The following is a 57671-nucleotide window of genomic DNA, read 5'->3' as shown; positions in this document are numbered from 1 at the left end:
TTTTAATTTTTTCAAACAATTTTAAAACTTCTGTTTTCAGGCGATTTAGTTTACCTGTTACTTCATCAACTTCACTAGGATTATTAACATCAAATGATATTCGTTTAATTTTTTCCAAGGATTGTCGATAATTGCTAATTTCTTTTTCATATTTTGTTAATAATTTTTTATATTGTAATTGATTTAAGCGAACTTCAGCTTGTAATAAAACCACTTCTAACAAATGAATTGTTTTTCGAATTTCAGTTTCTGCAAAATTACTTTTTTCAATAATCTTTACAACATTTTCTAATGCTTCTTGGGTTACAACAGCATTTTCTAATAAATGTACTAATTTTTGATTAAAATTAACATAATCGCGACCATTACGATTAATTTCTAAGACTAAGCGGTTGGTATCATGCGTTAAATCCTTTGTTTTTCCCATTGCTTCACGATAAATGCCTTCTTCATGTGCCGTTAATGTTGATGAACTACGTAATGCCTCAATTTGTCGAGAAATTGCATTAAAACTCCGTTCAATTTTATTAATATAATCCATTACAACTTGATAATATTTTTTAAAACATGAAATAATTGCTTTTTGATATTCAATACTTTGATCAAAATCACTAATTTGATTAATAATTTCAATTGTTTTCTTTGTTGCTTTTTTATATTGCAAGTTATCAATATATTTAGAAATTAAAATTTTAGTTTCATCAATCTTTTGGGTTAATTCATCAAAACTATACTTTAATAAATCATTACTACTTTCATCTTTATTGAAAAGAACATATTTATCTTTTAATAAAGAAAGTTTATTTGGAACCACTTTTGTTAACAAGGTTTTAATTTGTGGAATATTGTCTAAAATTTCAACAAAAATAGTTAAGGAAATAGTAATATTGGATAAAATTTGTTCTGTTTTAACAAAATCACCCGCTGTTAAATAATCTTCAAATTCATCAAACATAATTTCAATATTTCGTTCAAAATCACTAATTTTTTTAGAATCTAAAGATACATTCATTTGCAATTTAACTGCATCTTCTAACAATGAATTAAACATTTTCTTATGTGCCAAAATATAATCTCGTTGTAATAATTCAATTCGCAATTGGCTGTTAATTTCATCTAATAACCGACGAGCTTCTTTTTCCAATAAAGTTAATTCTTTTAACAACTGAATAATTTTTTGTACTGCTACTTTCGATATTTTCTTGGATGTTGTTTTATTAATTTGATATAATTTACGAAATACTTCTAAACAACTTATTAATTTTTTCTCATAAATAATTTCATACTTTGTTCGTCAGATAATCAAGTCTTTTGCATAGCGATTATTATAACGAGCAATTTCAGAAATCCGAAAAATTTTATGTTTTAACGGTAATCGTTTTAAAATATCAAATTTTTGTAAAACTTTAATTTCAATTGTTTTTAAATAACGCTTTTGTCCTCACAATACTAATGTTATTATTAATAGTAAAAAGCAGACAAAAAATAAAATTAGTAATGTTAATTTAATTGGATTATTAATAATATTTTCCATTTTGCCTAGCCCCCAATAATTACTATATATCAATTGAATTATAGCACTTGCAAAAGATATTACATTAAAAATTAGAAAAAAATATTGAATTATCCTTAATTTTATTATACAATATTTCCTAGACAACACACAGAGAAGCAGCAGAATTGCATAGTAATGTTCTTAGTTTTTTATTAATTAAAATTTAATGTTAAAGTAACCCTAGCTGTTAGGGCGAAGCAAAAAAACTTCCTTTATTAGAGCAATTCAATGAATCTTTTTGTATGTCATAATGATATATAGGAGGTTTTTTTAATGGCACGTTATCGTGGAAGTATATTTAAAAAAGCAAGAAGATATGGTTTTAGTATCTTAGAAAACGACAAAGAGTTTTCAAAAGGGAAAAAAAGAACAACACCACCTGGTCAACATGGGCAACGTCGTTCAAAATTATCAAACTATGGATTACAATTACATGAAAAACAAAAAGTTTGTTATATGTATGGTTTAACAGAACGTCAATTTCGTAACACTTACAGTAAATCAAAAAAAATGAAAGGAATTACCGGAACAAACTTCTTAATTATGTTAGAATCACGTTTAGATAACATTGTACATCGTATGGGACTATCACAAACAAGAGCAGGAGCTCGTCAATTAGTAAATCACGCTCATATTCTTGTTAATAGGAAGAAAGTTGATATTCCATCGTATAATTGTAAACCTGGTGATGTGATTAGTATAAAAGAAAGTTCACAAAAAAATGTTAAGATTTTAGAAAGTTTATATAGTCAAGTTAGTACATTAGAATTTGTTAAATTTGATAAAACTAAAATGACAGGAACATATGTTCGTTTCCCTCTTCGTGAAGAACTAAATAGTAATATTAATGAAGCACTAATTGTTGAATGATACAACCGTTTAGTTTAAAAAAACATCTCTTTTGAGATGTTTTTTTAATTTATTAAAGTTTTACATATTAGCTTGTTACTCCTAGTTTTTTCAATCTTTTATAGATTTGTTTATTTTTATCACTACTTCACAAACCATATTTAGTATTAAAATATTTTAGTAAAGCATAATCAAAATTAAGATTTACTAGTTGTTTGATACATTTAAAATAATCATTTTTAAGTGGCAAAATAATTTCTGTCACTTTTTGTTTTCAAGCTTGTTTATAAACAATTCCACTATAAATATCATTTAATTCAGGAACAATATAATTATAGATTCCACCTAGCCCACAGGTTTCACCCGGATTTTGAACTGGATTTGGATATTCAACAATTTTAATATGTAAAAATAAATGTTCTAATAAATTACAATAGACTAAATGATCAGCTTTTTGATAATCAAATGGATTTTTCTTTGCATATGTCGGAGTTGATAACATAATTGCTTTATCTTCATCAATATGATGAATATATAATCCTTCACTTCCCCGCGGGATTCCACTTATCTTTTTAGTACAACCAAAATCAGAAAATGAATCTTTTGCAACTGGCCCATATTTTTTTAATAAATAATTAACGCATTCAGCATATGACTGTGATAATAATTGTTCAATTTCAGTTATAGAGCATACCCCCCAAAAAAAATCTTAAAATTAAGAGCGTGTTTTAATTATTATCTAGTTAGTAAATAGTACTTAAATTGTATCACTCAAAAAAAGTTTTAATAAAAAACTCTTTTGAATAATTACTAGGTCCAATTTTTCTTACTGATATTGTTATACTTCTGCTAAAAAAAGTATTTCTTTGAACAAAAAAGGTTTTTGTTAAAATTATTAAATTTTCTTTCAATTCATTTTTAACTAAGATTAATTTCTCGTGTTTGTGTAATAATCCAGTCGCTGCTTTATCAACGGTAGTAATAAAAAAGCTTAGGTTTTATAAAAAATATAAATAAAGTAATTAAATAAAAATTAAATTAATAGCTTATTAGAGCGAATTTTTATTTGCATTATTCATCAGATAGTATCTTTAAAATTAAAAATTAACCTATTTTTCCCTACAAATTAGTTAATTTTTATAATTTCCTTTCTGTGATTTATTATATTTTTTCGGTTTAACAACTAATAATATCATTTTTAATAAAGGTACTATATGATGAATAATGCAATACTAAAACTTAATATTTTGATGCTTAAAGATGGATAACTCATCTATGGAACGAAGCTTTAAAGAAAGTGTGAAAGCGATTGGATTTACTATTCTATTCATTTCTTTAATTCTCGGCAAGATTAATCACTTGTGAAATGTAAGTGCATGTATTTTTTGGTTTGTTTTCATAAAAAGAGTGCTGTTAAACCGAAAAAAACAATATCGGACACTAAAAAAAACAAGAGGGTTCGAACTCCAAAAGGTTATTTTTTTTGTATAAAGTTGTCTAGGGATGGATGAAGCGTAATTAATAACTGGGTAAACTTTTTTTTGTTTATTTCCGCGGGGGGCTAAACTATATCAAAATATTCTATCCTCCCCCTCTCACCCCCAAAGTGAAGCGGGCGGCGAAGTAATTAAATACTAAAATAAATTATCTACTAAATATCAAAATATTAACCAATAAAGGAATATTATGTTTTTTAAAGAAAGGAAAATATTTGATGAAAAGATTAAATAAAAAAATTATTAATAAATTACAAGAATTCTTGCTTGAGCAAATTTTTGAAAACTAGCAATTGTGCCTTTTTTAGTATCTTCACCATATCCACCATGCACATGACAGTCAATAAAACCAGGCATAATAATTGCTTGTTATAAATCATAACCTCTTTGATCAGTATGACCTGCTGTAATTTTAACAATTTTATTATCTTTAATTTCAATTCATTGATTTGAAATTACTTCTTCTTCACAAATTATTTTCGCATTTTTTAAAATCATTTTGTCTTTCTCATCTTTCTATCTTAAAACTTAAAATTTAGTGGTATTTTTTTAAGATCAAAGATAACTTTCTTATGTCCCAAGCAACGATAAAGCAATGCTAAAATTAACATATGATTATTTTCCCGAATCAAATAAGTTTGCTTTCCAACCGTAATTTTAACACCAATATCAATAAATTCAACATTTGAAATATCTGTTAAATTAAACTGAACTACTTTCTTATTATTATTCTTATCTAAACCATCAATAATAAAGCGCTTATTAGTAATTAATAAAACACCCTTACAAAAAAACTTAATATCTTTATGGGTTGTAAAAAGATGAATATTAACAGCATTATTTTTAAAATGGCACTTTTCCTTTGGTTGTAAATCAAATGCCACTGGTAAAACTTTTAAGGAACGTCATAATGTAAAATTAACTTCTTCAACATTATAAATAAACTCTTGTTCACGACCAGTTAATACTAAATCTAATTTTCGTTGATATTTATAAAACCGATGAATAAAATCTTGGGTATAAGCAAAATTTTTTAAAATTCAACGTTTAAAAATTCAATATTTAAAATTACGGAAATTCTCAGTTCCCATCTTTTTCTGATAACGGTATAAGACAAAGCGTGGTTTATATTTAAAATTGTCTTCATTTAACGCAAACTTTCACTCTTCACGTTTTAAATAAAAAATTATATCTTTTGTCAATCTTGAAAACATTCCCATCACCTTTATTAATTATATAACAAAAATAAAAAACTCTAAACTAATCTACGATTAATTTAGAGTCTAGGGTTATTTTTAACTAAATTCAATGGTGGTTCAGGACAGAATTGAACTGTCGACACTTTGAGCTTCAATCAAATGCTCTACCAACTGAGCTACTGAACCACGATTGGCGGTCTTGACGGGACTTGAACCCGCGATCTCCTCTGTGACAGAGAGGCATGATAACCACTTCACTACAAGACCATTGGTTGCGGGGGCAGGACTTGAACCTGCGACCTTTGGGTTATGAGCCCAACGAGCTACCACTGCTCCACCCCACAATTTTAATACTATCATAACTTAACTTTTAATTGCAAGTTTTTTTAAAAAAATGGCGGAAGATGAGGGATTCGAACCCCCGCGCGGCTTTCACCGCCTGTCGGTTTTCAAGACCGATCCCTTCAACCAGACTTGGGTAATCTTCCAAAAAATGTTCGGAAAGTAACTAAATAATAAATGGTGGACCCTACTGGACTTGAACCAGTGACCATCCGGTTATGAGCCGGATGCTCTAACCAACTGAGCTAAGGGTCCATGGTAGCGAGAAAGAGACTTGAACTCTTGACCTCCCGGGTATGAGCCGAGCGCTCTAACCAGCTGAGCTATCCCGCCATATCAAGTTTAATTGCTTTACTAAAGTTAATGGTGGACCCGAACGGGATCGAACCGTCGACCCCCTGCGTGCAAGGCAGGTGCTCTCCCAGCTGAGCTACGGGCCCAAAATATTATAAAAAATGGTCGGAAAGACAGGATTCGAACCTGCGACCCCTCGGTCCCAAACCGAGTGCTCTACCAAGCTAAGCTACTTTCCGAAAAAAAATAACATTTAAATAAATGGCGCGCCCAGAAGGATTCGAACCCTCAACCTTTTGATCCGTAGTCAAACGATCTATCCAATTGATCTATGGGCGCATAAGAAATAAAGCAGTATTTAAATGTTGACCAGATTTAAATGGAGGCACTAGTCGGATTCGAACCGACGATCGGGGAGTTGCAGTCCCATGCCTTATCCACCTTGGCTATAGTGCCATAAAATCTAAACCCCTACTATATTATCATATTCATAATTCATTTCAAGATAAATAAATAAAAAACTTAAATTCATTATATTATTTTTATTTATTCTACAGCAATTAAAAACGGGTATAATGTTTGATCACCATCAATAAATTCATATTCAACATCAAAACTTTCATCTAAATATTTTCGAATTGCATTAATATCACGTGTTTCTGCTTCTTCACCAACAAAAATTGTAACAATTTCTGTTGATTTTGTAATTGATCGGTCAAACAAGTATTTCATTGTTCGTGATAAGGTTGGAAATGAACAAATAATTTTTTTATTCATAATTCCCATATATTCTCCTTTGTTAATTTTAACACCATCAATTGAAGTTGTTTTTGCTGAAACAGTAATTGACAAGCTTGTCACATTTTTAAAACTTGCTTTTAATGTTGAATAAATCTTTTTCGGTATCTCTCCCGGTTCAAATGATAAAGCTGCTACCATTCCTTCTTGAATTGATGTTGTTGGCACAACATAGACATTGGACTTACGTTCAACTTTTGCTGCTTGTTGCGCTGCTAAAATTGCGTTACTATTGTTTGGTAAAATAAAGACATCAACCGCATCAACTGCTTCAATTGCACTTAAATAATCATCCGTTGATGGATTCATTGATGCTCCACCATTAACTGTAAATTGAATATTTAAATCAGTTTTGAAAAAATTAGCAATGCCATTTGATGGCGTAACAGCAATAATAGCGGCCATATTTTTCAATTGCCGATTAATTTTAATTGTTTTAACATGTTTGGCTGCTTGTAAATTCATATTTTCAATTTTAATATTCTTAAACTCACCATGTTGTTGTAAAAAAGTTAAAATATAACCAGGAAGTAAAGCATGGAGATGAACTTTTAAAATATCATTATCAACAACTGCAACAATTGATTTTCCACCTTGATCTTCTAATGTTTGGCGAATTTGCATTACATTAATTTTATTAATATGCTTATGATCTAACATTACAATTGCTTCAGTACAATAACCAAATTCTTCATTTTGTAAATCCATAACAATATTTTCACCAGTATTTTCAACATGTTTTTTTCGTTGTGGCACAATTTTTCCTGTTTTTCAATATTCTGTAATGCCTTCAAATATTTTTACTAAACCAAAACCACCTGAATCAACAACACCAACTTCTTTTAAAACTGGCAGTAACTCAGGAGTACGATTCAATGACTCAGTTGCAAAATCAACAATTTTTTGGAATAACTCTGGAACAGTAATTTCTTTTTCTAATGTTGAAACATGTTCCGCAGTTTCACGAATTACAGTTAAAATTGTTCCTTCAACCGGTTTCATTACCGCTTTATAAGCAACCTCATTTGCTTGTGAAATCCCTGCTTTAACTGAATCAAAATTTAATTCATCAAATTCTTTTAAACCATTGGCAAAACCACGAAAGATCTGTGACAAAATAACACCTGAATTACCACGAGCTCCCATAATTAAGCCGCGTGCAAAAACATCAGCAACCTTACTAATTGACTCCGAATTGAGTTCATTAATTTCCTTAACAGCATTAGTCATCGTTAAATTCATATTTGTTCCCGTATCGCCATCAGGAACTGGAAAAACATTTAATTTATCAATTTCTGGATAAAAATTATATAAATTATTATAACCGCTAATCAGTGAATCTTTAAAAGATTTTGCATTAAATTCCATTTCTATCACCTTTACATTTTTCATCAATTAATTTCCCTTTTTTAGTTCTCCTAAGTGATATAACTGTAAATCTTGCATCATTCAAATATCTCATTTTAATAAATTTCCTACCTAAATTAATAAGTCTTGAATATTTACATTCACATAAATCATAATATCGTTTGAATAAATATCCAGTTTTTCTAATTCATATTTATTCCTAATTTGTATTTCTCGGGCAATATCTTTAATATTTACTCCTTCTAGCAAAATAATAAAGATATCTATATAAAAATTACGACCATCTTGTCTCAATTTAATTGACTGTGAGTAATCTTTAAGTAACATTATCACATTATCTTCATTATTTTTAGTATCATCAACCTTTGCGAATCCAGCGACCCCAGGAACTGTAATTACTGCTGCATGAACTAAATCTGCAATTTTAGATACATTAATTTTTTCAATCATAAAAATCACCACTAAACTAAATTAACGTTATTAATTATAACTAGAAAATATAATAAAGCAATAAATTTATTATATTTTCTTAATTAAATTGTTAACTTTTCGTTGTCTTTCCCATTTAAAATTATTTAAAAAAATCATCAATATTTGTTAACATATGACTAGGACTAACAAGTTTCTCTAATGTCTTCTCTTCTGCTAAGATTAATTCTTGATATTTTAAAACAAAGTCTTTTGTATTAATTTATTTTTTCTGAAACATTTTTAATTTTAATACATTCATTAATATCCTCTCAAGAAAATCCATGTTGTACTCTTAAAGAAGATATTGCATGAACAATACTATGGTTTAATGATTCTTGATTACGTTTTCCTACAATTGTATTATCAAATGATAAAGTTTGAGTAAAATAATAATGATTATTCCCTTGTTCACTTGTTTTTCGTACTGTCATTTGTCATTTCAATCATAACATTTTCCCTCCTAGATGTAATATTACTATAAATTAAAGTTAATTACCACCTTTTAAAATTTAATCATTAAGTAAAATATTTACTAAATACTAAGTAAATAAACAATTTTCAATTATAAAATAACTTACGATATTATAAAAAATATTACTTTTTAATAAAATGAGTTATTATATAATATTATATAAATAGTGTATGACTATTTTAATTAGTAAATAACGTTATTGTACAATAAAAAAGGTGTAAACATATAAACAAAATAAAATTTTTATTTAATTTTAGATAAAGTGGATAGTGATTTTAAAACATTATTAAAATATTTTAACAAATTAGAAAATAAATATCTTAAAATAATAAAAAAAGATAAAAATCTAAAAAAAACAATAAATTTAGAAAAATTATCAGATATTAAAAATGTTACAAATGAATTATAAAAAGAAGTAATTTTTCCTCATTTTCAACATAAAAATGAAGAAATTGTTACAAATGGAAAATAAATTATTGAAACAATTCGTGGTACTTATCAAAATTTAAGAACTAAACTTAATAACTTTGTATTAAATACAGACAAAGCAATAATTGATCCACAAAAAATACCCAATGATATTTACCTAAAACAAAAATAAATCCAATTTCAAAACCACCACATTTAAAATTATCTATTCAAAAATTATTAAATTTATAATCACAACCAAGACCAAGTGCGATTCAAGCACAAGACAATCAAAAAAGCAAACCACCTGTTCCTCCCAAACCACATTTAACAGATTTACAAAAAATAATATTATTGTAATTCACAAACAAGTAAAAAATATGAACCAACAAAAAAATCAACCAGAACAGGTAACACAAGTTGAAGAAAATTCAAGATAAGATAAAGATGGATGACGCTCTTAACAATAGTTTTATCCATTTTTTAATTTAAATTTAGCAAAAACTAAAGGTTTTCATAAAAATTATATTTATACTTGCTTTTAATTTAAAAATTAGTTATTATTTTATAGTATGTAGATATAAAGGAGTGAAATTATGGCAAAAAAATGTGAAATTACTGGTAAAAGAGCTTTATCAGGAAACAAACGTTCACACGCATTAAATGCAACTCGTCGTAAATGAAATGTTAATTTACAAAAAGTAAGCATTGTTCTTGATGGTGAAGTCAAAACATTACGTATTGCAACAAGAACTTTAAAAACATTAAAACGTAAAGGTCAAATTACTCAATAAATAAAGTTCAAGGACACATTCACAAAATAATAAAAAAAGGAAACATAAATTTTAAAATTTATGTTTCCTTTTTTTCTAAAATACGATAAAATTAAAAAGGTTCAAATGCCCATGTGGCGGAATTGGCAGACGCAGTAGACTCAAAATCTACCGAAGAAATTCGTATCGGTTCGAGCCCGATCATGGGTACCAAATTTTAAAGCAAAAAATAATCGGTTTTAAAAACCGATTATTTTTTGCTTTAATTTATTTACTATAAATTGCAACAACTTGTCCTGTTAAAACATCAATATTCCCGACTGACGTAAGAAATTCATTACTAACTGCATTAGGAGATAATTCTGACAATTTTAATTGGTTAGCATTATATTTTAAATTACTAATTGTCACAGTTGCTGCTTGCAAACTAAATAATGAAAAATAACGATAACCTACCTTTTTATAAACTTCATTCATTCCTGGTTTTAATAAATAAGCATAAGTATTATCATTCATAAAAATAATATTATAGCGATAAATAAAGTTAAAACAACTCAGCTTCATATCAAAGCGATTACCTTGTGCAATAAAAATAATTTCTTGTGGTTTTAATTTTAACGCTTCTTGTAAGGCTAATTCACCATCAATATAATCTTTAATTTGGGAAACTATTAATAACTCTTTTGCTTTACTAGTAATTAGTTTTACTTCTGTTGTTGTTAAACTATCCTGGTCACAACAAAAAAGATCAAAAGTATCAAAAGTTTTAATTAAATCTAAGGCACCTCGTTCCACACCAATTTTATAATAATCTTGATACTGCTGTAAATCTAAATTTGTTTCTGAACAAACAATTAAAACTTTATTTGCTTTCATCTGCTAATAATCCTTTCAACCTTGCTGCTAAATCAACATGGTCAAATAAATAACTACCCGCTACTAACACATCAACCCCATATTGTTTACAAAGGGCTGCAGTTTCAGCATTAATTCCCCCATCAACTTCAATTAGTGTTTTGCCATTATTTTGTTCAAGATAATGTCGTAAAATTTTAATCTTTGCTGCTGCTGCTGGAATAAAAGCTTGACCACCAAAACCAGGTTCTACTGTCATTACTAAGACTAAGTAAAGACGATTTAAATACGGGTAAATAATTTCAACTGGAGTTAATGGTTTAATTGCTAACCCAATTTTTATGTTTAATTTTGTTCGTAAACTTAAAAATTCAGTTAATTGTGATTCAGTTAATGCTTCATAATGCAAAGTAATTACTGATGCACCTGCTTTAATAAAGGGCAACAAGTAATTTTCAACACTACTATTTTTAATTTTAACCATTAAGTGACAATCAAGATATAAATCGCTATAACTAGTAATATCAGCTAAAATCTTTGGACCAAAAGTTAAATTTGGTACAAAATCACCATCCATTACATCAAAATGAATTCATTGAGCACCTGCTTTCTTAATTGCTGCTAACTCTTCTTGTAGGATTAAATAATTTGCACTTAAAACACTTGGTGCAACAAAATATTTTTTCATCATTACCTCTTTCTATTGTTCTTGCATAATGCGAACATAATCATTATAAAAAAATTGTGGAATAACATCTGCTTGAACTAATGCTTTTATTTTGCAATGTGGCTCATGTAAATGCAAGCAAGTTCGAAACTTACACTCATTAGCATATTGATTAAATAAATGATAAGAGCGGGCTAATCCTCCTTTTTCATAATCTCTTAAATCAAATGTTGAAAAACCTGGTGTATCAGCAATCATTCCATCTAATAACTCATATATTGCACTAGCTGTCGTTGTATGTTTTCCGCGGCCTAATGCTTTAGAAATTTCTTGCGTTTTAATTATCTCTGCTTGTAATAGTGTATTTAGAGTTGATGATTTCCCACTACCAGTTTGCCCAGTTAACACTGTGATTTTATTCTGAAAAAGTTGTTTAAATTGTTGTCATACTTTTTTATCATCTTTTTTATTACTAATAAAATAAACCTCATAACCTAACTTTGGATATCAATTAAAATATTTTTGATAAAGTTCATCTGTTTTCACTAAATCTTTTTTAGTAAAAACAATAACTGGTTTTAAACTTTTGTATTCAATAAATGCTAAATATTTATTTAATAAATATGAATTAAAAGCTGGTTCTGCCATTGCTGTAATAATAATAACTTGATCAACATTAGCAATTCGTGGCCGGTATAATTCATTTTTACGCTGTTCAATTTGATAAATAATTCCTTGCTTGTTATTTTGAATTTCAAATTGAACATAATCACCAGCAACTGGTTTAATTTCTTGATGACGAAATAATCCTTTTCCTTTGCAAACATAAATTTGATGGTCAATATCATTTTTAACATAACAAAACTCGCTAATAATGCGAATAATCATTCCTGTTTGGTGCATATTATTCTACCCTGGTAAAAACAAGCAAAGACAAACTAAGGCAATAATGAAACAAACTAGTAAGAAACTAAATCATCAAGCAACCTTAATTCTTAAAAATCATGAATAAGAATAATACCGATCATAAAGCTTACACTGCTTACCTTTTACTTCAAACATATTTGATAACTTTAAAGGTTTTTCCGAGCGATGTTCTGATGTTTCAATTGCTTGTAAACTAGTATTAAAATCTACTACTGTCTGAAACCGTTCACTAGGATCTTTTGCAATTGCTTTTAAAATAACATTTTCTAAACTTTGTGGGATTAAAGGATTTACTAACCGTGGTCGTAGTGGCAATTCTTTAACATGTTTAACTGCAACAAAAGTTGGATTTTTTCCAACAAAAGGAGCCATCCCAACCGCTAACTCATATAACATAATCCCTAAAGCATAAATATCAGTGCGTTTTGTTGCTGGTTTTGATTGAACAATTTCTGGCGCCATATATTTTGATGTTCCAATGATTTTGCCACATTCTAAATCTTCACTATTTTCTAAAATTGCAACCCCAAAATCAGCAACCTTGATTTTACCATCATATGAAATCAAAATATTTTCTGGTTTAATATCACGATGAATAATATCATTATGATGAGCTTCCGTAATAGCTAAATTAATTTCATCAAAAAAATATAATAATTCTTTAACAGTACAAGGACCTAATGTTAGTAAACGATCTTTCAAAGTATAACCTTTAACTAATTCCAAAACTAAACAATGACGATTATACGCCTGAAATGAACCATAAACTTTGACCACATTATTATGGGAAAACTGCGCAATTGAGTTATATTCTTTATTAAAACGTTCTACTGCTTCTTTATTTTTTGATAATGTTAATGTCATAATTTTAATTGCAACATGCCGCTTTAATAACATATCATATCCTTCAAAAACTTCAGCCATACCACCATCTGCAATTTTAGCTAAAACATGATAACGATTGTGTAACACTGCTCCAATTGTGATTTGTTCCATTTTCTGCACCCTTTTACCTTATTATTTTAACTTGTAAACATCATAACACAAAAAACTAAGAAGAAAAAAACAACAAATAAAAATAACAGTGCTTTAATCTATTATTTCAAAAACAATTCCGGTTAAATTATCAGTTGATAGATTTTCTAATGCCCGATCAATTAAAATTTTAACCTTATCGTTTAATTTATTTGCTGATTTTAATGTTTCGATTAAATCAATTTCATCAACATAATCATGAATTCCATCGGTGGTTAATAAATACTGTCCTTTAATATCTTCAATAACATAAGTATCAATTTTTAAATTCTTTGTTGGTCCTAAAGCACTTGTTAATACTTTTCAAAAAGTATGCATATTATATTGTTTTTTATATTGACCTTGAAATTCTAATTCTTGTTTTTCTCGATATTCTGTTGAATTTTCCATATTTTGGTCAGTAGTAATTTGATAAATTTTATCATGATGTAATTTATATAACCGTGAATCACCAATATTAATAACATATACTTTTCCATTAGCAATTAAGGCAGCAACAACTGTTGTTCCCATATCACTTGTATCAGGATAAAATTGAGCATAAGTAACCATTTCCTGTTGAATTGCTAAAATTGTTTGACGAAACCATTTATTAATTTCTTCATCGAACAAATGATTAAAATTTGTCCGTTTAAAATGTTCCACCAAACTATCAGCAGCCATTTTACTGGCAACTTCGCCATGTTGATGACCACCCATCCCATCACAAACAATGGCAATATAATTGTTAAAACTATTATTGGCAAAATCAAAGTAATCTTGATTACTACTACGATAAGCACCAATATCAGTTTTGTATCCAAACCGTATTTGCATAATTATTTTCTAATAATCCCTTCATTTTTAGCTCGTAATTGACCACAAGCAGCATCAATATCGTGCCCAAATTCACGACGAACAATACAATTAATTTTTTGCTGTTGTAAAGTTTCAAAAAATCGATTAATTTTTGTACTGCGTTGATACCCATTTTCTGCAACTGTATTATAAGGAATTAAATTAACATAAGCATTTAATCCTCGAATTAACTTTGCTAATTCTAATGCTGTTTCACGACTATCATTAACATTCTCAATTAAAATATACTCAAAAGTAACACGCCGATTAGTTAACTCAATATAATAACGAACTGCATCCATTAATTTTTCTACTTGATAAGCTTTATTAATTGGCATTAATTTATTACGAATCGTATTATTTGGAGCATGTAATGAAATTGCTAAATTAACTTGGGTCTTTAATTCTGCAAATTGTTTAATTTTTGGAACTAACCCACAAGTAGAAATTGTAATATGGCGCGCACCAATTTGATAACCTTTTGAATCATTAATAATGTTGACAAAACTAAGCGTATTATCAAAATTATCAAATGGTTCGCCAATTCCCATTACAACAACATGGCTTACACGTTCATCTGTTGTTGCTAAATAACGATTAACCATCATAACTTGTTGAACAATTTCGGCAGTTGATAAATTACGGGTTTTTTTTAATAGTCCTGAGGCACAAAAAGTGCACGCCATATTACAACCAACTTGTGTTGTAACACAAACAGAATTACCATAACTTTGAGGCATTAAAACTGTTTCAATTTTATAACCATCTGATAACTGAAACAAAAACTTTACTGTTCCATCTTTTGACTTTTGTTCAACAACAATTTTTAATGGCTCAATCGTATAGTATTCTTGTAATTTATTACGATTAGTTTTAGAAATATTTGTCATTTCATCAAAAGAATATATGTTTTTGACATATATTCAATCAAAGATTTGTTCTGCTAAATACTTCTTAAAACCATGCGCAACTAAATCTAATTGTAATTCCTCTTTTTGATATCCAAAAATTGATGTCATTATTTTCCACTCCATTTTTATATATTATAATTTTATCACAAAATAGCATTTGTTAAAATAAACAAAAAAACATTAATTTTTTAATTAATGTTTTTTTATATCTATTTAATTTTAACCCTGTTTTGAATTTAAAAATTCGGCCGCCTCTTTATTATTACGCATTTCAGCTAATAATTCACGCATATACGGTTTAATTACTTCTTGTTCTCCACCATAAATAATTTGAACCGATTGACCACGAATAAGCATTCCGGTGCTGCCACCTAATTTTTTAATTCCATCTTGATTGACAAATTTACTATCAACAACTGTAATTCGTAAACGTGATGCACATGAATCAACTGCCGTAATATTATCAGCACCACCTAAAAATTCAATAATTTTACGTGCCTTTTCTCTTTTTGCCGCATCACCCTTTGCTGGTGCTGATGAAGTTGTTTCATTAGTGCCTTTTTTTGCTTTAAAATCAGCTTTAGTATATAGTTTTGTGATACCATCAAGACCAGGAATTTGAACTTTCCCATATTTAATTGCGAAGTAAAAAGTTGCAAAATAAATTCCAATATATGGAATTCCAACTGCAAGAATTCAATAGAAGTTTGTTCCTTTTCCACCAACAAATGGAATAATACCAAAGACAATAAAGTCAATAAATCCACCTGAAACAGTCATTGATGTATGCACATGTAATAATCCCATTAACATAAATGAAATTGCACATAATGGCATATGAACACCATAAAATAACCATGGTGCTACAAATAAGAAAGTAAATTCAATTGGTTCTGTAATTCCTGTTAAGAAGCAAGTAAAGGCTGCTGAAAAGTAAATTCCCATTACTTGTTTTCGATTTTCTTTTGAAACACTAAAGTACATTCCTGCTGCTGCTGCTGGTAATCCAAACATCATAAATGGGAACTTCCCACTTTGGAATCGTCCTAAATTTAACCCCATATGTTGAACCATTGTAAAGGTAATTTTTGGATCAGCAATAACTTTATACATAATTGTTTGATCACCAACTGCTGCTATTGTTGAAGCATTTAGTTCTGATACTCAACTAGTAATTGCTGCTTGTGCTGCTCCAACTGTAATTGTACTTAAATCAATATTAGCATCAATATAACCAGCTCCTTGTAAATCTTTAATAAAAACCATATAATTTAAAGAGTCTTTTGAAACATTAGCGATTAAATCTGCCATACTTCCCCCGGCTTGTGTTCATCATAATGGTGAATAAAACACATGATGTAACCCAAATGGCACTAATGATCGCTCAAAAATTTCAAAGATTAAAGAATCTAACCCTACTGGTAATTTTCCTGAGTTATTTCCAAATCATGCTAGCCCAGTTCCAATTAATGGTCAAATAATCATAAAAATAAAAGCTAATGGAATTACTGCCATAAATATAATAATTGGAACTAATTTTGTCCCACTAAAAAAACTTAACGCTGAAGGTAATTGTGTTTTATGAAAACGATTATAAGCGAAAGCTGCAATCGCTCCAACAAAAATCCCTCCAAAAACACCAGTATTTAATGAATTAATTCCTAAATTAGAAGTTAATAATTTATTTTGAACTGCTCATGTTTGACCAGTGTAAAATAACAAGTTAAATTGATTAGTTACTCGTGATGAACTAACAATTGTGACAATAACATTCCCTTTGACTAATTCTTTATAAATATCACTGGTTCTCATTCATTTTAATAATTGTTCACCCGTTAGTAAAGTTGGAGTGACTGATGTTACACCATCAACAGTTAATCCCATAATTGGTGAAGCACCACCCTCAATATTAACAACATATTGAATATGAGCATATGCCTCATTTAATAATGACAACTGAATTACATTAAAAACTAAAAACCCGACCACTGAAGTCAATGCTGCTACTCCAGCATCCTCCGTATAGGCCATTGCAACAGAAATACAAAATAATACTGGCAAATTACCAAAGGCAATATCTCCCATTTTATTTAAAAAATTTCCAAAGTATCAAGCTGCTGAAGCAGGATCAACTTTTGATGAAATAGTCGCACCAACTCCTAAGAAAATTCCAGCAATTGGTAACAACGCAATTGGTAACAGAAATGCTTTACTTAATTTACTTAAAGTCCCCATTGTCCTTTGATTTGATTGTTTTCATCAAACCTTTGACATAAAAGGTTTAAGCTTGGCTTTCTCACTCATTTTTGATTTCTCCTTTTAAAATAATAAATTAATATTTCCTAAATAATTATAGAATTTAACTAACTTAAAGTTAGGTTAATTACTACAAATTAAAGTTCTTTTATTTTTTTAAAATAATGATAATTTTATAAAACGAATAAAAAAAGAGCGGAAATACTAATAACATAACAAAAAAAAGCACTATATAACGCAATATTACGTTTAATATAATTTCATAAATCTAAATTTTTATTATTTTTAGAATAATAATCTCCGCTATTATCTAATCGTTTCTTTTGGAAAATTCAAATAATTAACAATATTGTCCCCACGATAATTCCAAAAATTAAAATTAATAAATATGTAATATGTTGTGGCGATAAACTTAGAATCATTGTCTTTTTTACTCTTTCTATTAAAATAACTGCCTTACATTTTGATTTTTATATAAATTTTCATTATTTTATAGTTATATTATAGAATAATTTTGTTAAAAATATGCATAATTTGCATTTTTTATTAAATTAACAAATTATTTTCCACTTTATTATTCGCATAATATGTTGTAAAATAGAATTAGTTGATATTATTAAAATAATTTTCATAATGAGGTTAATGAAAAGAGTTTCTATGTTGTCTGTGTTAACATATGATAAAAATACTTTGACTGATACTGAACTATCAGTTATTGAACAAATTATTCAAAATCCTATTCTATTTACTAGTAAAATACGGTTAAACATTTCATTTTCAGTTATTCATCAGCCATAATTAGTAATTTTGGATGAAGTTTCAACTGGCTTAGATATTGCAGTTAAAGAAACTATCAATTTTTAGAACAAAATATTATTACTAATCAACGAGCAATGTTGTTCGTATCACACAATATGGAATAAATTGAACGTTTTTGTGAGCGGGTTATCCTATTTATTAGCAGAAAAAAATAAAGCTGATTCAGCAGTAACTGATATTCTTCAAAAGTATGGTAGTGTCTTTAACTATACAAAAGAGATGTTTGAAAATGAACAAAATAAAGACTATTTTAATTAAGAGGTCTTTATTTTTATTAGAACTTTTATTGTAGTATTCTGTAATTGCGTTAGTTGTGTTAATCTTATTTTCCAAATTTGGATTAATTTTTAATAAACTTCGAAAAATGATATCAGATATTAAAATTTGAACAATTTTAGAAGATAATGCTGGAAAAACGCTCTTTTTCTTTTATATGAACTTCAAATAAAATTTTATGTTTAATTTTATATAATTGATCAATGTTAGGATTATTAATAACTAAAGTCACATCAATCATAGTAAACTTTTGCTAATTCGGTTATTATTTGCTGATCTCCTGATAATTTAACAATCTTTTTTTAACAACTTCTGTTAACTGATAAGTTCTAATTAATTGTTTAATTTAATCCTGTTAGAAAGATAACTGAAATACTTTACAATAATATTTAATAATATCCATTATTGTTAACCCAAGTGGATATTGGAAATTTTTAAACTGCATTCCAATGGTTAAATTTGGTTGATAAATAATTTCACCATTATTAGGCTTTCGGACACCAGCAATAATCTCGCTTAATGTTGTTTTACCACTTCCATTAGCACCAATTAAACCACTTTTTCCATGTTGATGAATTATTAAATTAACATCTTTTAAAACAAATTTTTGATGGTATTTTTTACTAATAGCTTTGTCTTCTAATATAATTGCCATAAAATAATCATATTTTAAAGTAAATTCTTCCTTATTATTGTTCATTGCTGTTGCAATTATGGTTTATGCCCAAAATATATCTTTTTAAATCTTGTTAATGAATATTTATGATATCAAAAATTGTTCGAATTGAGAATTTTACTTTCCTAAGATCAATTATAATACTTCTTTGGAGAGTATAAAATGGAATATTTTTTCTTGAAAATGGTATAATTTGACAAATTACGCTTTATTTACGATAAAGTTAAAATGAAAATATTTTATTTAATGGAATATTATATAAAATAAAAAAATGATATTCTTAAATATCATTTTTTTATCTAAAAGTACTAATTTTGATTTGTTGTTTTAAACTTTCCACTAACAATTTGTCAGCAATCCCTTGACTAAATGATGTCGCTGATCCAGCACAAATACCAGTTAACATTGCTTCTTGATAATCATTTGTTGCTAAATATGCTCCAACAAATCCAGCAACCATTGAATCACCAGCGCCAACTGAATTAATTAATTGTCCTGTTGCAGTATTACCAACATAAACATTTGTTGTAGTAATTAAGATACTACCATCCTTACCACTACTAATTAAAACATTTTGTACCCCTTGTTCTTGCAATCTTTTTCCTAAAGCAACAATTTCTACTTTTTGAGTAAATTGGTAATTTGTTTCAAATAGTTCATTTAATTCCGCTAAATTTGGTTTAATTAAGAATGGTTTAGCTGATAAAGTTGATAATAAAACATCCTTTGTTGCATCAACAACAAATAAGATTTCATTTTCATCACAGTAAGTACTAATTGTTTGATATAAATCAGATGGACAATTGCGTGGTAATGAACCAGAAATAATTAAACAATCATTTTTGGTTAATTCTGTTTTAAGAATTGTTAACAGTGCCATAACATCATCAGCACTAACATAAAAAGAAAGACCATTTAATTCTGTTTCTTGTTTTATTTCTAAACTTTTAATTTTTATATTAGTTCGGTTTTTACCATTAACTTCATGAAAACAAGCACCAACCTTTTGCTCTATCAAATAATATTCAAACATTTCCTTATTATCACGCCCCAAAAAGCCTAATGCTGTAGTTGAATATCCTAAATGTTGCAACATTATGGCAACATTAATTCCTTTGCCACCAATTACTTCATACTCACTAATCGCTTTATTAGTTTTTCCTACCTGGAAATTAGGAACTTCAATAACTTGGTCAATTGCGGGATTTAATGTTAATGTATAAATCATTTTTTTGTATTCCTTCCTTTTTTATTTTAGTATTATAAAAACCCAATGAGTTGGGTTTTTACTTTTTAAATTAAATTGCTAAAGTAATTTTATTATTTTTAACATCATGCATTCTTCAAAATCCAAGAATCAAGGCACTAATAAAGCTTCCAATAATTAGTGCAATAACTGAAATTAAGACTGCTACCCCAATTGAAGCACCATGATTAGAAATACTAAATCAATTTTTACCATTATCTTGAATTTGCAATAGCGGAAAAACAAAAACTCCCCCGTGGGGTGCTGCTAATGTTACACCAAAACCACTAACAATTGCACCAGTAATAGCACTTCCGGCCATAATTGATGGAATTGTTCGTTTTGAGTCAGCAACAGCAAATGGAATTGCCCCTTCGGTAATAAAACATGCGGCTAAGAAATAGTTAGTATTTCCTTGCTCAACCTCTTTTTTTGTTCAATATTTTTTAAACATTCTTGTACATAGGGCTAATGCTAATGGTGGTACCATTCCTGCTAACATTGCACAAGCCATAAAGACTGTTCCCCCATTTGTTGAACGAATTCCTTCATAAGCTGTTTGTGTAGAATCAATTGTCAAAGTTCCAAAGACATAGGCAGCTTTATTAATTGGTCCACCCATATCAGCAGCCATCATTAAACCAATAATAATTCCAATTAAAGCATTTAAATTATAATCAGAAATTGCTTTTAAACCTAAACTTAAACCGTAGTTTAAATATCCTAGTGGGATATTTAAACTAAACATTAAGACTCCTGCTGCTAAAGCTGTTAGAACAGGGATTAATACAATATCACGAACCCCTCGTAGTGATGGGTGGAACTGAGCAAATCCTTTTTGGCATCCATATACAGCAAAGGCAACAAGATAACCACCAATTAAGGCTCCAAAAAATCCTGAGTTAAAGTTTAAAATTGAATCAGGAAATAATCGCCCTCATGTATTTGCTCATCCTGTTTTATTTTCTGCATCATATAACATTCCAGGAGCATTAGCAATTAATCCTGCTATCATCCCTGGTAATAATCCTTGTGGTCCCACAATCGAGTAACATACATAAGCACCTAAAATTGGGATCATCATAGCAAAGATTACTTTTCCTAATCCCGAAAATCATGCAGCAACATCACGAGTTACCCCAAAATCTTTTCCTGTTTTACCTGAATCTAATAAAAAACCAATTCCTAAAATAATTCCTCCAGCAACCACAAATGGTAACATTCGTGAAACTCCTCCTAAGAGGTTTTTTATTACATCTTTAAAGTTTTTTAAACTTAATTCACCAACTTCATCGTTACCACCTTTGCCACCTTTGCCAATTGTTAAATGTTTATCATTCAAAGCATCTTGAATAACATTAGGACCATTGTAAATAACATTTTTTGTACTTGTTTCTAAATATGAAACACCTTTAAAACGATCCATTCCCGTAATTTTTTTATCAATACCAAGAATAATTGCTTTTGAATTAGCAATATCGGTTGCTGTTAAGACATTTTCATTACCGCTACGCCCTTGCGTTTCAACTTTAATTGTTAAGCCTATTGCCTTTGCTGCTTCTTCCAGTTTTTCTTTTGCCATATAAGTATGGGCAATTCCAGTTGGACAAGCTGTAATACCAATAACATCATAGTGACCATCGGTTTTCATTTTATCGTGGTCAGTAACTGGTTCAATAAATGCTTTAAGAATATCAGCAAAATTTTTGGCCGCACGAATTTGGGTTACAACTTCACTTTTTCCTAAAAAACTAGCTAATTTTGCTAGTGCTTGTAAATGTTGTTCTCCTCCTTGTTCTGGCGTAGTAATCATAAAAATGATATCAACTGGTTTGTTATCTAAACTTTGTCAATCAACTGCCTTTTCTAATGTCATAATTGCAATTGATGGTTTGATAACACTACTGCTTGAACAGTGGGGAATTGCTAAACCATCACCAACTCCCGTTGGACCTTCTGTTTCACGTTTTTCTAAAGATTTAATTAGCTTTGCTGAATCAGTAACTGTTTCATTGTTAACTAATGCTGTTGCTAATGTTGAAAAGACTTCAGCTTTATCTGTCGCAGAAGTTTTTAAAAAGGTTGTTGCTTCAGTAAAATAATCAATTATTTTCATATTTTTTTATCTTTTGATCCTTTCTATGAACTTGTAATAATTTTAACTTCCAAACGAGAAGCGAATTTTACTAATAATTTAATGTTAAATTTTTATGAATCAGCAAGAATATAACTTTTTGTTGCTTTTTTAATAACCTCTGCTTTAATCATTAATCATTGCTTCATCTGGGTCAGTCTTATAAATGTAAATCCTGGCTATTAATCATATTCATACCTAAAAAAGCACAATCAATTTGATATTTTTGTAAAGTCGTAATGGCTTTTCAACAAATTAATTTTCCTGTTTGGTTTTTATATTTTTCTCCCAAGACATAAACATTATTAAATCCTCTTAAAGATAATAGTTCTACATGGAAGATTGATTTAATAATTATTACTAAATCATCTGCTGGTTGTAATAACTTAATTAATGATAAGGTTGGTGAACCAGCATCCAAATAAAGACACATTTTTGGTTTAATTTTGTTGTTGGTAATAACTGCAATTGTTTAATTAAGTCGTTAACTAATACTAATTGTTGATCATCTAAACAAGCTAAAATTTTTTCTCATCGCAATTCTTTTAACATACTCTTACCAACTGTAATTATATATTATTTTTAACCAAAAACAACCAAAAATAACATAAAACAACCAAAAAAATCATTACTTTGTAGAGGCTTTCTCAGTATAAGCTTCAATAACATCTTGCTCTTTTAAATCATTATAGTTTTTAATTGTTAACCCACATTCAGCCCCTGTTTTGGCTTCTTTAATATCATCTTTAACATGTTTTAATGATGCCAATTCACCACTATAGACGATAACTCCATCACGTAAAACTCGAACTCGTGATTTTCGTGGAATAATACCATCAATAACATAACAACCAGCAATAGTTCCAATATCAGAATGACGGAAAATTTGACGTACTTCCGCTTGCCCTAACACTTCTTCAACCATTTCTGGATCTAACATTCCTTCCGCTGCGGCAACTATTTCTTCAGTTAATTTATAAATAATTGTATGCAAACGAATTGCAACACCTTCATCTTCGGCTTTTTTCCGAACATGAGCTGTTGGACGAACATTAAAACCAACAATAAATGCTTGACTAGCTAAACCTAATGTTACATCACTTTCAGAAATTGCCCCAACAGTTGCTCGTAAAACATTAATTCTTACACCTGGAATATTAATTTTTAATAGATTTGCTTTTACCGCTTCAACTGTTCCTTGAGTATCAGCTTTTAAAATAATATTAATTTGTTTTAATTGTCCATCTTTAATTTGGGCTGATAAACTTTCTAACGAGAAATTTTGATTTTTATAACGTTTATTCATTGTATCAATTGTTTTTCGTTTTAAAGCAATTTCACGTGCTAATTTTTCATCGCGAAAAACCATAAAACGGTCACCAGCATTTGGTACTTCATTTAAACCATGAATCATAACTGGAGTTGATGGTCCTGCTGATTTAATTTTTTTACCACTCTCATCAGATAAATCACGAACATAACCAAAAGTATAACCAACAACTAAGGCATCTTTAATATTCAATGTTCCTGATTGCACCAATAGTGTTGCAACTGGTCCTAAGCCACGATTTAAGTGTGATTCAAGCACTGTTCCTAACGCAAAACGATTTGGATTTGCTTTTAATTCCATTAAATCAGCCATTAATAAAATTGTATCTAATAATTCATTAATTCCTTGTTTTTGTTTAGCACTTCCTTTAACATAAGGAGTTGTTCCTCCTCACTCTTCTGGAGTTAATTCTTCTTGTGATAATTGCATTAAAATATTATCTAAATTTACTCCAACTTTATCCATTTTATTAACAAAAACAATAATTGGTACGTCAGCTGCTTTGGCATGATCAATGGCTTCTTTAGTTTGCAACATTACACCATCATCAGCGGCAACAACTAAGACAACAATATCTGTTACTGCACTCCCTCGTGCGCGCATTTGTGTAAAAGCTTCATGTCCAGGAGTATCAACAAAGGTAATTTTTTCACCATGTTTCGTTTTAATTTGATAAGCCCCAATATGTTGTGTAATTCCCCCATGTTCTTTACTTACCACATTCGTATTACGAATGGTATCTAATAGAGTTGTTTTCCCATGATCAACATGGCCCATAATTGTGACAATTGGTGGTCGTTTTTCTAACGAAGAAGAGTCATCATTAACTTCAAAACTTTCAATTAAATTTTCATGTGTTACTGATTTTTCACGTTTAAAATCTAACCCGAATTCTAAACATAACTCTCCCAATTGCTCTTCAGTTAAAAAAGTATTTTGATTTAACATTATCCCCTTACTAAAAAAGTATTTAATAATTTCACTAACGGGTTTATTAATTTTTTGTGCAAACTCAGCAATAGTTAATGCCTCATCATAAACAAAAACTCCTTCTGTAACATGTGCTTCAACCGTTTTTAATTGTGATTGAATACGATTTCGTTGTTTTTTAGCTAATGTTTTTTTATTTTGTTTGTTATTTTTACTACTCATCTGTCCCTCCTCATTTTTGAATTTTAAGAATTATTTAATAATGTCAACAACCGTTGGGCAAGATGTTGGTCACTAATACCAATCATTTTAACATTATTTGTTCCTAAAGCTTGTTGGGTTAAATTGAAATCAAGGCAACTAAAATAAGGGATCTTATAATAAAAACATTTTTGTTGATATTTTTTTGCTTGCGTAGCACCAACATCACTGCTTGTTAATGTTAATACTAAATAAACATTTTTTTGTTGAATGGCAGTTAACAAACAAGCCCCTGTGATTAGTTTACCCCCTCGTTTGGCTAGACCAAGATAACTATATCCTTTTTGATCTATCATCGTTAATCTCAACCTTCACTAATTTCACAATATAACATTTCGTAAAATTGATCAGTTAACTTTGTTTTTAAAGCACGTTCTAGCGCGTGAGTCTTTTTTGCTTTTTCATAAATCTCTAATGTTGGTCGTAAATAAGCACCGCGCCCATTGGCCTTTCCGGTTGGATCAATAATAATTTCCCCTTTTGGTGTCTTAACAATTCGTACCAATTCTTTTTTTAGTAACATTTGTTGTGAAACAACACATTTTCGTAAGGGAATTTTTTTATGATTTGTCATCGATATCCCTCCTAGTTAATTATTTATCTTGATCATAATAATCATCATACTCGTCATAATTAATTTCATCGTCATCATCATCTTGATTTTCAAATTGTTCACTCTCAAAATAAGAAAGATTGTCTTCAATTTCTTGAATTTCATTTTCTAATACTTTAGGAGTTGATTCTGTTAAATCATCAACATGATAATTTTCTTCATCTAAAATCATTGTTTCTTCAGCCATTTGTTCTTCAATAATTTCAAATTCTTCAACTGGTAAACCGGCTGTTATATCAACAGTATTTGTTTCAACAATGGCTTTTGGTTTAATTTTATCTTTTAATTTAACTTTTAATGCACTAAGTTCATCAGTTGTTAAATTTCCATTTCATAAAATTTCAACTTGTTTCGTTAACGCTTCACTATAACTCATAATGTTTAGTTTTCATTTTGTTAACTTTGCAACTAATTTTGCAGAACTTCCACCTTTTCCAATTGCTAATGATAATTGCTCATCAGGAACAACAACGTCAGCTTCTTTTTCTTCATCATTAGTTGTAATTGAAATTACTTTTACGGGTGATAATGAGTTAATAATAAATTGTTGACTATTATCATTATAAATACAAATATCAATTTTTTCATCTTGTAATTCAGCTGTTACTTTATTAATTCGACTGCCCTTGCTACCAACACAAGCACCAATTGGATCAATATTTTCATTTGTACTATAAACAGCAATCTTACTACGACGCCCAGGATCACGAGCAATTGCTTTTACTTCAATTACTTGCTCAAAAATTTCTGGAATCTCACGTTCTAATAAACTATATAAAAAATCATTGCTTGTTCGTGAGCCAATAATTTGTCCTGCATTTTTTGATTTAACAACATCTTCTGCTAAAAAAGTAATTGGTTGTCCAACTTCAAAATGTTCAGAAAAAATCAAATTTTTTCGAGGAATATAAGCAAATGTTCGTTCGACTTCAACTAATAAGTATTTTTCTTCAGCAGCAATAACAACACCCGTCATTAAGTGACCTTTTTGGATAATATATTCATCAAAAATTGAATCCTTTTCTGCTTCTTTAATTTGTTGTTTAATAATTTGGCCAACTTGGAAAATTGCTAATCGTGAAAATTCTTCTGAATTAACTTGTTCATAAACTTTATCATCAATTGTAATTTGCTCACCATATTTTTCTTTGGCTTCATTTAAACCAATTTCTAATAAATCATCTTCTACTTTTTTAACAACAGTTAATTCTTTTTCAACTTTAATTTGCCCTGTTTTTTGATGAATCTCAACAATAATTGTTGCTTCTGGATCAAAATGTTTTTCATAAGCCTTCCTAATTCCTTCTTTAATTGAATCTAAAATTAAATCACGACTAATTTGTTTTTCACTAACAATTTCATCAATTGTTGACAATAATTTTGCACCATCAATCATGCTATATAACATTCCTTTCTTAAAATTTAACCGCATAACGCGCAAATTTAATATTTTGATAATTTGTTTGCAAGGTTTTGCGAGCACCTTTAACAAAATAAGTAATAGTAAGATTTTGTTGCTTATCAACCATTGATAATTCACCAGTAACTTCAACTAAATTATTGACTTTTTCGTTAAATTCTAAACAAACATACTCCTTAACATGTTGCTGTAGTTCATTTCAATTTCGTAATGGTCGCTCAGCACCTGGTGTTGAAACCTCTAACAAGTATTCTTCTGAAAATAAATCAAGACTATCAACCAATTCATTAATTTCTTCACTAATAACTGTTAGATGATCTAAATCAAGCACAGTTGTTTTATCTTCAATTAATACTTGCACAACATTTGTGTCAAACTCTTGTAAATAATTAATTGCAAACAAAGTTAAATTTTGCTTTGCTAAATAATTTTCCAAAGCTACTTTCAATTTTGTTTCTTGTTGTATAAAATTTTCCATTCAACACCATCCTTTCTTAATCAAACATAACTAAATTTATGGCATTATTTATGGCATTAAATAAAGAGCACGGTTGTGCTCTTTATTGATCTATTTTAATTACTTTATTATTATAATACCTTATTAATAAAAATGCAACAAAATTAAGAAGATAGTTTGAATATTATTTTAAGTACAAGTTTAACAATAACTTTAGATTATTTTTAAAAAAAATTAATCATTAAACAGCTTAATTTAAAAGTATCTTATTTACACACTTATTAAAACACATTTCTTTAAAAAGGGGAATACTAAAATGAGAATATACAATACTTTTAAATATATAAAAAGTTAATATATTTCATTGCTAATTTAGGTCTTAAAACACGTAATAAAGGTATTTACAAACAAATATATTTTTATATAATTTAACTAATAAAAAAAGGTAAATTGAAATGAAAAGATTATTAAGTATAATAGGGACAATTAGTTTAATGGGTACAAGTACAACAAGTTTAGTTAGTTGTAATAATATACCACAATATAACGAAGATGAATTACAACAACTAAAACAAGAAAACCAAATATGCACAAATTACAAAGAAATAAAAGAAAACTTAGAATGAATAGCACCACAAAAAAATCATTTAATACAGTTGATAGTAAATGATATTATGTGGTTTGAAAAAGAAAAAATGAAATATTAGTAAATTTAAAAATAATATTTTAATAGATAGAACACATCCTAGTGTTGAAATTGATAATAAAAATGAAGATAAAAATTATAAATTAAATTTAGAATAATACAAAAAAATGGTGTAGTTAACACAGTTATTATTAGTTCTTATAGTGTTATAAGCGATTGACCCGCTCCAAGATTTAAATCAGTTTATCGTTGAAATTTAAATACAACAGAGCCAAAGTTAATAGTTCATGATAAAGGTAATATAAAAGTTAATGGAGAATAAAAAAAGAGATTTTATATCTCTTTTTCTTTTTATCTAGGTTTTATTGTAATTTTAACTGGGCTATTGCTTTTATTTCTAATACCTAAAACATTTGGATTATTAATCTCTAATACAATATAATCGTTATTACCTCAAAATCATCTGGTCCTTCTTAATATTTTTGCTGATAAATTTGCAATTAATACTTTTGAAAATCTAATTTTTAATTTTATATTATTAGTATAATATGATTGCAAATATGTTTCTTTGATTTTGTCATTGTCATTATTAGATAGTTTTGTTATTTGTAATAAAAAATATATTTCAAATATATTATTTGGTGCTTAATATCTATTATAATAATTTTCACTTGGTAATCCATTTGTTTTAACTGTAGCGAATATTTGAATATCAAAATTTATATTATCTGTATATAAAGTTATTTTATTATTAAAATTAACTTTATCAATTTGTGAACGACCTTCTTGTAGTAATTTTATATCTGATAATGAAAATAATTTGTTATCACAACCACTAACTTCTCCATATAAATAAATATTTCTATTAGGAATAAAATTCTCTATATTTGGTGGTCCACATTTAACTTGTAAATTATCTAGATTACTTATTTCTATTGTTTTATAAGCACTTTTAAATTTTTCAATACTTTGAATTGTTGGGTCAATTTGTTTTAAATCAATTTCAGTTTCATAATAAGCATAATTAAATTCATCTGAAAAAAATTTATTGGATTACTACCTACTTGTTTACATTTTATCTATGAATTAAATCTAGTTTTTAATGTTTGTACTACATCAGAAGGCATAATATCTTTTGTATATAGTTGATACTTATATGGTACTGGTGGTAATACATATTGTGGTATTTAAAAGTTAGTATTTCATAATCATGGGGTAATAAAAAACTAGTTTTATAATTAGTTGTCATATCGCGTAAATAATTATTTAATGTACTTTTTGTTTTACCTCTAAAACTTCATACTGATAATCTTAAATAATCTTCTTCATTATTAGTATATAGGTTATCAGCATAAAAGATAATTTCAAAATTACCTTTATATAATTCTTGAATTGAAAACATATCAATTATATAACTACAATTTTTCCCACCAGGTGTTTGTAAAAATTCTAAATCATTATCTTTTTCACTATCACTAACTGGTGTTTGAGCATCAATTGCTTTGGTTTGTTCATTAATTAAATAAACTATATTAGTTTTTTTATTTAATTGTTTTAAATTATAAGTTGAATAAACTAATTCACTAGTTGGTGTACCATTTTTATTTAAAACAGTACCTTTTAATTTATCAGTTAATAAAGTTGTAAAACTAAAACTAGTAGTATTAGCACCAATCATAGCACCAATTTTATCATTACCTTGTTCTCTAAATATTTCAAAAGGTTTATATTTACTTTGATTAATATCAAATTCAATAAATGTTTATAACTTTGCATCCTGTACGATGAAGCTCCCAAAAAATACAAAAACAATTAATTTTCTTGTACTTTAATTTCTTCTTTCTATAATAAAAAAAATAAAAAAATAGAAAGGTTTGTAAAAAATGAAAATATTTAATGAAAAATTATTTCAATATATTGAAAAACCAATTAATAAATGAGAACAAACAATTGAATTAGCATCTGAATTATTAATTACAAATAATTATGTTAAAACTGATTTTCCCACTAAAATTATTGAAATAACAAATTATTTAGGTCCTTATTATGTTGTGGCACTCAAATTAGCATTATTGCATATTATGCCTGATTCAACAATTTTAAAAACTGGAATAAGTTTTACATATTTTAAAATTCCAGTTAAATTTTAAAAAGAAGACAAATACCATATTAAATATTGCTTAGCTCTTGCTGCAGAAGATAATTTTTCACATATAGAATTACTTCAATAAATTGCTAAACTATTTGAAAAAAAAGAATTTTTAACTAGTATAAAAAACTGTTCATCATCAATAAAATTAATTGAAATTATCAAATAGCGTGGTAATTAAAATATATTAAATTTACTTTCTTTCATTAGTTTTATGATCTAAACTTGGTTCTAAATCTTCTTCTAACTTATGTTCTAATGCTAATTTCTGATCAACTTCTAATGTATGCTGGCTACGTTGTCAATCTTTATAGATAAAAAAGCCAAAAGCAACTGCTAATAAAATTGCTAAAACTAATAAAACAACAATGCCGATGGTAACTAACATGGTTTCTGTACTCCTTTTTCTCGTTTTATGCCATAATAACTATTCAAACTTGCAACTAGGACTGGTACAAAAATGCCTAACACAAAAGCTAATACTGAGATATATCAAGCGTTTTTTGTACAACTAATAATAAAATTATAAACTAAAAAAACAACAATAACAACTAATATAAGTGGAATTAAATAATACATCATAATTTTATATAACTTATTTAATTTAATTCATGATACTTGGTTATTGTAATTAATTACAATATGTAGTTTTTTTGCATATCAAACAAAGAAAATAACTTGTGCTAAAGATACTAAAATTAAATCCAATCCTGCTGCTAATAATTGAAAGGAATTAATTACCTGATATGTACTATCAAAAACTAGTAATAAACCAACAACAATAATTGTTAAACAAATCCCACAAATTACTTTTTGATTACTAATTTCATATTGTGTTTCAATAGCATCCACAATAACTTCAATATTACCAACCGCTGTACTTAATCCGGCAATAAATAAAGCTAAAAAGAATAAAACTCCTAAGAAATTCCCAACTCCCACAACAGTATTTTGATTAATAATATGGAAAGTTTCTGGCAAAACATTAAAAACAAAAACCATTGAATCACTACCAAACTTAGTAGCAATTTTTTGTTGAAATAATAAAATATCATTTTTATCAATAACCAAATTATTAACAATAGCCCCTGATGCACCAAAAATAAAGATTAAGTTAGTAATGGATAAAAATAAAATTCCAATTACTAATAAGTAAGCTTTTGAAGCATTATCTTGATTATGTGGACCTACACCAGCAAAGCGCATCATCATTCCCATTCCTAATGATGTTGTAAAAAAAGACAAGGAAAAAACACTACATCATGTTTGACTTTGTTTTAATTTCTCTAAATTATTTGTTAAAAACAACGTTGCTAATCCTTGATGACTCCCTGGAACTGTTAAAATATAAATTGCTAAAATTAAAATAATTAAAAATAATAAGGGCATAAAAAACTTATTAACTTTTTCAATTCCACTAATTCCAAATAATAAGATAAGACCAACTAACAAAACAACAAATAAAAAAGCTAAAAATACAATTCATTGAAAACCACCATTGTTAGTTATGCCAAAACCACCACGTTGTAAAATCTGATGATTAAAAATATTTCCATGAACATTACTAATCAAGGTAGAACTAAATTCAATTCCAATCGAAATAATAGTATAACCAACCAAAACAGTATAATAAATCGGAATAATAATCATTAAATTTGATTGAAACCAACCCATAAAGCGACTAAAGCGAACACTTTCCTTATCAAAAATGTTAATTACACTTTTACGTCGAAGATTTCCTAAGTTAAATTCAAAAATTAATAGTGGGATTCCCACTATTAATAATGAAAAAATATATATTAAGAAAAAATAAAATCCACCATATTTATTAATATAACCAGGTAATCCCCAAATTACCCCTAATCCAATTGCTGCACCGAATGATGAAACAATAAATCCAAATTTTGTCATTTGTTTTTTACTACTCATTTTTTTCTCCTTTGTTTTTCAATAAAAAATGCAATATTGTTGCATTTTTACCATTTCTATTTCTTTTGATGTCTAATCTTACGACTAATACCTCAAGCAACAGCAATAATAATAATTGTGCAAAAAGCACCAAACATAATAATTAAAACAATTTTAATAATGTTAACGTTTTGATTATAACTTACAATATCATCATAGCCAAAAATGTTACCCATATATTGTCCTTTAATCCCTAAACTATTTACAAGATTCTTAAAATATTTTGGTGCAACATTTCGTGCTTCTTTAATCATTCCATAGTAAGCATCAACAGCATGCCCCATCTCATGGTTCAAAGTACAAAAAACATTTGGTGAGTTTCATCATCCAATAAAATATTCAGGAATAGTTTTTCCCCGCAAAACATTATCAAATTCTTTTGCAGAAATAACGATATAAGCCCGTCTAGTTGAAATAAAACGATTTGATCCTGGTAATGAATGAAAAGAATAATTTGTATAAGCTGCTATTTGGCTACCTTCTTCTAACAATGGTGCATCAGGAGAAAATAAAAATCCAGTTAAAAAATATTTAAAATTGTCACCAGTTATTTCATAAGTCATATTAAATAAATTTAAAATTTGTTCTTTAAGAAACTCCATCAGTTCATCACTTCATTGATAATATTTTTGCATTGCTTGCACGCTATCTTTTAAGAAAATAGTGCTCCCTTTTTCATGATAATAATTATTTTCATATTCTGTTATATTTTTTAAATCTTCATCTAACTTATCAAATGATGAATAATATTGCTGTTTACTAGTATTCATAAAATTTTCAAATTTTATAATCGATGATTGTGATGCTCGCGTATATGAATCATTCATCATATTTCCTAATTGCGCTGTTAAATCTTGCTTACCATCATTAATAATGCTATTTCGTAAAATATTTCCGTCAAAACTAAAATCATCATTTTTAATATCTTGCTTTCCACTTGACTGCCACATAATTAAACTTGTTTTAAGAACATTAAAAGTATAATTTTGTGCTCATAATTTACTATTTTGGGGAATTAATTGTTGTAAACCAAGTTCAAAAAATGGCAAAAAATATTTTAAATCAACTGCATCAATCGCTTTAGTTGTTAAATTAGTATTATAACTAATAGTTGACTTTGCAACATACTGATCAATTTTATCACGTTGTTTTTGCAAAGAAGTAATTCGGGAACCAAAATTCTCTTTTTGAAGCGGAGTATAAATATCAATAAAAAAATTATTTAAAATTTCTCAGCTTTTATTTTTCATTTCGTTTGGCATTGTCATTCATTTTGAATATGCTTCGGCAAAAAATTCTTTCCAAGTTTTCATTCCATAAATACTAGTATTAATAATCGAGGCCATTAATGACATTTCAAATAATTCTTTCGTATCGATTCTCACATTATTAATATTAGTTTTATTATTATAAATTATATCTTTATTAGTAATAATATTGTTTTCCATAATTTTTACTGTTTTGTTTTGGTCAATATTGGAAGACTTATAAATAAAATACTGTAATAAATAGCCTGAATAAATAAAATCATCTTGGTCAAGTGATGAAACTGCTGTTGGTGATAGTTCTGTAATATATCCCTTTTGATTAAAAAAACTAGAAGTAGGTACAAATGTCATTTTAATAGTTCCAAACACTAATAAACTACTTGCTATTGTATGAAACTTTCCCATAATTTTTTCTCCTTTTAATATATTAAAAATTTATTGTTGATAATCAACATACTAATTAAAAATAAAATTAATTGTAATAAAAACTACTTTTAACAAAGCATAAATTTAAAATAACAAATACTAATTATCAAATATTTTCTAATTGTAATAACGATGCTTTCATTTCTAACCCACCACGATAGCCACGTAAAGCATTATTTTTGCCTAAAACACGATGACAGGGAACAAGAATTGTGATGGCATTATTGCCAATTGCTGTCACCACAGCTCGCATTACTTGCGGATGTCCAATTTTTGTACAATATCAACATAACAAGTTGTTGTTCCATATTGTATTTTAGCAACTTCTGCTCAAACCTTTTTTTGAAACAAAGTACCAATGAAATCAAACGTTAAAGTAAAAAATGTTCGTTTTCCCATTAAATATTCCGTTAATTGCTCCATAGCAAGGTTCGTTTTTCCTTCTTGATCAGCAATTAATAAAATATTTTGTTTCTTTTTCTTCAACCAAGATTCTAATTCATTAAACCCTTTGTTTTTAGAACCAATAAAAGTTACACCTTGTTCAGAAACAGCAACATATAAATTTTAATTATTAATCTTTAAATTGTTATAATATCATTTAGTTAACTTTTGTTTGACCATATCTTATAACCTCCTAATGATTGCTGTTTTTGATTAAAATAAATTATTTTGTGCGTTAAGGTATTTAAATTATACTATTAAATTTATGAAAAACTATTTATAATTAGCAAATTTTTTTTATTTTTTATTAGTTTTGCGTAAATAAATCACAATTAATTCTATTATTTGCATCACGTAAATTAAGATCATGGTCTGAAAATTGATAGCCACTAACCCAACGAAAAACAACTAATTTTTTATTTGTTTTTGCTTTTTGAAATGATTTATCTAATTTTAAAATTTTATCATTAACTTTCTTTAAATCATTTTTTGTAAATTTAAGTTCAGCTGGAATAGCTTCAATATCATGATATATTTTTCCATTTGTCTTTCGTAAATATTCATTAATTGGTTCATAATGACTTCCGATATATTGTTTCAAATACTCCTTGAATTCCTTTTTTTTCATTTTTTGTTAATTTATTTTCTCAATAATTATATAATTGTCTTCCGCCATTCCTTGCTTCTTCATGTCTGTCTTTATAGTGGCATCGATTTTTATTAAATTTTTTATTTAAAGGTTGCTTTAATTGTCCTCGCGCTGGCACATAAAAAATAAACTATTTAAATATCATTACAATTCTTCCTCCACTTTATAATTAAATTATCTCTTAAAAGTAACAAAAAAACACTAAAGTGCTTTTAAAAAATTATTTGCAGATAAAAATAAACAATAATAAAAAAATTGTAATAATTATATTCCAATAATTTTATTCATTTCAACTTTTATTGCTAAACTGATATTGCCAAATGGCAAAATAACAGTTTGGGCAACAATATAAATATTTTTTAATTTAAATTTAGTTTTTAACAAAACCAAATCAACTTCGTCTAAATCTTTTACTGTTATTCGCAACCGAGTTAAGGTTGCTTTAACCATTGTAATATTTGTTTTTGTTCCTAAAATATTAATTAAATCATTAATAGAAAAAGAAAGTGCTTGTTTTGGAACAAGAATTTTTTGAAAATTAAAAATCTTTTTCCGAAAAATCATCATTAAAATAAACAACAACATTAAAATCATTGCCACAATAATAATAATAATATATTCAGTTTGCATTATTAATCATCTCCTCTGTTATCATTGCAATGAGCAAATAATAACTTCATTTTCGCAATTAGACTCAAATCATTTTCTTTATCATAGCATAAGTTCAATGTTTTTTGACTAATTTTTAACTCTACATCGGAACTTAAAATTTTTGATTCATAAGTATCAATAACTAAACTTTTTCCTTTCAACTCATCATTTAACCTTATTATTTGATCTTGGTCTAAAATAATTGAAGCGTTAATTGTGGAAAAAGTTGAATTTGCCACCGGAGCAATTTCTTTTAATTGCCATAGAGTGGAAATATTAGATGCAATAATCGAACCATTAATTGCTCGCATATAACCTGTTGAACCAGTTTTAGTTGCAAAAACAAGCCCACTTCCCCGGAAATGCTCCAACAAATCATTATTAACATAAATGTCAGTACGAATTGTTTTAACATGGTCAACAACTTTTGCTTCATTTAATGCATAGCGAATAAGATTACCATTATATTTAATTTCTAATAATGGCATTTGGCGAATATGAACTTTATTATTAATAATTGCTTTAATTGCTTTAGTATAAGTATTTTCATCATAGTTGGCATAAAATCCTAATGAACCAGATTTAATTACAATAAAAAAAACTTTATCAATAATATCTTGAAATTTATTAACCGCTCTTAATAAAGTTCCATCCCCGCCAATGATAAAAACATACTGTGGGTTACTAAGATCTTCTTTTAATTGATTTTCTTGTAAAAGTTTACTAATTTTATTAACTAACTGTGTTGATTCTTGATAATCATTTGCAATAATTGCATATTTAACCATTGTTTTCGCCACCTTTTCTTTCATTTAGTTATATTATACCTTTATTTTAAATTGAAAACTTAATTAAATAAAAAAATAGTTAGCTTTGCTAACTATGATTCTTATTGCGAATTGTTAATAATTCAATATCAGTAAATTTTAATAAATTAGTTTGATTAAGATAATGATGAATTTTATTATCTGATCAAAAAATATATTTAAAAGTAAAGGTAATGTAAGTTAATCCTTCTTTAGTATGAAATTTATTACATATGCCGCGAGAAACAGATTCTAATTTTTTTGTTTTTTTATCATATAAAAAACTTTGTGGTATATAAAATAATAAAATGTGGGTTAATGAAACAATTACAATTCCTAAGAAAAACATTGGTAATCAAGCAAATGGCCACATATATTTTGCACCAATAAAGTTTGTATTTCAACCACCAACATTAAAACCACCATTGTTTCATGGTTCACCGCTACTTGGCCCCACAAATAATTGGTTTGTTTTAAAAATTCAATCTCAAATTACTGCAATAACAGAAAATAATGTTAATCATAATAACTGTCATTTAAATAATAAACCACTATAAGGCTTTTCCACTAAACCATATTTATAAACATATAAATAAGCAAAAATAATTAATGTATGAAGAATAAAGTAATTATAGTAAAAGAAATTATCTAAACTTCAATAACCATTAACCGGCGTTATAATTGCTAAAATTGGTAAAACAATTGCTGAAGGAGCAACAACTTCAAAAAATTTTCGACTAGGAAAAATTAAAATAAAGCCCGATAATAACTGGTGTAAACTACATAAGTGTAATGGCATAACTTCACTTAAACCACGAATTTGCGAAGGTCCCACCGGTCCTCAAATTCACTCTGTTTTTAAAACAACTGCTAAATAAGTTACTCAAATCGCATATGTTAAGAAATAAGTTATAATTTGATAAATCCCGATTGAAATTCGAAACCATTGTCAATTAACAGTTTTTGCATAATACTTTTTGCAAACAAATAATGAACCAATAATTAAAATAAAAATACTAATGCCAACTAATTGAAAGACATAATTATGACCTTTAAAAAATCACTGGTCAGTTCAATAAGCCCTTGGCAGATATGAACCTGCTGGGTCAAAAAAACCTCATGGTCCATTGCTAGAACAAACAAATTTCATTACTTTTCTCCTTTGATAAATAATTAATATCTTTTCTATTTATTTTATAACAAAATTAACAATTTTATTTTTAATAATAATTTCTTTAATAATCTCATGCTTATCTAAAAAGGTTTGAACATTGCTATTAGCTTTAGCCAAAGCTGATAATTTTTCTGCTGATGTATCAAGTGGTACTTCTAATTTAGCAAATAATTTACCATTAACTTGAACTGCAATTATAACCTCATTTTTTTGTAAATATTTTTCATCATATTTTGGCCATGTTGACAATGCAACTGATGATGGTTGATTTAATTTTGTTCAAATTTCTTCTGCTAAATGTGGAGCAAACAAACTTAACATTTTAGTAAACCCTTCAAAATATGGTTGATAAATTGGACCTTTTATTTTATAACAAGCATTAATAAAGACCATTAGTTGTGAAATTGCTGTATTAAAACTTAATTTTTCTAACATTTCTTTGCTGTTTTTAACCATTCTATGATAAAAAAAATCTAACTCATGATTATTATCTTGTGAAAAATTATTATTTTTAATAAGACGATAAACGCGATCTAATCATTTTCGTGCTGAATCTAACCCATTTGAATTTCAAGGCAATGATGCTTCAATTGGTCCCATAAACATTTCATATAAACGTAATGTATCAGCCCCATGTGATTTAATAATATCATCAGGATTAATCACATTTCCTTTTGATTTACTCATTTTTAAACCATCTGTACCTAAAATCATTCCTTGATTAACTAATTTATAAAATGGTTCAGAAGTTGGAACTAATTTTTGGTCATATAAAAATTTATGTCAAAAACGTGAATATAATAAATGCAAAACAGCATGTTCTTGGCCACCAACATATAAATCAACTGGTAATCATTTTTTTAACAAAGCTTGTGCTTTAACACTACGTAAGTCTAACAGTTGCTTATCTTCCATTAAAATATAAGCTAAATAATATCAACAACTACCCGCTCATTGCGGCATCGTATTAGTTTCTCGGCGTCCTTTTTTTCCAGTACTGTCAATAACAGTTAATCATTCTGTGGCATTAGCTAATGGTGATTCTCCCGTTTGTGATAGTTTAATATTTGTCATTTTTGGTAATTCTAACGGTAATTCTGTTTCATCAACTAAACTAATTGAACCGTCTTCTCAATGGATAATTGGAAAAGGTTCTCCTCAATATCTTTGACGAGAAAATAACCAATCACGAAGTTTATAAGTAGTTTTAACTTTCGCTTTTCCAACTGCTGTTAAAACATCAATTGCTTTTTTTGTTGCTTCTTCTGTCCTTAAACCATTCAAAAAATCAGAATTAATATGTTTACCATCTTTATTTTGTAATTTATTATGATGTTCTCCTTCAATAACATAACTAATTGGTAAATGATATTTTAAAGCAAATAAATAATCCCGTTCATCATGACCTGGCACAGCCATCACAGCACCAGTTGCATAAAATGGTAACACATAATCAGCAATTCAAATTGGAATAAGCTTTTCATTGATTGGATTAATAGCATAACTACCAATAAAAATTCCATTTTTTTCTTTACTAATATCTTGCCGATCTAAGTCAGTTTTTGCTTTTGTTGCTGCTAAAAATTTTGTAACAGCAGCTTCATATTCAGGTGTTATTAATTTTGAGACTAATGGATGTTCAGGTGCTAAAACAAGATACTCAACACCAAAAATTGTATCAGCACGGGTTGTAAAAACATTAATAATTTCTGGATTATTTTGGACCGCAAACTTAATTTCAACACCAACTGATTTTCCAATTCAATTTCGTTGTAACTCTTTAACTGATTCTGGCCAATCAACTTCATCTAATCCTGCTAATAATTTTTCTGCATAGGCAGTAATTTTTAAAACCCATTGTCGCATTGGTTTTTTAAAAACTGGAAAATGTCCACGTTCAGAAACCATTTTTCCATTAATATTTAATACTTCTTCATTAGCTAAGACTGTGGCTAATTCAGGACATCAATTAACATCAACATCACGCATCTCAGCTAATCCATTTTGATATAATAATTCAAAAATTAATTGTGTTGTTTTAAAAAACTCTGGTGAAGAGGTATTAACTTCTTTTTTATAGTCATAACTAAAGCCAAGTGCTTTTAATTGGTTACGAAAATTAGCAATGTTTTGAAAAGTAAATTCTGCTGGATCATTCCCTGTTTGTAAAGCATATTGTTCAGCTGGTAAACCAAATGCATCTCAACCAATTGGATGCAAAACATCATAACCTTGCAATTTTCGCATACGACTAATTACATCAGTTGCAACATATCCTTTTGGATGTCCAACATGTAAACCTGCTCCTGATGGGTATGGAAACATATCTAAAATATAAGCTTTTTGCTCTGAATTATTTGTTGTTTTAAAAGTTTGATGTTCTTCTCAATATTGTTGTCATTTTTGTTCAATTGCTTTATGCGAAAATTCCATCTTTATTACCCTTTCTAAATTTTTATCTTTTTAATTATAACATTGTTCCAAAAATTTGTTAGTAATTTAAGCACTTTTAATTACATTTTTATTAGCGTATAATAAATTTATAAATAAATTACAGAATGGGAGAAAATTATGAGCGTACAAGAAGCAGCAAAGTTTCGAAAAGCAATTAAAATCTATGATAAAACAAAAGCAGTTAGTGAAAGTGATTTAAAAACAATTTTAACAACTGGAGCCTTAGCACCTAGTTCTAATGGCTTAGAACCAGTAAAAGTTATTATTATCAAAGATCAAAAATTAAAAGAACAAGCAGCATTAAACTGTTTTATGCCTGGCAATCAGCAAAAAGTAAAGGATGCCCCAATTTTAGCATTACTATTAGGAGCAAATGGTGATTATTTAACATCTGAAGAATTTTTAACCAATCGCTTAGAACGAATTTTTAATGGTGAAACATTAAAAACAAATGTGCGAGGAATGAGTAATTACTTAAAAAGTTATCCAAGTCCAGATATGTTTTCGGATGAGCAAACACATCTTGTCGCTAGTTTTATGGCATTACAAGCTGCTGAATTAAAAATTGGTTCAAGTATTATGGGCGGAATTACGCCACTGCAAGCAACCTCATTTTTTACAAAACATAATATTGTGGACCCAACAAAATGACATTTATCGTTAGGAATGCTATTTGGATATTATAATGACAATGTTAAAGGAACAAGTTTCCCTCGCTTACGAATTGCTGAGGATGAATTTGTTAGCATTTTTTAACTTACTTAATAAAAATTTTCCTAAAAAATTTAATTAACTAATGAAAACATCTCTTAAAAATTTTTGAATTATTAGTTTAATTACTAATATTATTTTTTTATTAATCCAAGTTAGCATCATGACGCCACTAATATTATGTCAAAAACAATTACAGTTAAGTAATAGTGACTTATCGCAAATTTTCTTTGGTATTCTAATTATTATTATTTTAGTAATGTTTATTACTAACTGAATTCTAGTTAAAAATCCACTCCGAAAACTAAATACAACAAAAGAATTAGCACCCTGACAAGCAGACCTTGGTTTTTATATTATTACAAAATATTCACATTTGGAAACGGAATATAATGGTTATATATGATATTTAAAGAAAAAAGATTTTATTATACTTGCTACACTTGGAATTAACTTTGGTTTTGCTTTAATTTCTGCTGTTGTGTTTTCTATTTTAGGATAAAATAAAAGCTACTTTTTTATTTCTAAATTTATTATTTTAAATTATTACTATTTTATAAACTGTTTTTTATTGTAAAATATTTTTTAATTTGCATTTTGTAATCAAATTGCAACAAATCAACTCAGAAAGGAGTTGATTTTTTATTGAAAAGAAACATTATTTTAATTTGCGGTCATTAGTAATTAAATATGCAAAAGATATTGTTATTAATACTGTAAATAAAATAGTAATTAATAATGTAAAAGAAAATTAATAAATTATCCGCATAATTTATTAGCGGTAATTTATTCAATGAGGAGATGTAATATGCCAACTTGATTAACGACAATATTTAGTGTTGTTATTATTTAAAATTAATCGTAATAAAAAACAATTATCAAGTTTTAGCAAAACAAACAAAAACAAGAGAACAAGGATATAGGAGGGTGCATAAATAATGATTAAATTAGTTTTATTTGTAGCAGCAATTGCTATATTTGGTAATGGTTTTATTACTGTTATTATTAATCAATTTACATCAGCAAAAATATTATTATTGATTTATATAATTCTGATACTTGGTTGATTTTATTATTTGGTAGAATGGCAATTTTATTTAGTCATCCGTTAATGTTAACAATATCAAGTTTATATATTGTTGGGTTTATTGTTTCAAAAACATTGTATAGTTAGGAATTGAGTTTATGAAAAAATCGTTATTTTTATTTGCCATATTTATTTTAAGTTTTTTAGGTTTGGTTATTCCATTTATTACTTTAACGGCGTTTATACCGTTAAATGGAGATCATTATACGCTTAAACAAGAGAATAGTACTGATAAAGGTATTAATGAAACTGATTTTATTAATACAATGTTTTTACGCAGTAGTTTTTTTGAAAATTGGTTGGAGACAAATTATTTTATTAATCCAACTTTAAAAACATCAAAAAAAATTATTGTTTAATGATAAATGGTATTTTGATTTTTTACAAGAAAGATTTAAAATATTATCAACAGTTTAACGGTCAATTTGATTTATCTAAGTTTTTACAGTTGTTTTTTGCAAGTGCTTTGGTGCCAGTGTTTCAAAATCGTAGTTCGTTTATTGAAAATGGTTATATTGATAATTTGCAATATGATACTGTTTTAGTTAACTTTTTTGCGTTTAAATTACAAAATTTTAATAATATTTTGTTGAGTGAAAATATTAATGATAAATTACAATTTGATAAATTATTAAATAGTATGTTTAAGATTGGTAGTATATATTATTTTGAGGTTTTTAATAAAATTAAGTAATTAGAAACAAATTAAGTTTCGCTTATGGTTAAATGATAACAAAGTTTATAAAAAAATCAACCTTTTTTAAAAATATAATTTTTAATTATGATTTTTCCACACTAAAAATCACTTTTTAAAGTTATTACTAATTTTAAAAAGTTTTTTATAAAGATAAAAATTGATTTTGTTTTTGATTTAAATTAAAAATATTAAATTTAATTTTTTCTTTATTTTTAGTAGTTTTATCAATTTTAACTTCGTTAATTTTGCTATTAAGTCTTAACATTGAATAAATTAACATATTATTAAATATTTCTTTACAATATATTTTTGCCCCTTGTCCTTTAACAGCTTTAATATAATGTGAAACATCACCCTCTACATGACAACCAATATTATATTCTAATGCTTGATTTTCAATTCCATCTTTATTATTTTTAATTAATTCAATGGTTTCTAATAAAAATTTCTTTTTGTTGTCAATAACATAGGGCAAATGACAAATTAAAAAATCTAATAAGACTTCAATATGCATAGTTGAAAAAAATATTTTCTTTTCAACTCTTTTTTTATTTTCTCGCATAGGAACAAAAGCTCCGTCAATTTGAATATATAAAACATTATTTGGAATTTTAATTTTATTGTTATTTTTATTGCTAATATAGTCAATTTTTTCTAAATTGGCATTCTTAAAAATATTAGATATTGTTTTTTCACTAATATTAGCATTTTCTGTTGTATGCAAAATATCTTTATATCTTTTTCCATCACCTAAAAAAGAGATATATTTATCTCTTAAATTCTTTTCAACTCTTTTATATTTTTTTAAACCTAATTCCTCATCTAAGGGGTAACGATTTATATATTTTTTATTTTCTTCTTCATATTTAATATATCTTCGTCTTTTTATAGGAATATTTCCATACTCTGTTTGAATTGTTTTTGGTAATTTTGATACAACCTTATATCCTTGTAATATTTGTCCTTGTTGATATAATTTAAATATCTCATTATCTCTATTAATTAATAAATTTTTAACTTCATTTTGTGTCTCGATTGTTTTATTTTCTTTATAATTTTCTAACAAATTCTGTTTTAACTCCATCTTAATTATTCCCTATCTTTAAAAAACATTTTTAATATAACATTATTAATATTTAATTTGATATTTGATAAGTTTATTTATCTTATCATAAATTTAAAAGCAAGGAGATTTAAAAATGCAAGATTTTACTAAAATTAATAACAAAAAACGGATTACTAGTTATGAACATTTAAATAAAAAATATGATTTAAATTTTAGTGACTATAATTTTGGTTTTGACTGAGAAGTATTTAAAGACTTTGTTGGTGATAGTTATGCCCGTTATTTTACTTCGCCAAGTTTTTTTAAGTTTGTGTCTGCTGGTCGTGGTACTAATAAAACATGAAATCATATAGCAGAAAAGTTATTTTATGCTTGTAATTTTAGCGATGCTTCATCCAACATTTTACGAAGATATGATAACACCCACGAAGACACTACTTTTGGAGATACAATTAACGTATGTAATTATTTATATGATAAATATGGAGTTGATTTGGGGCCTGACAATGAAAATGGAATTATTTGACCTAAAAATGTTAAAGAAGGTGGAGAAATTGTTTTTCCTAGTGGTGTTCGTATTGCTTTTGCTGGTTATGCTAATGGTAATAAAATTATGGGTAAAGTTGGGAAAGGAAGCGGTATTATAACAGCATGAACTGATGAAATGATACATGCTGAAGAAAAAGAAATATTAACTGATAAAGAATTAGATAAAAGATATAATAATTTAAGAATTTCAATGTTTCGTTCTAAAAGTTTAAAAGTATCTTATGAAAAATATACCGATGAAAATAATAATGAACAGTATAATTTAGACAATCCTATTCCTATAAAAGAATTATCTTGAATATTTAAAGAATGAGATAATATAACAAAACAATATATTGATATTAAAAGTAATTATTTCTTTTTTCCATTTATTATTAAAACTGGTTTAGTAAATATTACAGATAAAGGTTTTCAACCTAATAATGGTGTTCCACAGAACTTTACACAAATGTCACAAATATTTACTGGGAAAGAAGGAATAATAGCACAATGAAAAAATGCTATTAAAATTAGATCTCGTGCTATACCTGATATTTGAAATTATGATTTTTTTAAAAAAAAAATAAAGATTGATTTACTTATTCTATTAATGAATTTAAAAATAGTTTAACGGATAAAGTTAGTTATTTATATATTACTAGTACTGAAAAAATTTATTTATGAGATGCAACAAAACAAGTTTTTATTAATAAAGATAATCCCGATAATAATTATCCAGTTAATGATATTTGAGAAAAAATTAATAATGAAAATGGTTTTCATGTTTATGTTATGAATTTACAAAAAATTAATAAAGCATTAGATAATTTTGCTATTAAAAGAAAATTTAAAGGTGATGCTTATAAATGTCATATTGTTAATATTAATGATAATGTTGAATTTTCTAAATTAGGTGGTGAAGAATATTTTGGTGAATATAATGCTTGATATCTTGATCGTACAATTACGATTGAAACTACTTATAATTTTCAAAGAGAAGATTTTTTAAGATTTTATTTAGTTCCTTTACAATCTGATAAAGAAGATGTTGATGATAATTTATTAATGTTTATATCTAATGCTCAACCAAAATATAATGATTTAAATGAATTAGTATATTGAATTATTACTTTTAGTTATGTTAAAGATTATATTAATACTACTAGGCAAACTATTCAGCAATTTGTGCAATTTTCAGCAGCAGGTGAAGGTTATGTAATACCTAAAATAATATGAGATGATTTAGGTATTACAAAAGATTATGAAATTAATGAAAAATTTACTGGTGATAATGGTATTAAAAGTATTCAATTAACTTTATTAGGTAATAATGCTTTTTCAGCACCAGTTATTTTTGGTCGACCTATTGAAAATTTAGGGAAATGAAATGAAAAAGTATATCCACAACGTAGATTATTTATTGATGATTTAAAAATGCCAGTTGCTGATAGTCTAACAAAATCATCAAAACCATTAACTACTTATTTATTAACAAATGGAATACCTGCTATTAATGGTCAGTATGATAACTGATTAAAAAGAAAACAAGGTCAAACAAACCAAGAAATTAAAAAGAATTATGAAGGTTATTTAAATACTAATAGAGATTTAACAAAAGCAACTAATACAAATAATTTAACAATTAAAGATATTGCATTAAATTATAAAGGTAATGGTGTTATTAATCGTGATTATGATGTTAGACCAAATGGTTATTTTAAATATAATTTTGATATTGGACATAATAAAATTAATCCAAGTAAAAATCGTGGGCAATTAAAAGATATGTTAAATTTATTTAGTGTTATGAATAATCATATTATTAGTTTACCAAAAGATGTAACAGAAAGTATTGCATGAACTCAAAGAGATATTCCAGTTGTTGGTAAATTTTTAAATGCAATTAGTTTAGGTATTCCGATTTATTGAAAAGAAATAAATAAAAATACTAATAATTTATATCCAAATATTAATAATGGAATACCTTTATTTATAGGAAAATCAAATTATAATTTTTATGATGAAAGTTACTGGCCTATTGTTGAAAGTGGTGGTACACAAGCAAAAAATCAAGGTAATATCCCATTAGATGCTTTTAGATATAAAACTCAAGATGAGGTAAATGATATTATTGGTGCTAGTGCAAGTAATACAAGTTGAGCGTTTACTTTAACTGATAAAATAACAGCATCATGTTGATCTAAAAAAACAAAAAAAGAATATGGCAAAAATTATAAAATTAGTAGTGTAATGATACCAGAAGGATTTATTAGTGAAGATAGTATTTATTTAATTAATGAAGAAACAGTATCATTGCCAGCAATGGAAAGTAATAATCTATTAACTGATATTGTAGGTAGTGGTCGTTATATAATTGATGCTATTGGGTTTTATAATTTAGGTAAAACAGCAGTTCGTATTTATATGTTTTCTGATGATATTGATATATATGACCCATATTCAATTATGAGTTATTTTGTTAGTTTACAAACAACATCTTTATATAATAATTCAGTTCGAGATTGATTAACTCTTTATTCACTTAGTTATTTAGATCAATATATAGATGATGATATAGTTCATGAATGACCAGTAAAATTACCAGACCCACCACCAAGTATTAATTTCTATCCAGTACAAATTAATTTATCAGAAATTAGTACATATTTAAGATTAAATTCAGAAAATTTAAATCAAAATTGAATAAATAAAAGTTATATAATTCAAAAAAATTTATTTGATTTTGGTAAATTTGGAATTAAAAATTGACAAACAGTTTTAGACAATTATACTAATTTTAGTTTTCAAATGTCTAATGCATTTGGACATTTTTATCCAAGTAAAGCAAGTAAAGATCCAGAACATAATTATGATTGAAGAAAAAATATAGTAGTTAATTTAAGTGAAATTACAGAATCTGGTATTAATGTTTTTAATAATAATGAAGAATGATTTGTAGGTAATCCTTATTTAGGGCGAGGTTATAAACTTAATACTAAAATAGTTTTTTATAGAGAAAATATGTATTTAAAATTACTTATTAGTTATGAAATTTATATGCACTATTCATTAGATGGTGCTTATGCAGAAATGACATTTATTAATAATCCAAAAATTATAAATATAAATTTAAAGTAAAAATAAAAGTGCTAACTGCACTTTTTATATTTCTAAACAATATTTCCATCTTTATCAATATTTGGAATATTTGGAATAGAATTTTCTTTTCATACATATAATCATTTAAAAAAATCATTATTAAAATCCTTTAATCATTCTTTAATAAGATATTTTTTATTATTACTAATTTTATTAATTAATAATTGTGGAGTATTTGAAATATCACTATTAATTTCAAGATTAAAATTATCTTTTTGATCAATAATTATATCTTCTGTTTCGTATTTAAACATACTTATTTTTCAATCATCATTATTTGATGTTCTTCATATTGTTATATAATAATTATTATCTATATCTTTGAATGGGAAATCAATAAGGCATAATTGATGTCAATTTCCTTTATCGTTTCTTTCACATTCAGATTCAATATATGGATTTTTACAACTTATTAAACCTGATGTACCTGAACCTGCAATTACTAAACTACCTAATAAACTTAATAATCTTTTCATCGTAGAATTATCCTCCCTTTTGTCATCATAATACCATATTATTTTAATTTAATTAAATAAAAAAAGAGATTTAATTACCTCTTTTTTATTTTCTTGATTTATGTTTATCATCAATTTGTAAGATAAAAAAACAACCAGTTTTATTTTATAATATTCCAAATATTCTTAGTGGAGTATTTCCTCTAATAAGATCATATACATTACCATTACAATTATTATAAAAAAAGTTATCATCTTTTACTAATGACTTTGCTAAATTAATTGTATATTTTGATTTTTCTATGATTATACTGTGGTCATTTATTAATTGTGATAAATTATTATTATTATTATAATTTTTTAATAATTTAAAAAATTTTTTATATTCATTTTGTTTTAAAGAATCTGAATTAGAAAAATCAAAATATTTTAAACAAAAAGATATTTTGATTTTTTGAACAATTTCCGGAACTACTATATAATTTTTATATTTTTTTGCCATAATTATTTTTCTTTAAGTTCTTTATTTTTAAAATAATCATGAATTAAATCTTTAGAAATAATTTCATTTTCTTTTGTTTTTTCTCAGGGTGTATTTTTTTTATGACTCATATTTACTAAATATCAAGAAGATAGTTTTATAATATTATTTAAAATATTATCAATAATTTCTCAATTAATATTTTTTATATTAAAATCATAATTTGAATAAATATCTTTTCTTAAGTTTTCATAAGGATTGGTTATATTATTTTTATTAATATCATATATTTCTTTTATTACTGGTCCATATTTTCATGCAATAAAATCATCTGAAAACAAACTTTTTCCAGTTTCTGAAAAATAAAAACCATATAAAAAATACAATACTTTTTGCATTTTTAAATTAGTAATTTCTAATGATGAAAATTCATCATCTGTATATTCTTTATCATAAAAAAATTTTAATACATAATTAGCAATGTTTTTTACTCCATAATTTTCCATTTTTTTAACCCCCTTTTAATTAATTTAATTATACAATAAATATAATATAAATAAAAATAAAATATATGCAACCCCATATTTTAATTTTTTATAAATTATTATAATAATATTATTTTAGTTAAATAAAAAAGAGAATGATCCCGATTATCATTCTTGCTTTATATTATATATTAATAATTAATTATTTCAAGTAAGAATGAATAAGGTTTTTACCTCTTTATTAATTTAATTAAAGGAGGGAAAACTATGTTTTTTATTAAAAAAGATGAAATAATAAGTGCTGATAATTTTACAATTCGTAAAATAAGATCTGAAATATCAGAAGATTTTTCAATTTATCTTTTCGAAAGAATAAATAAAATAGAACATGTTCTTGCTAAATTTAATAACGAAAATGGACAAGCAGAATTATTTGATAAAATATTGCAAACTATTTATGACAAATGTAATTATGTAGATTTAACAATGTATGAAAAATAAAAGGAGAAAATTTTACTTTTCTTCTTTTTTGCATTCTTGTAAGAATTCAATAGCATCATCTAAATTATAAGTATCTATTTCTATTTTTAATTTTTTGGTATTTACTAATTTATCATCACCAATTAATATTCTTCCATTTTCATTTTTAAATGGGAAATACTCTTCCATTTTAAAATTGTTTGTTTCTCTTCCGGTTAATGTTTCTTTTTCAATAATCATTATTTTATTCATATTTTCCCTCTTTCCTTAATTGTCATCATCTTAACATCTTTTTTTAAATAAGTGGTGGACAAATTTTATCTTGATGTTAAGATGGTTATGTCAAAATTAGGAAAAAAAGATTAAATATGAGTTATGAGGTTTTAATTGGTATTGGAGCTGGAATTGGTTTTGGTGGTATTTTAGGTTATAAAGGATTAGAACTTTTAATTAAAAAAATAATTAAAAATAAAGTTAAAGAATCTACAAATAAAGTGGTAGGACAAGAAACATTAGATGCTATTCATTTAGGTTTATTACAAACTGCTAATACTTTAGGTCTTGGTAATACAGAATGAGCACAAGTATTAGAAACAAATAAACCTATTAGTGAAGAAGAGTTTAATCATATTGTTAAATTACAAAGAGCCAAAAAATCAATTTCTAAAAAAGATATTAAGTTATCAGATAAAACAATTAAAGTCTAAAAAGGCTTTTTTTGTTTATGATGGTGATGCATAGAGGTAAATTATGAATAAATTAGAAAGTTTTAAATTAATAACATTAGAAGAGTTTAAAAATTGAGAGGGTTTTGATAAATTAGTAGCACAATATGGTAAAAAACTTTATGATGATACTATTTCAAATTATTTAATTGAAGGTATTACAAGAGCAAGTTTACAATTAGATAGTATTTGTGGTTATCGTTTAGAAACTGAGTTTCCTTTACTTGATCCTAATAGTGAAATTGATAAAAAACGGATTAATTATGTAAAAATTGCTTGTTGTCTACAAACTCAATATTTAATAAGAACTGGGATTGAATATTCAACTGGTGGTGAAAGTAGTAGTGATGGTATTACCAGTTATACATATCCTACTAATATGAAAATAGAATTTTCACCTGATATTATTAGTTTATTAGAAAAAGCAAAGTTTTATAAGTCTCAAACATTAACTAAAATAAATCCAGATAATTATGGTTTTACAAATCAATATAATAATGGATTTGGGAAATATGATACTAATCATAAAGATAGACCAATTATGTTAAGTGAAGCAGATGCTAAATATGTATGAAAAAAAAGTATGTTTACATCTAATACTTTATCAATTATTCCATGATCTAGTACTGAAAAAAGTGGAATATGACAAATTGAAATATCACAACAATTATTAGGGAATTTTATTAATAATTATATAAAAAATATTTCCATTAAACTTAATAATAAAAGTATTGTATATAATTCTAATAATGAATTATCAGTTCCATTTGATAATGACACAATTTACTATGAAGATAATGTTTGAAAAGCAAAAGAAAGTGAACCAGTAGAAGTTAATGTACCATTATTTGTAGATGAAGATGATGGTAGTATAGGGTTATTAATATCAGATGATTTTGATATTGAAGAAGACAAGTTATCTTTGAGTAAAGATTGGGAATTAAAATTTACAGTTGAAGTTGTTCAAAAAATACTTGAGGGAATAGGTAAAAAATTAATATGAGAATCAGTTCCAATACCATCATTTACAACTGATAGTGTTAAGTTTATTGATATTCCTGAATTTTCAGAAAAATACCGTTATCAAGTATGATTATCACCAACTATTCGTAAAGGTGCTGAAGGTATGTTATGACTTGAACCACCTTATTTTTCATCAAAACATCAAGCAACTTGTTTTATTGATGATATGGATAAAACCCCTTATAGTATTACTTTATATAATTCTGGTGGTCGGGTTTATTTAACTAATGGTTCAGATGGTTCTAATATACTAATTAATAGTGTTCGTATTTTACGACAAGAGGTGTAAATATGATAGATAAAGAAAACATTATTATTAAAAATGAAAATGGTACTTATTGACAAAGATTAGGTTTTGAACAAAGAAATCCAAGTCAAAGTTTTAAAGCTTGAAAAAATCGTAAGTTTTTAAAATATGATAAATATCCATTTCATATTAAAAAAGCATATATTATGCGATATAATGCTTTATCAATTTTATATCATACTCCATTTTTAAGTTTATATGGATTATTTTTTACTAGCTTACATTTTAATTGAATTCAAAGTTTAGAACCAGTTAAAGAATTTATGTTTGGTCAACATGAAATAACTGATGGTGGATTTTTTGGATATGCTGGGATTGTTATATCTTATCCAATATTACATGGTAATGCTTGATTAACAACTAAAATACCTAAAATACCAGCAATTAAATTACCTATTGGTAAATGTTTAGAAAAAGTTTATAAAATTCCAAGTTATATCTTATATTTAATATTATTTGGTTGATTAATATTTCGTAAGTATTTAAAAAAACATAATGTTAATATTTGTCATAATTGTAAACAAACAATAGAACAAGTAGCAAGTTGAAATCAATATTGTCTTAAAAAAAGATGAAATAAATAACATTTAAAAAAATAACCCTAGTTGGTTATTTTTTATTTTGTAATATTAATTCTAATTTATCATCTTTACAAATAATTAAATTCTTTTCACCATATTTATTTATTAAATATTCTCAGTCTCAGGTTGAATTAATATTTACATCTTTAACATCAATACCAGTTATATATTCACCAAATCAGTTTTTACATGGACGATTACCTTTTTTTGTACGATAACATAAAATAAATTTATTCATTTTTATTATTTCCTTTATTGTGTTTTATATAAAAATTAATAAGATGTTCTATTCGTTGTGAGTTGGTATATAATTCAGGTAATTCATTTCAAACTTTTTCTTGTTTTTCATTTAAGTAAACATTAATATTACGAATTAATTTTCTTTTCATAAATAATCTCCTTTAAAAAAATAATGTAGTTTGGATGCTATTTAATCTTTGTTTTGCTAATTTATAATATTTTTTATTAATTTCTATACCAATTCAATGCCAACTTAATTGTTCACAAGCAATAGCAGTTGTTCCACTTCCTAAAAAACAATCTAATACAGTATCGCCAACTTTACTATGTTTATTAATTTGTAATTTAATTAAATTAATATCTTTAACAGTAGGATGTTTAATTTTTCCTATAAATTGATTATTACTATTTGTTATTTGATAAACAGTCTGCATATCTTGATTTCAAACATTACTATAAGAAATTGGTTTATTATAAATATATAAACATAATTCTTTATCTTTACGATATGCATTATTACTAGGTGCATCATTTGTTTTTTGATAAATTATTAATTCAAATTTTAAATTATAATTTTCAATTTCAATTAAATATTCTTTTAATTGTTGTTTTGATAAATAAATTATAAAATTTGGTTTTTTAATAATTCACATTCATTCTTTAAAATATGATGGTATATCAAAACTATCAATAAATTCACCTTGTAAAAATTCAAGTTCTCTTTTCCGAATTTGATATTGAATATTAGAACAATTAGGATCTTGCATTTTTTTAAATTATATTCAATATGCTTTTCTTTATTTTTTAATTTTTTAGCAATATCGGGGTAAAGGTAAGGTGGATCAGTTAATATTAAATCAATACTTTTATTAGGTATTATTTTTAATATTTCTAAACTATCACCTAAATATAATTTACCTAAATTAGTTTTCATAATTAGCAATAATAATAGCATCACGAAGATGATTACTTATTTTTTCATTATTATAAAATCAACCTTTACTATATTCATAAGTTAATGAATTATCTTTTTCATAAACTGCTGTTATTTTCTGATATTTACTTAAATTTTCCATATTTTTAACAACTGACTTAGTATGGCGTGGTGATGCTCAATTAATTTCAAGTTGTAAATCATTTAATTTAATTTCTAATGCACCTACTAATCGTAATAAATCATCTCTATCTTTTGAACCATTAGCATTTGTTGGTAAACAATTTTCAATACTAATTTCATATGAATTTTTATATCTAAATTCAGAAAATACATCTATTATAAATTTTAATTGTTTTAATCAATTATTATATATAATTTCAATTTTTCTAATAACTTTATTATCTTCATATACAACAATAGCAGTAGTACCAGTTCCTGATGGGTCAATACCTACTTTTATCAAGTTGCTCAATCCTCATCGTTATTATTAACTACTGGTGTTACATTTGATATATCATCTTCTTTAACGACATTATCATTTGTGTCTGCTATTTCTGGATAAGATGGGGTATTTTATATTATTTGATAATGGTTCATCGCTAATTTGCCCCTTATTTTTGGCGACATTAATATCTTTAAATGAAATATATTCAAAATTACCATCTTCTTTAATTTCTTTTTCATCTAAATCAATATCAGATATATCAAGCCCTATCTCTAATGCTAATTTACGATATAATTTTGCTTCAACCATTTCTTTTGGTCATTTATTTCAAGGTGAATATTCACTATTTCCACTCGGACTACTATTTTTTAATCGTTCAATATCTGCTTTTCTTAATAAAATACCTTGATAATTACCATTTTTATCTTTTGCAAAAGCATAAGCACCAATAATCTCATTATAATCACTAGTATTTGCATTAAAATTAATTTCATGTATTTTAGGACATGAATTTAAACTATCTCATTCAAATTTCTCACCTTTAAAAATAATTGCTTTTCTTGGACTATATCCTGATTCTTCAATTCTTTTACAATAAACTTTACTATCAATAACAGTAGTTAATTTATTTTTAAATGGAATAATATTAAAATCTTTTCCAAAAATTAACCCTTTATTACTTAATTTAATAATACCTAATGCTGTAATTTTAGTATTATCAGCAGTATTAACTAACTGCATATAACTTTGTCCATTTTTCATTTTTAATTCTTCAAGTGCTAAAATATTTTCTTTTAAATATTTATCATTAACTTTTAATTCATATTTAATAATTGCACCTTTAATATATTGTTGTAATTCAGTTATCATTTTATTTCACTCCTTTATTTATTTTGAATTTAATACCTTTAATACCAATAGTATTAGTATTTACATTACTATCTCATTGTGCTTTAATTTCACTTTTAACAATTTTTTCATCAATAACTAAATAAGTTTTAATTAATTGAACTAATTCATATTGATTAGCATTTTCTAAAAAATCATTATCAATGCCCAGTATTTCAATATCTTTTATTAATATTTTTTCTTTTATTAAATTAATACCAACTTTTTTTAATTCTTTTTGTTCTAATGATTTATCAATTTGCTCAATTTGTTCCATTACACGAACTTGTTCATCTTGAATTTGGTCTATATCAAGACCCATCTCAGGTGTTAAATTATTTGTTTTTTCAATTAATTCCTGTTTTTTTTAATTCTTGTTCTTTTAAAAACTCTTGTTGCTTTTGTATGCGTGCTTGCGTCATATTATTATTAATTTCAACTCTATATCTTTCAATATAATTTCTATAATTAGTAATTATTTTTCCAATTCTATTATGTTCATCTAATAATTTTTGAATAAGTTCTAATCATTCTTTAAAAACAAAATTATTTTTAGTAATAGCACTTGGAATATCTTTTAAATGTACATTTTGATAACCATTTAAAGCATAATGATTAATATGTCTAAAAATATACTCAGTTAATTCTTGTTTATTTTCTTCTTTAAATTTTTGAACATTATATGCTAAAATACTTTTATTTTTAAAATCATCTACTTTTAAAGGAAAATGAAATGTAATATTATTTACTGTATTTTTTACAATATCACTCATTTATTTCACCTCCTTATTAGGTAATTTTTTATATAAAGATTTATCTTTTATAATAAAATTATCTTCTCTTCGACCATTTACATATTGACAATATTCATCAAAATCTTCTTTATATAATTGGCGTTGTTGTAAATCATATATTTCTAATACAAGTTTTTCTCACTCTTTATCTTTTTCAGCAAGTTCTTTTTTAAGTGTTTCATTTTCTGCTTTAAGTGCATCATTTTCTTCTTGTAATTTATCAAATTTAATTGATTCTGTTTTTGTCATTATTCATCCTCCTAAATAGTTAATTGTTCTAATTGTTTTTTTGTGATTTTAATACCACATAAATAAGCACCTTTTAAATTAGCACCTTCTAAATCAGCACCTTTTAAATTAGCATCTTTTAAATTAGCACCTCATAAATTAGCATCTTCTAAATCTAATCTTTCACTTTCTAAATATTGATTTAATTTTTCTTTTTCAACAGTAACTCCTGTTAAATCTTTAATCATATCTTTTAATGTTTTCATATTATAATTCCTCCAAATTCTTTTCTTCAATTAATGTCTCAATATAGTCATAAGCACTCTCTTCTGAATGACATTCTTCTAATGCTTCATTAAATAAATCTTCTTCAGTATAAATATTTCCATTTTCATCTTTTCACATATTATTTATCTTCCTTTAATGATATTTTGGAAATAAACAACACCCAGAACACATTAAATAATCTATACATGAAAAGCAATTAGTTTCATTTTTATAATGTTTTTGACAAATTACACAATGAATTAATGGGAATCAATTTTCACAATAGTAATCTTTACTAATTAATTTTGAATTAAACTTATTATTTAATATTTCCATTTTTTTCTCATAATTTTTACATATACGGCAATTTTAAATAATATTTCTACTAATATCACATAACATATCTAAAATATTTTTATACCGAAAGCCCAATTCTTGTAATTTTTTACTTATTTTATTAACTTGTTCTTTGTGTTTAAAACAATCTATTTTTCGCATATTATTTATCTCCTTGCCATTCAATATTTTCATCTTCTAAATCAATAATAGTTGTTAATCATTCTTGTTGATTTTAAACTTTAGCAGTTATTTTTGCCTCTTTTAATGTATAAAATGATTTAGTTATAACTTCATTTTCATATTTCATTACTAATAAGTATCTTTTTTCCATAATTTAATTCCTCCTAATTCTTTCTAGTATTTAATGCTCAATGTTCATCAGTAATTTCATCGTGTGTAAGAATATATTTATTTTGTTTATTACATTTAAAGCAATAACCTCAATATCTTTTTTTAAAAAATATTTTCTTTTTAATAGTCATTTTTAAATTCTCCTTTTTACAATTAACTACAAAGTACTACAATGTTCTACATTTTGTAGTTACTTGTAGTATTAAGTACCTCCTCATCAAGTCCCCACTAGTAGATTAATTAAGAAATCCTTACCCAGTTCTTAAAAGTTATTTAACCTCTACGCACACGATTTTATTTTTGTCCTTGCAATTAATAGTTATGAATGCACCACTACGCGTCTATCTTAATCAAAGTCATTAATTTACAAAATCGCAAAAAAACAAGTTAACAGCTCTAATGGTTTCATGCCGGCGGAAATGCCTTGTTGGGGAACCTTCCCTAAAAAATATGTAATTTTAAATTAAACACTTGTAGAGCCAATATATTTAATTTTTAAAGTTGTTTTATAAAATTTAAGGTTTTAAAAAAACAAAATTTTAATATTCAGTGTAATAAACATCTTCAAATCATTCTGTTTTTTCACGATGGTTAACTGTATGAAACTGCTTTGGTGTTCCACATTTACTACATTTAATAAAAGTATTTTTAGACATATTTTTTTCATCTCCTTTTATTGGTTGTTTTTAAATAAAAAAACCAACCCAATAAGGGTCGGTTTTTTTGTCCTACTTCATCCTTTATTCTACAAAAATAATACTTATGTGCAGGTTATCATAAAAAATATGGTTTATTAGTAAATAATGGTTTTAAAATTTATCAACGATATTTTTATTTTTCGGGTAAATATAAGCAATTAGATATTAAATTATATTCTGCGTTTAAAAATCGGTTTTATACGATTAATAATTATGGTAGTGTTTTTTAATTATGATTTTTCGGTTACAAATGAATATAATATTAAATTAAATTCTGGTTATGTTTTTGGTGGTGATTTACAAAATAAATATGGTTTGCAATATAAAAAAATTAAAGAACAAAAAATCGGTTATAATGTTTTTGAATTGCAAGCACAAAAAGAGAATGA

At 26.2% G+C, this 57671-nt stretch carries 71 protein-coding genes, 11 tRNA genes and 3 pseudogenes (2 of these 85 cut by a window edge); 22 read left to right on the top strand and 63 right to left on the bottom strand.

Features of this window, described 5'->3' with window-relative positions; genetic code table 4:
- Nucleotides 1-1534, bottom strand: partial view of a septation ring formation regulator EzrA gene (locus SKUN_RS01870; RefSeq protein WP_053390623.1) — the 5' portion only. It extends 182 nt beyond the left edge of the window; 1534 of the gene's 1716 nt are visible here — the first part of the coding sequence; its start codon is at nucleotides 1532-1534; the stop codon falls past the left edge of the window.
- A gap of 294 nt (nucleotides 1535-1828) precedes the next feature.
- On the opposite strand from SKUN_RS01870, the gene rpsD reads away from it, so the two are divergent.
- Nucleotides 1829-2443, top strand: a complete 615-nt coding sequence (rpsD, locus tag SKUN_RS01865; RefSeq protein WP_053390622.1) for a 30S ribosomal protein S4 — start codon at nucleotides 1829-1831, stop codon at nucleotides 2441-2443.
- A 49-nt stretch (nucleotides 2444-2492) separates the two neighbouring features.
- On the opposite strand, the gene SKUN_RS01860 is transcribed toward rpsD, so the two are convergent.
- The 16 genes from SKUN_RS01860 to SKUN_RS01790 form a co-directional block, all read right to left on the bottom strand.
- A complete protein-coding gene (locus tag SKUN_RS01860; RefSeq protein ID WP_235511278.1) occupies nucleotides 2493-2906 on the bottom strand; it encodes a hypothetical protein in 414 nt (137 codons plus the stop codon).
- Between the two features lie 1363 nt (nucleotides 2907-4269).
- The gene (locus tag SKUN_RS11195; RefSeq protein WP_268794859.1) at nucleotides 4270-4398 is read right to left on the bottom strand and encodes a hypothetical protein; all 129 of its coding nucleotides are present in this window, start codon (nucleotides 4396-4398) and stop codon (nucleotides 4270-4272) included.
- 23 nt (nucleotides 4399-4421) lie between these two features.
- Nucleotides 4422-5114, bottom strand: coding sequence for a hypothetical protein (locus SKUN_RS01855; RefSeq protein ID WP_053390620.1), 693 nt, complete (start codon nucleotides 5112-5114; stop codon nucleotides 4422-4424).
- 95 nt (nucleotides 5115-5209) lie between these two features.
- Nucleotides 5210-5285: transfer RNA gene (locus tag SKUN_RS01850), tRNA-Phe, on the bottom strand.
- A gap of 5 nt (nucleotides 5286-5290) precedes the next feature.
- A tRNA-Asp gene (locus SKUN_RS01845) sits at nucleotides 5291-5366 on the bottom strand.
- Between the two features lie 2 nt (nucleotides 5367-5368).
- A tRNA-Met gene (locus tag SKUN_RS01840) sits at nucleotides 5369-5443 on the bottom strand.
- Nucleotides 5444-5494: 51 nt separating this feature from the next.
- Nucleotides 5495-5587 (bottom strand) — tRNA-Ser (locus SKUN_RS01835).
- 32 nt (nucleotides 5588-5619) lie between these two features.
- Nucleotides 5620-5696, bottom strand: a tRNA-Ile gene (locus tag SKUN_RS01830).
- Between the two features lies 1 nt (nucleotide 5697).
- Nucleotides 5698-5774 (bottom strand) — tRNA-Met (locus tag SKUN_RS01825).
- A 31-nt stretch (nucleotides 5775-5805) separates the two neighbouring features.
- Nucleotides 5806-5881: transfer RNA gene (locus tag SKUN_RS01820), tRNA-Ala, on the bottom strand.
- A 16-nt stretch (nucleotides 5882-5897) separates the two neighbouring features.
- Nucleotides 5898-5974 (bottom strand) — tRNA-Pro (locus SKUN_RS01815).
- A 23-nt stretch (nucleotides 5975-5997) separates the two neighbouring features.
- Nucleotides 5998-6074, bottom strand: a tRNA-Arg gene (locus tag SKUN_RS01810).
- Nucleotides 6075-6115: 41 nt separating this feature from the next.
- Nucleotides 6116-6191 (bottom strand) — tRNA-Cys (locus SKUN_RS01805).
- Nucleotides 6192-6281: 90 nt separating this feature from the next.
- Entirely contained in the window at nucleotides 6282-7901 is a 1620-nt protein-coding gene (locus SKUN_RS01800) for a DAK2 domain-containing protein (RefSeq protein ID WP_053390619.1), read from the bottom strand.
- A 111-nt stretch (nucleotides 7902-8012) separates the two neighbouring features.
- Nucleotides 8013-8351: an Asp23/Gls24 family envelope stress response protein gene (locus SKUN_RS01795; RefSeq protein ID WP_053390618.1), complete on the bottom strand. Its 339-nt coding sequence runs from the start codon at nucleotides 8349-8351 to the stop codon at nucleotides 8013-8015.
- A gap of 236 nt (nucleotides 8352-8587) precedes the next feature.
- Nucleotides 8588-8824, bottom strand: coding sequence for a hypothetical protein (locus SKUN_RS01790; protein ID WP_235511276.1), 237 nt, complete (start codon nucleotides 8822-8824; stop codon nucleotides 8588-8590).
- Between the two features lie 282 nt (nucleotides 8825-9106).
- Between SKUN_RS01790 and SKUN_RS10260 the strand changes: the two genes are divergently transcribed.
- From SKUN_RS10260 to SKUN_RS01775, 3 genes are all read left to right on the top strand, one after another.
- Nucleotides 9107-9253, top strand: a complete 147-nt coding sequence (locus tag SKUN_RS10260) for a hypothetical protein (RefSeq protein ID WP_235511275.1) — start codon at nucleotides 9107-9109, stop codon at nucleotides 9251-9253.
- 595 nt (nucleotides 9254-9848) lie between these two features.
- Nucleotides 9849-10046 carry a 50S ribosomal protein L28 gene (gene rpmB, locus SKUN_RS01780; protein ID WP_053390617.1) on the top strand — a complete coding sequence of 66 codons (198 nt, stop codon included), beginning with the start codon at nucleotides 9849-9851 and terminating at the stop codon, nucleotides 10044-10046.
- Between the two features lie 107 nt (nucleotides 10047-10153).
- Nucleotides 10154-10238, top strand: a tRNA-Leu gene (locus SKUN_RS01775).
- A 54-nt stretch (nucleotides 10239-10292) separates the two neighbouring features.
- Here SKUN_RS01775 and SKUN_RS01770 read toward each other — a convergent pair.
- The 8 genes from SKUN_RS01770 to SKUN_RS01735 form a co-directional block, all read right to left on the bottom strand.
- Nucleotides 10293-10901, bottom strand: a complete 609-nt coding sequence (locus SKUN_RS01770; protein WP_053390616.1) for a thiamine diphosphokinase — start codon at nucleotides 10899-10901, stop codon at nucleotides 10293-10295.
- Nucleotides 10888-11568 carry a ribulose-phosphate 3-epimerase gene (gene rpe, locus SKUN_RS01765; RefSeq protein WP_053390615.1) on the bottom strand — a complete coding sequence of 227 codons (681 nt, stop codon included), beginning with the start codon at nucleotides 11566-11568 and terminating at the stop codon, nucleotides 10888-10890. The genes SKUN_RS01770 and rpe overlap by 14 nt, the downstream gene beginning before the upstream one ends.
- A 12-nt stretch (nucleotides 11569-11580) precedes the next feature.
- On the bottom strand, nucleotides 11581-12450 hold the full coding sequence (gene rsgA, locus SKUN_RS01760) for a ribosome small subunit-dependent GTPase A (protein ID WP_053390614.1): 870 nt from the start codon (nucleotides 12448-12450) through the stop codon (nucleotides 11581-11583).
- 6 nt (nucleotides 12451-12456) lie between these two features.
- Complete coding sequence (locus SKUN_RS01755) at nucleotides 12457-13470, bottom strand: protein kinase domain-containing protein (protein WP_053390613.1); 1014 nt, start codon at nucleotides 13468-13470, stop codon at nucleotides 12457-12459.
- Nucleotides 13471-13563: 93 nt separating this feature from the next.
- A complete protein-coding gene (locus SKUN_RS01750) occupies nucleotides 13564-14325 on the bottom strand; it encodes a PP2C family protein-serine/threonine phosphatase (protein WP_053390612.1) in 762 nt (253 codons plus the stop codon).
- Nucleotides 14326-14327: 2 nt separating this feature from the next.
- Nucleotides 14328-15365, bottom strand: coding sequence for a 23S rRNA (adenine(2503)-C(2))-methyltransferase RlmN (gene rlmN / locus SKUN_RS01745; protein WP_053390611.1), 1038 nt, complete (start codon nucleotides 15363-15365; stop codon nucleotides 14328-14330).
- A gap of 111 nt (nucleotides 15366-15476) precedes the next feature.
- The gene (locus tag SKUN_RS01740) at nucleotides 15477-17561 is read right to left on the bottom strand and encodes a PTS transporter subunit EIIC (RefSeq protein ID WP_053390610.1); all 2085 of its coding nucleotides are present in this window, start codon (nucleotides 17559-17561) and stop codon (nucleotides 15477-15479) included.
- Between the two features lie 125 nt (nucleotides 17562-17686).
- Nucleotides 17687-17935 carry a hypothetical protein gene (locus SKUN_RS01735; RefSeq protein ID WP_053390609.1) on the bottom strand — a complete coding sequence of 83 codons (249 nt, stop codon included), beginning with the start codon at nucleotides 17933-17935 and terminating at the stop codon, nucleotides 17687-17689.
- Between the two features lie 220 nt (nucleotides 17936-18155).
- On the opposite strand from SKUN_RS01735, the gene SKUN_RS10255 reads away from it, so the two are divergent.
- Together SKUN_RS10255 and SKUN_RS10250 are read left to right on the top strand one after the other, a co-directional pair.
- Nucleotides 18156-18311, top strand: a complete 156-nt coding sequence (locus SKUN_RS10255; protein ID WP_235511273.1) for a hypothetical protein — start codon at nucleotides 18156-18158, stop codon at nucleotides 18309-18311.
- Between the two features lie 138 nt (nucleotides 18312-18449).
- Nucleotides 18450-18590 (top strand): hypothetical protein, encoded by a 141-nt coding sequence (locus SKUN_RS10250; protein ID WP_162489919.1) that lies wholly within the window; start codon nucleotides 18450-18452, stop codon nucleotides 18588-18590.
- Nucleotides 18591-18963: 373 nt separating this feature from the next.
- Here the strand turns inward: SKUN_RS10250 and SKUN_RS01725 are convergent, their stop codons facing one another.
- The 10 genes from SKUN_RS01725 to SKUN_RS01685 form a co-directional block, all read right to left on the bottom strand.
- Nucleotides 18964-19308 carry an ATP-binding cassette domain-containing protein gene (locus SKUN_RS01725; RefSeq protein WP_235511272.1) on the bottom strand — a complete coding sequence of 115 codons (345 nt, stop codon included), beginning with the start codon at nucleotides 19306-19308 and terminating at the stop codon, nucleotides 18964-18966.
- A 271-nt stretch (nucleotides 19309-19579) separates the two neighbouring features.
- The gene (gene pfkB / locus SKUN_RS01720) at nucleotides 19580-20512 is read right to left on the bottom strand and encodes a 1-phosphofructokinase (RefSeq protein WP_053390608.1); all 933 of its coding nucleotides are present in this window, start codon (nucleotides 20510-20512) and stop codon (nucleotides 19580-19582) included.
- A gap of 70 nt (nucleotides 20513-20582) precedes the next feature.
- On the bottom strand, nucleotides 20583-22646 hold the full coding sequence (locus SKUN_RS01715) for a fructose-specific PTS transporter subunit EIIC (RefSeq protein ID WP_053390607.1): 2064 nt from the start codon (nucleotides 22644-22646) through the stop codon (nucleotides 20583-20585).
- A 178-nt stretch (nucleotides 22647-22824) separates the two neighbouring features.
- Nucleotides 22825-23097: a sugar phosphate isomerase family gene (locus SKUN_RS10245; RefSeq protein WP_235511271.1), complete on the bottom strand. Its 273-nt coding sequence runs from the start codon at nucleotides 23095-23097 to the stop codon at nucleotides 22825-22827.
- Nucleotides 23055-23216: a hypothetical protein gene (locus SKUN_RS10240; RefSeq protein ID WP_235511269.1), complete on the bottom strand. Its 162-nt coding sequence runs from the start codon at nucleotides 23214-23216 to the stop codon at nucleotides 23055-23057. The genes SKUN_RS10245 and SKUN_RS10240 overlap by 43 nt, the downstream gene beginning before the upstream one ends.
- Before the next feature lie 76 nt (nucleotides 23217-23292).
- The gene (gene infB, locus SKUN_RS01705; RefSeq protein WP_053390606.1) at nucleotides 23293-25146 is read right to left on the bottom strand and encodes a translation initiation factor IF-2; all 1854 of its coding nucleotides are present in this window, start codon (nucleotides 25144-25146) and stop codon (nucleotides 23293-23295) included.
- Nucleotides 25147-25169: 23 nt separating this feature from the next.
- A complete protein-coding gene (locus SKUN_RS01700; RefSeq protein ID WP_053390605.1) occupies nucleotides 25170-25481 on the bottom strand; it encodes a L7Ae/L30e/S12e/Gadd45 family protein in 312 nt (103 codons plus the stop codon).
- A 2-nt stretch (nucleotides 25482-25483) separates the two neighbouring features.
- The gene (gene rnpM, locus SKUN_RS01695) at nucleotides 25484-25759 is read right to left on the bottom strand and encodes an RNase P modulator RnpM (protein WP_053390604.1); all 276 of its coding nucleotides are present in this window, start codon (nucleotides 25757-25759) and stop codon (nucleotides 25484-25486) included.
- 19 nt (nucleotides 25760-25778) lie between these two features.
- Entirely contained in the window at nucleotides 25779-27194 is a 1416-nt protein-coding gene (gene nusA, locus SKUN_RS01690; RefSeq protein ID WP_053390603.1) for a transcription termination factor NusA, read from the bottom strand.
- Nucleotides 27195-27213: 19 nt separating this feature from the next.
- Nucleotides 27214-27696, bottom strand: coding sequence for a ribosome maturation factor (locus tag SKUN_RS01685; RefSeq protein ID WP_053390602.1), 483 nt, complete (start codon nucleotides 27694-27696; stop codon nucleotides 27214-27216).
- A 434-nt stretch (nucleotides 27697-28130) separates the two neighbouring features.
- On the opposite strand from SKUN_RS01685, the gene SKUN_RS01680 reads away from it, so the two are divergent.
- Nucleotides 28131-28382 (top strand): lipoprotein, encoded by a 252-nt coding sequence (locus SKUN_RS01680; protein WP_053390601.1) that lies wholly within the window; start codon nucleotides 28131-28133, stop codon nucleotides 28380-28382.
- On the top strand, nucleotides 28357-28479 hold the full coding sequence (locus SKUN_RS11190) for a hypothetical protein (RefSeq protein WP_268794858.1): 123 nt from the start codon (nucleotides 28357-28359) through the stop codon (nucleotides 28477-28479). The genes SKUN_RS01680 and SKUN_RS11190 overlap by 26 nt, the downstream gene beginning before the upstream one ends.
- Before the next feature lie 953 nt (nucleotides 28480-29432).
- Here SKUN_RS11190 and SKUN_RS01670 read toward each other — a convergent pair.
- Nucleotides 29433-29999, bottom strand: a complete 567-nt coding sequence (locus tag SKUN_RS01670) for a hypothetical protein (protein WP_053390599.1) — start codon at nucleotides 29997-29999, stop codon at nucleotides 29433-29435.
- Between the two features lie 205 nt (nucleotides 30000-30204).
- On the opposite strand from SKUN_RS01670, the gene SKUN_RS10235 reads away from it, so the two are divergent.
- Nucleotides 30205-30471: a PTS sugar transporter subunit IIA gene (locus SKUN_RS10235; protein ID WP_235511268.1), complete on the top strand. Its 267-nt coding sequence runs from the start codon at nucleotides 30205-30207 to the stop codon at nucleotides 30469-30471.
- 192 nt (nucleotides 30472-30663) lie between these two features.
- On the opposite strand, the gene SKUN_RS01660 is transcribed toward SKUN_RS10235, so the two are convergent.
- The 10 genes from SKUN_RS01660 to leuS form a co-directional block, all read right to left on the bottom strand.
- Complete coding sequence (locus SKUN_RS01660) at nucleotides 30664-30858, bottom strand: hypothetical protein (RefSeq protein WP_053390598.1); 195 nt, start codon at nucleotides 30856-30858, stop codon at nucleotides 30664-30666.
- Nucleotides 30852-32399, bottom strand: a complete 1548-nt coding sequence (locus SKUN_RS01655) for a sodium-dependent transporter (protein WP_053390597.1) — start codon at nucleotides 32397-32399, stop codon at nucleotides 30852-30854. The genes SKUN_RS01660 and SKUN_RS01655 overlap by 7 nt, the downstream gene beginning before the upstream one ends.
- Before the next feature lie 56 nt (nucleotides 32400-32455).
- Nucleotides 32456-34111 (bottom strand): hypothetical protein, encoded by a 1656-nt coding sequence (locus SKUN_RS01650; protein ID WP_053390596.1) that lies wholly within the window; start codon nucleotides 34109-34111, stop codon nucleotides 32456-32458.
- A gap of 124 nt (nucleotides 34112-34235) precedes the next feature.
- The gene (locus tag SKUN_RS10230) at nucleotides 34236-34385 is read right to left on the bottom strand and encodes a methylated-DNA--[protein]-cysteine S-methyltransferase (RefSeq protein WP_235511266.1); all 150 of its coding nucleotides are present in this window, start codon (nucleotides 34383-34385) and stop codon (nucleotides 34236-34238) included.
- Nucleotides 34385-34618, bottom strand: coding sequence for a methylated-DNA--[protein]-cysteine S-methyltransferase (locus SKUN_RS10225; protein ID WP_408640737.1), 234 nt, complete (start codon nucleotides 34616-34618; stop codon nucleotides 34385-34387). The genes SKUN_RS10230 and SKUN_RS10225 overlap by 1 nt, the downstream gene beginning before the upstream one ends.
- Nucleotides 34619-34883: 265 nt before the next feature.
- Entirely contained in the window at nucleotides 34884-35177 is a 294-nt protein-coding gene (locus tag SKUN_RS10220) for an ADP-ribosyltransferase (RefSeq protein ID WP_235511264.1), read from the bottom strand.
- Between the two features lie 312 nt (nucleotides 35178-35489).
- The gene (locus tag SKUN_RS01635; RefSeq protein ID WP_053390595.1) at nucleotides 35490-35855 is read right to left on the bottom strand and encodes a PTS transporter subunit EIIB; all 366 of its coding nucleotides are present in this window, start codon (nucleotides 35853-35855) and stop codon (nucleotides 35490-35492) included.
- A 2-nt stretch (nucleotides 35856-35857) separates the two neighbouring features.
- On the bottom strand, nucleotides 35858-36664 hold the full coding sequence (locus tag SKUN_RS01630; protein WP_053390594.1) for an NAD(+)/NADH kinase: 807 nt from the start codon (nucleotides 36662-36664) through the stop codon (nucleotides 35858-35860).
- 88 nt (nucleotides 36665-36752) lie between these two features.
- Complete coding sequence (locus tag SKUN_RS09725; protein WP_053390593.1) at nucleotides 36753-37832, bottom strand: TMEM164 family acyltransferase; 1080 nt, start codon at nucleotides 37830-37832, stop codon at nucleotides 36753-36755.
- A 39-nt stretch (nucleotides 37833-37871) separates the two neighbouring features.
- The gene (gene leuS / locus SKUN_RS01620) at nucleotides 37872-40289 is read right to left on the bottom strand and encodes a leucine--tRNA ligase (RefSeq protein WP_053390592.1); all 2418 of its coding nucleotides are present in this window, start codon (nucleotides 40287-40289) and stop codon (nucleotides 37872-37874) included.
- 138 nt (nucleotides 40290-40427) lie between these two features.
- On the opposite strand from leuS, the gene SKUN_RS01615 reads away from it, so the two are divergent.
- From SKUN_RS01615 to SKUN_RS09715, 6 genes and pseudogenes are all read left to right on the top strand, one after another.
- Nucleotides 40428-41066, top strand: a complete 639-nt coding sequence (locus tag SKUN_RS01615) for a nitroreductase family protein (RefSeq protein WP_053390591.1) — start codon at nucleotides 40428-40430, stop codon at nucleotides 41064-41066.
- A gap of 40 nt (nucleotides 41067-41106) precedes the next feature.
- Nucleotides 41107-41523 (top strand): hypothetical protein, encoded by a 417-nt coding sequence (locus SKUN_RS01610; protein ID WP_053390590.1) that lies wholly within the window; start codon nucleotides 41107-41109, stop codon nucleotides 41521-41523.
- 106 nt (nucleotides 41524-41629) lie between these two features.
- Nucleotides 41630-41776, top strand: coding sequence for a hypothetical protein (locus tag SKUN_RS09080; protein ID WP_158500736.1), 147 nt, complete (start codon nucleotides 41630-41632; stop codon nucleotides 41774-41776).
- A gap of 183 nt (nucleotides 41777-41959) precedes the next feature.
- A pseudogene (locus tag SKUN_RS01605) lies at nucleotides 41960-42195 on the top strand (hypothetical protein).
- An 11-nt stretch (nucleotides 42196-42206) separates the two neighbouring features.
- Nucleotides 42207-42504, top strand: a pseudogene (locus tag SKUN_RS09720) (spiroplasma phage ORF1-like family protein); the annotation flags it as partial.
- Nucleotides 42467-42802: a spiroplasma phage ORF1-like family protein gene (locus SKUN_RS09715; protein ID WP_053390588.1), complete on the top strand. Its 336-nt coding sequence runs from the start codon at nucleotides 42467-42469 to the stop codon at nucleotides 42800-42802. The pseudogene SKUN_RS09720 and the gene SKUN_RS09715, both read left to right, overlap by 38 nt.
- A 145-nt stretch (nucleotides 42803-42947) precedes the next feature.
- Here the strand turns inward: SKUN_RS09715 and SKUN_RS01590 are convergent, their stop codons facing one another.
- A complete protein-coding gene (locus SKUN_RS01590; protein WP_053390587.1) occupies nucleotides 42948-43889 on the bottom strand; it encodes a UPF0236 family transposase-like protein in 942 nt (313 codons plus the stop codon).
- A 115-nt stretch (nucleotides 43890-44004) separates the two neighbouring features.
- Between SKUN_RS01590 and SKUN_RS01585 the strand changes: the two genes are divergently transcribed.
- Complete coding sequence (locus tag SKUN_RS01585) at nucleotides 44005-45030, top strand: hypothetical protein (protein ID WP_053390586.1); 1026 nt, start codon at nucleotides 44005-44007, stop codon at nucleotides 45028-45030.
- Nucleotides 45031-45191: 161 nt separating this feature from the next.
- The gene (locus SKUN_RS01580) at nucleotides 45192-47537 is read left to right on the top strand and encodes a hypothetical protein (protein ID WP_053390585.1); all 2346 of its coding nucleotides are present in this window, start codon (nucleotides 45192-45194) and stop codon (nucleotides 47535-47537) included.
- A gap of 32 nt (nucleotides 47538-47569) precedes the next feature.
- On the opposite strand, the gene SKUN_RS01575 is transcribed toward SKUN_RS01580, so the two are convergent.
- The 3 genes from SKUN_RS01575 to SKUN_RS01565 all read right to left on the bottom strand — a co-directional run bounded on the left by SKUN_RS01575 (nucleotide 47570) and on the right by SKUN_RS01565 (nucleotide 49000).
- On the bottom strand, nucleotides 47570-48034 hold the full coding sequence (locus tag SKUN_RS01575; RefSeq protein WP_053390584.1) for a lipoprotein: 465 nt from the start codon (nucleotides 48032-48034) through the stop codon (nucleotides 47570-47572).
- A 145-nt stretch (nucleotides 48035-48179) separates the two neighbouring features.
- Complete coding sequence (locus SKUN_RS01570; RefSeq protein ID WP_053390583.1) at nucleotides 48180-48515, bottom strand: hypothetical protein; 336 nt, start codon at nucleotides 48513-48515, stop codon at nucleotides 48180-48182.
- Between the two features lie 2 nt (nucleotides 48516-48517).
- On the bottom strand, nucleotides 48518-49000 hold the full coding sequence (locus tag SKUN_RS01565; protein ID WP_053390582.1) for a Panacea domain-containing protein: 483 nt from the start codon (nucleotides 48998-49000) through the stop codon (nucleotides 48518-48520).
- A 246-nt stretch (nucleotides 49001-49246) separates the two neighbouring features.
- Here SKUN_RS01565 and SKUN_RS01560 point away from each other — a divergent pair, with 246 nt between their 5' ends.
- Nucleotides 49247-49480, top strand: a complete 234-nt coding sequence (locus tag SKUN_RS01560) for a hypothetical protein (RefSeq protein WP_053390581.1) — start codon at nucleotides 49247-49249, stop codon at nucleotides 49478-49480.
- A gap of 12 nt (nucleotides 49481-49492) precedes the next feature.
- Here the strand turns inward: SKUN_RS01560 and SKUN_RS01555 are convergent, their stop codons facing one another.
- Complete coding sequence (locus SKUN_RS01555) at nucleotides 49493-49711, bottom strand: hypothetical protein (protein ID WP_053390580.1); 219 nt, start codon at nucleotides 49709-49711, stop codon at nucleotides 49493-49495.
- 116 nt (nucleotides 49712-49827) lie between these two features.
- On the opposite strand from SKUN_RS01555, the gene SKUN_RS01550 reads away from it, so the two are divergent.
- The 3 genes from SKUN_RS01550 to SKUN_RS01540 are packed head-to-tail and all read left to right on the top strand — an operon-like array spanning nucleotide 49828 to nucleotide 52098.
- Nucleotides 49828-50166: a hypothetical protein gene (locus SKUN_RS01550; protein ID WP_053390579.1), complete on the top strand. Its 339-nt coding sequence runs from the start codon at nucleotides 49828-49830 to the stop codon at nucleotides 50164-50166.
- A 43-nt stretch (nucleotides 50167-50209) separates the two neighbouring features.
- Nucleotides 50210-51496, top strand: coding sequence for a hypothetical protein (locus SKUN_RS01545; protein ID WP_053390578.1), 1287 nt, complete (start codon nucleotides 50210-50212; stop codon nucleotides 51494-51496).
- Between the two features lie 2 nt (nucleotides 51497-51498).
- A complete protein-coding gene (locus tag SKUN_RS01540) occupies nucleotides 51499-52098 on the top strand; it encodes a hypothetical protein (protein WP_053390577.1) in 600 nt (199 codons plus the stop codon).
- Nucleotides 52099-52123: 25 nt separating this feature from the next.
- On the opposite strand, the gene SKUN_RS01535 is transcribed toward SKUN_RS01540, so the two are convergent.
- The 12 genes from SKUN_RS01535 to SKUN_RS09065 all read right to left on the bottom strand — a co-directional run bounded on the left by SKUN_RS01535 (nucleotide 52124) and on the right by SKUN_RS09065 (nucleotide 56715).
- Nucleotides 52124-52333: a hypothetical protein gene (locus tag SKUN_RS01535; protein ID WP_053390576.1), complete on the bottom strand. Its 210-nt coding sequence runs from the start codon at nucleotides 52331-52333 to the stop codon at nucleotides 52124-52126.
- On the bottom strand, nucleotides 52326-52484 hold the full coding sequence (locus SKUN_RS09075) for a hypothetical protein (RefSeq protein WP_158500730.1): 159 nt from the start codon (nucleotides 52482-52484) through the stop codon (nucleotides 52326-52328). The genes SKUN_RS01535 and SKUN_RS09075 overlap by 8 nt, the downstream gene beginning before the upstream one ends.
- Before the next feature lie 12 nt (nucleotides 52485-52496).
- Complete coding sequence (locus SKUN_RS01530; RefSeq protein WP_053390575.1) at nucleotides 52497-53102, bottom strand: site-specific DNA-methyltransferase; 606 nt, start codon at nucleotides 53100-53102, stop codon at nucleotides 52497-52499.
- Nucleotides 53103-53258: 156 nt separating this feature from the next.
- Complete coding sequence (locus SKUN_RS01525) at nucleotides 53259-53735, bottom strand: hypothetical protein (RefSeq protein WP_053390574.1); 477 nt, start codon at nucleotides 53733-53735, stop codon at nucleotides 53259-53261.
- Between the two features lie 69 nt (nucleotides 53736-53804).
- Nucleotides 53805-54587: a recombinase RecT gene (locus SKUN_RS01520; RefSeq protein ID WP_053390573.1), complete on the bottom strand. Its 783-nt coding sequence runs from the start codon at nucleotides 54585-54587 to the stop codon at nucleotides 53805-53807.
- A 1-nt stretch (nucleotide 54588) separates the two neighbouring features.
- The gene (locus tag SKUN_RS01515) at nucleotides 54589-54927 is read right to left on the bottom strand and encodes a hypothetical protein (RefSeq protein ID WP_053390572.1); all 339 of its coding nucleotides are present in this window, start codon (nucleotides 54925-54927) and stop codon (nucleotides 54589-54591) included.
- A 13-nt stretch (nucleotides 54928-54940) separates the two neighbouring features.
- The gene (locus tag SKUN_RS01510; RefSeq protein WP_053390571.1) at nucleotides 54941-55378 is read right to left on the bottom strand and encodes a hypothetical protein; all 438 of its coding nucleotides are present in this window, start codon (nucleotides 55376-55378) and stop codon (nucleotides 54941-54943) included.
- A complete protein-coding gene (locus tag SKUN_RS01505) occupies nucleotides 55379-55648 on the bottom strand; it encodes a hypothetical protein (RefSeq protein ID WP_053390570.1) in 270 nt (89 codons plus the stop codon). It lies immediately after the preceding gene.
- Nucleotides 55649-55659: 11 nt separating this feature from the next.
- Nucleotides 55660-55893 (bottom strand): pentapeptide repeat-containing protein, encoded by a 234-nt coding sequence (locus SKUN_RS01500; protein ID WP_053390569.1) that lies wholly within the window; start codon nucleotides 55891-55893, stop codon nucleotides 55660-55662.
- 1 nt (nucleotide 55894) lies between these two features.
- The gene (locus SKUN_RS09070; RefSeq protein ID WP_158500735.1) at nucleotides 55895-56032 is read right to left on the bottom strand and encodes a hypothetical protein; all 138 of its coding nucleotides are present in this window, start codon (nucleotides 56030-56032) and stop codon (nucleotides 55895-55897) included.
- Nucleotides 56033-56263: 231 nt separating this feature from the next.
- Nucleotides 56264-56392 carry a hypothetical protein gene (locus tag SKUN_RS11185; RefSeq protein WP_268794857.1) on the bottom strand — a complete coding sequence of 43 codons (129 nt, stop codon included), beginning with the start codon at nucleotides 56390-56392 and terminating at the stop codon, nucleotides 56264-56266.
- A 185-nt stretch (nucleotides 56393-56577) separates the two neighbouring features.
- Nucleotides 56578-56715, bottom strand: a complete 138-nt coding sequence (locus tag SKUN_RS09065; RefSeq protein ID WP_158500734.1) for a hypothetical protein — start codon at nucleotides 56713-56715, stop codon at nucleotides 56578-56580.
- A 618-nt stretch (nucleotides 56716-57333) separates the two neighbouring features.
- Between SKUN_RS09065 and SKUN_RS11720 the strand changes: the two are divergent.
- Nucleotides 57334-57671: pseudogene (locus SKUN_RS11720) on the top strand (spiroplasma phage ORF1-like family protein) (its annotated part continues 347 nt past the right edge of the window); the annotation flags it as partial.

The organism is Spiroplasma kunkelii CR2-3x (assembly GCF_001274875.1).
In the GTDB taxonomy this organism is placed as follows: domain Bacteria; phylum Bacillota_I; class Bacilli_A; order Mycoplasmatales; family Mycoplasmataceae; genus Spiroplasma; species Spiroplasma kunkelii.
This window is presented reverse-complemented; position numbering and strand designations above follow the sequence as displayed.